This window comes from Clostridium homopropionicum DSM 5847 (genome assembly GCF_001263795.1).
Taxonomy (GTDB): domain Bacteria; phylum Bacillota; class Clostridia; order Clostridiales; family Clostridiaceae; genus Clostridium_H; species Clostridium_H homopropionicum.
On sequence record NZ_LHUR01000012.1, the window covers coordinates 115344 to 173014 of the forward strand.

At 31.4% G+C, this 57671-nt stretch carries 57 protein-coding genes and 1 other annotated feature (2 of these 58 cut by a window edge); of the genes, 8 read left to right on the top strand and 49 right to left on the bottom strand.

Annotated elements, in window-relative coordinates:
* The 13 genes from CLHOM_RS03995 to CLHOM_RS04055 form a co-directional block, all read right to left on the bottom strand.
* Positions 1 to 303, bottom strand: partial view of a GAF domain-containing protein gene (locus tag CLHOM_RS03995; RefSeq protein WP_052220401.1) — the 5' portion only. Its footprint begins 906 nt before the window's first position; 303 of the gene's 1209 nt are visible here — the first part of the coding sequence; the start codon lies at positions 301 to 303; its stop codon lies beyond the left edge, outside the window.
* 36 nt (positions 304 to 339) lie between these two features.
* Positions 340 to 1020 carry a DUF4956 domain-containing protein gene (locus CLHOM_RS04000; RefSeq protein WP_052220402.1) on the bottom strand — a complete coding sequence of 227 codons (681 nt, stop codon included), beginning with the start codon at positions 1018 to 1020 and terminating at the stop codon, positions 340 to 342.
* 16 nt (positions 1021 to 1036) lie between these two features.
* Complete coding sequence (locus CLHOM_RS04005) at positions 1037 to 1744, bottom strand: polyphosphate polymerase domain-containing protein (RefSeq protein WP_052220403.1); 708 nt, start codon at positions 1742 to 1744, stop codon at positions 1037 to 1039.
* A 30-nt stretch (positions 1745 to 1774) separates the two neighbouring features.
* Complete coding sequence (locus CLHOM_RS04010) at positions 1775 to 3430, bottom strand: CotH kinase family protein (protein ID WP_052220404.1); 1656 nt, start codon at positions 3428 to 3430, stop codon at positions 1775 to 1777.
* 11 nt (positions 3431 to 3441) lie between these two features.
* Positions 3442 to 4278 carry a putative glycoside hydrolase gene (locus tag CLHOM_RS04015; RefSeq protein WP_052220405.1) on the bottom strand — a complete coding sequence of 279 codons (837 nt, stop codon included), beginning with the start codon at positions 4276 to 4278 and terminating at the stop codon, positions 3442 to 3444.
* Between the two features lie 10 nt (positions 4279 to 4288).
* Complete coding sequence (locus CLHOM_RS04020; protein ID WP_052220406.1) at positions 4289 to 5224, bottom strand: NAD-dependent epimerase/dehydratase family protein; 936 nt, start codon at positions 5222 to 5224, stop codon at positions 4289 to 4291.
* A gap of 194 nt (positions 5225 to 5418) precedes the next feature.
* A complete protein-coding gene (locus CLHOM_RS04025; RefSeq protein WP_052220407.1) occupies positions 5419 to 5883 on the bottom strand; it encodes a hypothetical protein in 465 nt (154 codons plus the stop codon).
* Positions 5884 to 5987: 104 nt separating this feature from the next.
* Positions 5988 to 6533: a hypothetical protein gene (locus CLHOM_RS04030; protein ID WP_052220408.1), complete on the bottom strand. Its 546-nt coding sequence runs from the start codon at positions 6531 to 6533 to the stop codon at positions 5988 to 5990.
* A gap of 198 nt (positions 6534 to 6731) precedes the next feature.
* Positions 6732 to 7874 carry a response regulator gene (locus tag CLHOM_RS04035; RefSeq protein WP_052220409.1) on the bottom strand — a complete coding sequence of 381 codons (1143 nt, stop codon included), beginning with the start codon at positions 7872 to 7874 and terminating at the stop codon, positions 6732 to 6734.
* A 46-nt stretch (positions 7875 to 7920) separates the two neighbouring features.
* The gene (locus CLHOM_RS04040; RefSeq protein WP_052220410.1) at positions 7921 to 11001 is read right to left on the bottom strand and encodes an ATP-binding protein; all 3081 of its coding nucleotides are present in this window, start codon (positions 10999 to 11001) and stop codon (positions 7921 to 7923) included.
* A 23-nt stretch (positions 11002 to 11024) separates the two neighbouring features.
* Positions 11025 to 12302 carry an MFS transporter gene (locus CLHOM_RS04045; protein WP_052220411.1) on the bottom strand — a complete coding sequence of 426 codons (1278 nt, stop codon included), beginning with the start codon at positions 12300 to 12302 and terminating at the stop codon, positions 11025 to 11027.
* Between the two features lie 37 nt (positions 12303 to 12339).
* Complete coding sequence (locus CLHOM_RS04050) at positions 12340 to 12519, bottom strand: hypothetical protein (RefSeq protein WP_052220412.1); 180 nt, start codon at positions 12517 to 12519, stop codon at positions 12340 to 12342.
* 103 nt (positions 12520 to 12622) lie between these two features.
* Complete coding sequence (locus CLHOM_RS04055) at positions 12623 to 13237, bottom strand: coiled-coil domain-containing protein (RefSeq protein ID WP_052220413.1); 615 nt, start codon at positions 13235 to 13237, stop codon at positions 12623 to 12625.
* 172 nt (positions 13238 to 13409) lie between these two features.
* On the opposite strand from CLHOM_RS04055, the gene folE reads away from it, so the two are divergent.
* Positions 13410 to 13997 (top strand): GTP cyclohydrolase I FolE, encoded by a 588-nt coding sequence (gene folE / locus CLHOM_RS04060; protein ID WP_052220414.1) that lies wholly within the window; start codon positions 13410 to 13412, stop codon positions 13995 to 13997.
* A 51-nt stretch (positions 13998 to 14048) separates the two neighbouring features.
* Here folE and fdhD read toward each other — a convergent pair whose 3' ends face one another.
* From fdhD to CLHOM_RS04090, 6 genes are all read right to left on the bottom strand, one after another.
* Positions 14049 to 14819 carry a formate dehydrogenase accessory sulfurtransferase FdhD gene (gene fdhD, locus CLHOM_RS04065; RefSeq protein WP_052220415.1) on the bottom strand — a complete coding sequence of 257 codons (771 nt, stop codon included), beginning with the start codon at positions 14817 to 14819 and terminating at the stop codon, positions 14049 to 14051.
* A complete protein-coding gene (locus tag CLHOM_RS04070) occupies positions 14816 to 15430 on the bottom strand; it encodes a molybdenum cofactor guanylyltransferase (protein ID WP_052220416.1) in 615 nt (204 codons plus the stop codon). Before CLHOM_RS04070 ends, fdhD begins: the two co-directional genes overlap by 4 nt.
* Before the next feature lie 12 nt (positions 15431 to 15442).
* Positions 15443 to 16294, bottom strand: coding sequence for an FAD/NAD(P)-binding protein (locus CLHOM_RS04075; protein WP_052220417.1), 852 nt, complete (start codon positions 16292 to 16294; stop codon positions 15443 to 15445).
* Positions 16295 to 17347 carry a 4Fe-4S dicluster domain-containing protein gene (locus CLHOM_RS04080; RefSeq protein WP_052220418.1) on the bottom strand — a complete coding sequence of 351 codons (1053 nt, stop codon included), beginning with the start codon at positions 17345 to 17347 and terminating at the stop codon, positions 16295 to 16297.
* Positions 17348 to 19384: a formate dehydrogenase subunit alpha gene (gene fdhF / locus CLHOM_RS04085; RefSeq protein WP_052220419.1), complete on the bottom strand. Its 2037-nt coding sequence runs from the start codon at positions 19382 to 19384 to the stop codon at positions 17348 to 17350. It lies immediately after the preceding gene.
* Positions 19385 to 19463: 79 nt separating this feature from the next.
* Positions 19464 to 20957 (bottom strand): ArnT family glycosyltransferase, encoded by a 1494-nt coding sequence (locus tag CLHOM_RS04090; protein ID WP_242846732.1) that lies wholly within the window; start codon positions 20955 to 20957, stop codon positions 19464 to 19466.
* 196 nt (positions 20958 to 21153) lie between these two features.
* On the opposite strand from CLHOM_RS04090, the gene CLHOM_RS04095 reads away from it, so the two are divergent.
* The 3 genes from CLHOM_RS04095 to CLHOM_RS04105 all read left to right on the top strand — a co-directional run bounded on the left by CLHOM_RS04095 (position 21154) and on the right by CLHOM_RS04105 (position 23872).
* Positions 21154 to 22161, top strand: coding sequence for a glycosyltransferase family 2 protein (locus CLHOM_RS04095; RefSeq protein ID WP_052220420.1), 1008 nt, complete (start codon positions 21154 to 21156; stop codon positions 22159 to 22161).
* 24 nt (positions 22162 to 22185) lie between these two features.
* Positions 22186 to 22569 carry a GtrA family protein gene (locus CLHOM_RS04100; protein WP_052220421.1) on the top strand — a complete coding sequence of 128 codons (384 nt, stop codon included), beginning with the start codon at positions 22186 to 22188 and terminating at the stop codon, positions 22567 to 22569.
* A gap of 67 nt (positions 22570 to 22636) precedes the next feature.
* Entirely contained in the window at positions 22637 to 23872 is a 1236-nt protein-coding gene (locus CLHOM_RS04105) for a hypothetical protein (protein ID WP_052220422.1), read from the top strand.
* 68 nt (positions 23873 to 23940) lie between these two features.
* Here CLHOM_RS04105 and CLHOM_RS04110 read toward each other — a convergent pair whose 3' ends face one another.
* The 22 genes from CLHOM_RS04110 to CLHOM_RS04215 all read right to left on the bottom strand — a co-directional run bounded on the left by CLHOM_RS04110 (position 23941) and on the right by CLHOM_RS04215 (position 44694).
* The gene (locus CLHOM_RS04110; RefSeq protein ID WP_052220423.1) at positions 23941 to 25188 is read right to left on the bottom strand and encodes a glycosyltransferase family 2 protein; all 1248 of its coding nucleotides are present in this window, start codon (positions 25186 to 25188) and stop codon (positions 23941 to 23943) included.
* A gap of 126 nt (positions 25189 to 25314) precedes the next feature.
* Complete coding sequence (hemL, locus tag CLHOM_RS04115; protein WP_052220424.1) at positions 25315 to 26592, bottom strand: glutamate-1-semialdehyde 2,1-aminomutase; 1278 nt, start codon at positions 26590 to 26592, stop codon at positions 25315 to 25317.
* 9 nt (positions 26593 to 26601) lie between these two features.
* Positions 26602 to 27567, bottom strand: a complete 966-nt coding sequence (gene hemB, locus CLHOM_RS04120) for a porphobilinogen synthase (protein ID WP_052220425.1) — start codon at positions 27565 to 27567, stop codon at positions 26602 to 26604.
* A 22-nt stretch (positions 27568 to 27589) separates the two neighbouring features.
* A complete protein-coding gene (cobA, locus tag CLHOM_RS04125; protein WP_052220426.1) occupies positions 27590 to 29083 on the bottom strand; it encodes a uroporphyrinogen-III C-methyltransferase in 1494 nt (497 codons plus the stop codon).
* Positions 29076 to 29978, bottom strand: coding sequence for a hydroxymethylbilane synthase (gene hemC / locus CLHOM_RS04130; RefSeq protein ID WP_242846733.1), 903 nt, complete (start codon positions 29976 to 29978; stop codon positions 29076 to 29078). Before hemC ends, cobA begins: the two co-directional genes overlap by 8 nt.
* A gap of 16 nt (positions 29979 to 29994) precedes the next feature.
* Positions 29995 to 30639 (bottom strand): precorrin-2 dehydrogenase/sirohydrochlorin ferrochelatase family protein, encoded by a 645-nt coding sequence (locus tag CLHOM_RS04135; protein ID WP_052220427.1) that lies wholly within the window; start codon positions 30637 to 30639, stop codon positions 29995 to 29997.
* Positions 30639 to 31793 carry a glutamyl-tRNA reductase gene (hemA, locus tag CLHOM_RS04140; RefSeq protein ID WP_052220428.1) on the bottom strand — a complete coding sequence of 385 codons (1155 nt, stop codon included), beginning with the start codon at positions 31791 to 31793 and terminating at the stop codon, positions 30639 to 30641. Before hemA ends, CLHOM_RS04135 begins: the two co-directional genes overlap by 1 nt.
* Before the next feature lie 78 nt (positions 31794 to 31871).
* Positions 31872 to 32285: a M67 family metallopeptidase gene (locus CLHOM_RS04145; RefSeq protein WP_052220429.1), complete on the bottom strand. Its 414-nt coding sequence runs from the start codon at positions 32283 to 32285 to the stop codon at positions 31872 to 31874.
* A 9-nt stretch (positions 32286 to 32294) separates the two neighbouring features.
* Positions 32295 to 33098 (bottom strand): thiazole biosynthesis adenylyltransferase ThiF, encoded by an 804-nt coding sequence (gene thiF / locus CLHOM_RS04150; protein WP_052220430.1) that lies wholly within the window; start codon positions 33096 to 33098, stop codon positions 32295 to 32297.
* Positions 33098 to 33307 (bottom strand): sulfur carrier protein ThiS, encoded by a 210-nt coding sequence (gene thiS / locus CLHOM_RS04155; protein WP_052220431.1) that lies wholly within the window; start codon positions 33305 to 33307, stop codon positions 33098 to 33100. Before thiS ends, thiF begins: the two co-directional genes overlap by 1 nt.
* An 11-nt stretch (positions 33308 to 33318) precedes the next feature.
* Positions 33319 to 33636 (bottom strand): thioredoxin family protein, encoded by a 318-nt coding sequence (locus CLHOM_RS04160; RefSeq protein ID WP_052220432.1) that lies wholly within the window; start codon positions 33634 to 33636, stop codon positions 33319 to 33321.
* Positions 33637 to 33683: 47 nt separating this feature from the next.
* A complete protein-coding gene (locus CLHOM_RS04165; protein WP_052220433.1) occupies positions 33684 to 33929 on the bottom strand; it encodes a sulfurtransferase TusA family protein in 246 nt (81 codons plus the stop codon).
* Positions 33922 to 34782 (bottom strand): 4Fe-4S binding protein, encoded by an 861-nt coding sequence (locus CLHOM_RS04170; protein ID WP_052220434.1) that lies wholly within the window; start codon positions 34780 to 34782, stop codon positions 33922 to 33924. The genes CLHOM_RS04165 and CLHOM_RS04170 overlap by 8 nt, the downstream gene beginning before the upstream one ends.
* A gap of 23 nt (positions 34783 to 34805) precedes the next feature.
* The gene (locus CLHOM_RS04175) at positions 34806 to 36044 is read right to left on the bottom strand and encodes an O-acetylhomoserine aminocarboxypropyltransferase/cysteine synthase family protein (RefSeq protein WP_341376446.1); all 1239 of its coding nucleotides are present in this window, start codon (positions 36042 to 36044) and stop codon (positions 34806 to 34808) included.
* 52 nt (positions 36045 to 36096) lie between these two features.
* The gene (locus CLHOM_RS04180) at positions 36097 to 37800 is read right to left on the bottom strand and encodes a sulfate adenylyltransferase subunit 1 (RefSeq protein ID WP_074782747.1); all 1704 of its coding nucleotides are present in this window, start codon (positions 37798 to 37800) and stop codon (positions 36097 to 36099) included.
* A gap of 1 nt (position 37801) precedes the next feature.
* On the bottom strand, positions 37802 to 38701 hold the full coding sequence (cysD, locus tag CLHOM_RS04185) for a sulfate adenylyltransferase subunit CysD (protein ID WP_052220435.1): 900 nt from the start codon (positions 38699 to 38701) through the stop codon (positions 37802 to 37804).
* Between the two features lie 67 nt (positions 38702 to 38768).
* Positions 38769 to 39083, bottom strand: coding sequence for a 4Fe-4S dicluster domain-containing protein (locus CLHOM_RS04190; protein WP_052220436.1), 315 nt, complete (start codon positions 39081 to 39083; stop codon positions 38769 to 38771).
* On the bottom strand, positions 39067 to 40773 hold the full coding sequence (locus CLHOM_RS04195; RefSeq protein ID WP_052220437.1) for an adenylyl-sulfate reductase subunit alpha: 1707 nt from the start codon (positions 40771 to 40773) through the stop codon (positions 39067 to 39069). Before CLHOM_RS04195 ends, CLHOM_RS04190 begins: the two co-directional genes overlap by 17 nt.
* A 29-nt stretch (positions 40774 to 40802) precedes the next feature.
* Positions 40803 to 41864: a sulfate/molybdate ABC transporter ATP-binding protein gene (locus CLHOM_RS04200; RefSeq protein ID WP_052220438.1), complete on the bottom strand. Its 1062-nt coding sequence runs from the start codon at positions 41862 to 41864 to the stop codon at positions 40803 to 40805.
* Positions 41864 to 42712, bottom strand: coding sequence for a sulfate ABC transporter permease subunit CysW (cysW, locus tag CLHOM_RS04205; protein WP_052220439.1), 849 nt, complete (start codon positions 42710 to 42712; stop codon positions 41864 to 41866). The genes CLHOM_RS04200 and cysW overlap by 1 nt, the downstream gene beginning before the upstream one ends.
* A gap of 12 nt (positions 42713 to 42724) precedes the next feature.
* Positions 42725 to 43576 (bottom strand): sulfate ABC transporter permease subunit CysT, encoded by an 852-nt coding sequence (cysT, locus tag CLHOM_RS04210; RefSeq protein WP_052220440.1) that lies wholly within the window; start codon positions 43574 to 43576, stop codon positions 42725 to 42727.
* Between the two features lie 83 nt (positions 43577 to 43659).
* Entirely contained in the window at positions 43660 to 44694 is a 1035-nt protein-coding gene (locus CLHOM_RS04215) for a sulfate ABC transporter substrate-binding protein (protein WP_052220441.1), read from the bottom strand.
* Positions 44695 to 45035: 341 nt separating this feature from the next.
* Between CLHOM_RS04215 and CLHOM_RS04220 the strand changes: the two genes are divergently transcribed.
* Complete coding sequence (locus CLHOM_RS04220) at positions 45036 to 45500, top strand: GreA/GreB family elongation factor (RefSeq protein ID WP_052220442.1); 465 nt, start codon at positions 45036 to 45038, stop codon at positions 45498 to 45500.
* A gap of 138 nt (positions 45501 to 45638) precedes the next feature.
* Here the strand turns inward: CLHOM_RS04220 and CLHOM_RS04225 are convergent, their stop codons facing one another.
* The 8 genes from CLHOM_RS04225 to CLHOM_RS04260 all read right to left on the bottom strand — a co-directional run bounded on the left by CLHOM_RS04225 (position 45639) and on the right by CLHOM_RS04260 (position 53806).
* Positions 45639 to 46313: a response regulator gene (locus tag CLHOM_RS04225; protein ID WP_052220443.1), complete on the bottom strand. Its 675-nt coding sequence runs from the start codon at positions 46311 to 46313 to the stop codon at positions 45639 to 45641.
* A complete protein-coding gene (locus CLHOM_RS04230) occupies positions 46285 to 47913 on the bottom strand; it encodes an ATP-binding protein (protein WP_052220444.1) in 1629 nt (542 codons plus the stop codon). Before CLHOM_RS04230 ends, CLHOM_RS04225 begins: the two co-directional genes overlap by 29 nt.
* Before the next feature lie 209 nt (positions 47914 to 48122).
* Complete coding sequence (locus CLHOM_RS04235; protein WP_052220445.1) at positions 48123 to 49094, bottom strand: 2-keto-3-deoxygluconate permease; 972 nt, start codon at positions 49092 to 49094, stop codon at positions 48123 to 48125.
* 58 nt (positions 49095 to 49152) lie between these two features.
* Positions 49153 to 50325, bottom strand: a complete 1173-nt coding sequence (locus tag CLHOM_RS04240; protein WP_052220446.1) for an NAD(P)-dependent malic enzyme — start codon at positions 50323 to 50325, stop codon at positions 49153 to 49155.
* A gap of 308 nt (positions 50326 to 50633) precedes the next feature.
* The gene (locus CLHOM_RS04245; RefSeq protein WP_052220447.1) at positions 50634 to 51794 is read right to left on the bottom strand and encodes an ArsA family ATPase; all 1161 of its coding nucleotides are present in this window, start codon (positions 51792 to 51794) and stop codon (positions 50634 to 50636) included.
* 18 nt (positions 51795 to 51812) lie between these two features.
* Positions 51813 to 52043, bottom strand: coding sequence for a hypothetical protein (locus CLHOM_RS04250; protein WP_052220448.1), 231 nt, complete (start codon positions 52041 to 52043; stop codon positions 51813 to 51815).
* A 17-nt stretch (positions 52044 to 52060) separates the two neighbouring features.
* Complete coding sequence (locus CLHOM_RS04255; RefSeq protein ID WP_052220449.1) at positions 52061 to 53227, bottom strand: ArsA family ATPase; 1167 nt, start codon at positions 53225 to 53227, stop codon at positions 52061 to 52063.
* 78 nt (positions 53228 to 53305) lie between these two features.
* Complete coding sequence (locus CLHOM_RS04260) at positions 53306 to 53806, bottom strand: MarR family winged helix-turn-helix transcriptional regulator (RefSeq protein WP_052220450.1); 501 nt, start codon at positions 53804 to 53806, stop codon at positions 53306 to 53308.
* Positions 53807 to 54138: 332 nt separating this feature from the next.
* Positions 54139 to 54370 (top strand) — a binding site (T-box leader).
* 166 nt (positions 54371 to 54536) lie between these two features.
* Between CLHOM_RS04260 and aspS the strand changes: the two genes are divergently transcribed.
* The 3 genes from aspS to gatA form a co-directional block, all read left to right on the top strand.
* Entirely contained in the window at positions 54537 to 56282 is a 1746-nt protein-coding gene (gene aspS, locus CLHOM_RS04265; RefSeq protein ID WP_052220451.1) for an aspartate--tRNA ligase, read from the top strand.
* A 71-nt stretch (positions 56283 to 56353) separates the two neighbouring features.
* Positions 56354 to 56647 carry an Asp-tRNA(Asn)/Glu-tRNA(Gln) amidotransferase subunit GatC gene (gatC, locus tag CLHOM_RS04270; RefSeq protein WP_052220452.1) on the top strand — a complete coding sequence of 98 codons (294 nt, stop codon included), beginning with the start codon at positions 56354 to 56356 and terminating at the stop codon, positions 56645 to 56647.
* Positions 56644 to 57671, top strand: partial view of an Asp-tRNA(Asn)/Glu-tRNA(Gln) amidotransferase subunit GatA gene (gene gatA / locus CLHOM_RS04275; protein ID WP_052220453.1) — the 5' portion only. It continues 442 nt past the right edge of the window; 1028 of the gene's 1470 nt are visible here — the first part of the coding sequence; its start codon is at positions 56644 to 56646; its stop codon lies off the right edge, out of view. The genes gatC and gatA overlap by 4 nt, the downstream gene beginning before the upstream one ends.

Sequence of the window (57671 nt, forward strand, 5' to 3'; positions counted from 1 at the left end):
AGCTGCAGAAAAGAAAAATAATAATAAATATTTATAATTTCGAAAGTAAATAAATAAAAGAGAAATGTCTTTATTTATATTTAAAAATACTTTTAGATAAAATCCTGAGCATATTGCGGCAGTTAATAATCCTAGCTTGTTTCCGTATATCAGACCTATTATTATGCAAAGTATAAATAAAGGATGAGGATTTAAATATAAATACTCCTCTTGATTGGGGTTTATTTGGTAAAATATAAAATAAACTATTATGTTTACTATAAATGTTTCAATACCACATAATATAGTGTTCTTAAATTTCATTATTGTAACCTCATGTTTTAAATATGATATTTATTTCTATTCTGAAAAACTTCCATTGTAACTAATTAAGGAAGTATCAATTACTCCATTTATTTCTGATATATCTTCTAAGAAAGAAGTATCTTCTCCTATAACTTTAAACTCAAGAGTAAGTTCAGTTATTCCTCTGTTTATTGTTTTAGATTTAATTTTATAATCTAATTTCCCTAGATTACTAAATAAGTTGTCCTTAGCTGCACTTTCATAGTGTATTATCAATAAAAATCTGTTATTAGTATTTTTATATTTCATTAATAATACTGTAATTCCACCAATAAAAAGAGAGGTTACTGCAGCAATGGTGTAAAGCTTTGCTCCAGTAGTAATTCCTAAGGCTATTGCCCAGAACATGAAAACAATATCCATCGGATCTTTAACTGCCGTTCTAAACCTAACTATACTTAGCGCTCCAACCATTCCCAAAGAAAGAACTATATTTGAGCTTATTGTCATAATTATCATAGAAGTAATTATTGCCATAAGCACCAAAGATACATTATAGGTATGATTGTATATAACACCACTATAAGTTTTTTTATAAATATAAAATATAAACATTGCTATCACAAAAGTAATTAAAATACCAATTAATATGCTATATAAATCTACAGTTCCAAATAAACCTGATTTTAGTAAACTTTTTTTAATAATGTCTTGAAAGCTTAAAGCGTTGTCCATTGTATTTTCTCCTTTTCTAGAACCTATTTTCTATATAATTTCTGCACAACACATATTTTGAAATAGCTAGTCTATTTGCAGCATAAACTTCTAATATGCTTCTAATATGACTAGGAAGAAAGTTGTTATATTTCACCTCAAGAATAACTTCATTTTTTTTATATACCTTATACCCTAGAAGCTTATTATCAAAAATATTTTTTTTTGCCTTAGTAGCAGTTAAATCTATATCAAAGGTTACTCTTATTTGATTAAAGGGTAATATATAAGCTTCTCTAAAATAATCTACTATTACCTTTGGTCTAAGAAGCTTATTTTTTATTTCTATATAGTAATCTTGTCTTACTTTGTCATGTCCATTTAATAAAAAGTCTACATCTGTATCGTATATTTTCCCATATTCTTCTATACTAATGCTAGTGGATTTCTTTTTTATATAATCATGATTTTTTATTTTTTCCTCAAGCTTTATAGCGCTGCTGGAAAAATTATATATTCTTATTCTATATTTTTTTCTTTTAAGTATACCCATGTTTTTTTCTACTAAAGCTGTATCATAAATATCATCGAAATATAAACTGCGAACATGGTAACCTCTTTCTCCTTGGCTATTTTCATCCTTTTTCATAAATATTTTTAATATATTTCTTAGCTGTAAATAACTTTCATATCCTATTAAATATTTATTTTCATGCCTAAATCCTTTACTATTTATATTAGTCACTTAAGTAAACAGCCTCCTGTAAAATATTCTTTAGTTTACATAAAATTGTTGTACTCCAAAATAATATGACTCTGTTGCTTTAACCTTATATATATCAAAGGGTTGTTGTATATTACCTTTAGAATCTTTTATTGTCAGCCTCCAAAAATACTTTCCTGGTTGTAAATCCTTTACTATATGCTGAATATCTCTAATACCATCTTTATGATATATTATATTTTCAAAGTCTGGAGTCTTACTAATGTCTAAAATGTATTCAACATAATCCTTATTAAAATCATAGGCTTCATTCCATGTAAATACGTTGTAGCTTCCATAATCTAGTACTTTCCCCATGAAAATAGGCATTGGCTTTTCTAAGCTTTCATAATATCTCTTTATATTTGAATCAATTAAAGCAGGCATATCATCTATTTCTTTAATTATTTTATTGAGCTCTGAAGCTTTTTCTATCTTATCAGGCTCCCGATTTAAATATTCCAATACTATTGGTTTATACATATTTACAAATTCTTTTGTCTTTTCTTTTGTAAAAATCTTTTTTAATTCTTCTATCTTATTAGTAAGCTGTTTAATATTGTCTTTATTTTGGAGAAATCTTTTATGAAGAACTACTCCCCAATAATTTGTCATTCCTTGCTGCCATTCTCCTCTGCTATATCTGTAACCTCCCCAACCTTTATCATAATCCCAGGGTATAAAATACCATTTGTCACTATCCTTAGGACTATAAAGGCAAAAGTTCCGGCTTGCTGTATCAATATTATCAAGCAGTATATTAATAGCCATCCAAGTTATATAGTTTTCTCTATCAAAATACTTATCTATAACTTCATTTATATTAATAAGAGGATTATTCACTGCATCTAGCATACTAATTAGCTTTTGATGTTGTTCTTCTCCTTTTACTTCTAATATCTCCTCAAATTTTACCTCATTATAATCTGGATCATCTACGGTTTTAATATTATCTTCATATCTATAAAACTCAAAATTCTCTGCTTTATATAAAGCCCCTTTTGAGTCTAGTCCATGATTTTTAAGAAAATTTTTATCTAAATTTTCTATTTGAGTGAATAATCCAAAGTCTTTATATTCTTCATTATAATTTTCTTCACTAAAATCCTTAATAAATAAATGTACAAAATTTGTTCTGAGACTAATTACTTGAGGAACTAACTTAAAATATTCAAAACTCATTTTATTTCTCATTTTTGTTTTATCAAAGGGGTGCTTATTAAGATTAATAACTTCATTCCCATACCAAAGCCCACCTTCTTTCATAAGCTTAATCTTAAAGGACTTTTGCTCAGCAATTCTTGCAGACTGCCCCCTTTGAGTTATGGTTCCATTAGCTGTTGTCAAGCCATAACCAAAACAATCTGGATTTAATTGACCATTTTTTCTCTCCTGCACTATTACATCTAATTCTATGTCTTCTTCATCTGCATAGCCATTGCTTTCATTTAAATCTTTAAAAGTATATTGCTTAACGTTTTTCTTTTTTGTAGGAACTACAGTAACATAGAGTTCTTTTACTTCATTTATGGAATCCTGTTCATAAGCTTTTTCATTGTCTTCTAGGGGTTTATTAGAATTAGTGCTTTTCAAAAATTTTCCTGAAGAACAGGAACTTAAAACTACTATCAAACTGCACAATAATAAGCATAATAACTTCTTGTACACTCTTTTCCTCCTTATTGCCACTTATTAAAAGAACCGCCATTTTCAAGTTTAAAATATTTCCATCCCAGCTTTTCAGACAGCTTTTGGTTCTCTAATTGATTTTGAAATGAAACAGTAAAGATAGAAATATCTTTTTTCTTTTCTAATCTTATTAACTGGTTTCTGATTATTTCATCATTAGAACTTTGTAATTTAAAATTTTCCCACAATACTCCATCAACATATTTACTGCTTAAATCTAATAAATTGCCAAAGCCCCTATTTTGAATTATATATATGTTTGGAAATTTATCTTTTACTTCTTTTAAGAGTTCTTCATAACCCTTAAGCAAATTTATATAAACTTCCTCGTCTTTTTCATAGTAATTTACCCAATCTACTGTATCAAGAAATACTCCATCAAAACCTTTAGAAATAATCCTTTCCTCAAGTGTACTAATCAGTACCTTTCTAAAATATTCTTGTCCTATATTTCCTAGATAATTATTGTATTTCTCATTAAATACCTTTTTCCCATTTACTTTTAAGAAATTATCTGTATCCATCTTTTTTAATATTTCTTTATCCCAATTTCCTACTTCTAATACTGATAAATATCCTATTAATATAGTCGAATTTTCTCTTTTTATTTTATCCACATCTTCTTTTTGAAAATGAGCAGCTTCAGCAATTATCAATTCATATTTTGTCATATCTTCTAATATGGAATCGTTTATAGAACCATAGTAAATTTTAAAGCTTCTTACTTTATTTAATTCATTATAATTTTTTATAAACTTATAATAGCTTATTACAGAAATTATTATCAATAGAAAAGCAATTATTAAATTAGCATTTTTTATATTCAATTTCTACCTCCTAAGCATTTAGCTCAGTATACTTTCTTCTTAAATAGTAAGATATAGTTTTTTCTATGCCAATATTTAAAGGATACTTACTATTCCATCCCAAATTTACATTTGCTAAAGAAACATTAAAATAGCTTTCTTTTATATCACCTTTTCTCTCTTCCATATAAATAGGAGTTATTTCTGTGTTCATACTTACTTTTATGATTTCATAAAGCTCATTAATACTAGTGCTTTTTCCAGTTCCAATATTTAAAATAGTTTTGCTTCCTTTATTTATTGCCGAAATATTAGCATTTACTACATCATCTACATAAATAAAATCTCTATTTTGATTTCCATCTCCATAAATATGAGGTATTTCTGCATTTAAAACTTTATTAATAAATATTGCTATTACTCCGCCTTCTCCATTGTAATTCTGTCTTGTTCCATATACATTTGCATATCTTAAAATTGAATAATCTAACTCATATGCATTAGAATACATTTGAATATAGTTCTCAGATGTAAGCTTTGAATACCCATAAAATGATATGGGTTTAGTAATATGTTTTTCATCTAACCCTAAATATTGAGGAATTCCATAAACAGCTGCACTTGAGGCAAAAATAATTTTTCTAACCCTATATTTTCTACAAGCTTCTAAAATATTTATTGTTCCAAGTACATTAGTCATAGCATCTTCATAAGGATTTATAAAAGATTTCCCAACATCCACTTGAGCGGCTAAATGGAATACTACACTTGGATTTTCTTTTTCAACCACTTTAAATAAATTTTTGTCTAATATATCTAAATTATAAAATATACAATTATTATTTAAGTTTTCTTTTTTGCCACTAGAAAGATTATCTACAATTATTACTTCATGTTTCAACTGTACTAGCTTATCTACTAAATTAGATCCTATAAAGCCAGCTCCACCTGTCACTAATATTTTCATAGAAATTCCTCCAATAAATAGAAATTATTGTTTCATATTGAATGTGTAAACATTTGCCTTTATTTATTTTAATATATAGTTCTCTCAAAATTCTCACAAAAAATTTGGATATACTCTAAATAAAAAAGTGCATTAATTCCTACATACTTTATATGGGAACTAATACACTTTAATTTCATACTTATATTTTTCAACTATCTACATTGAACAGAGGTATAATTTGCAATTACTTTAGCCCTTACAGTTAATGGAGAACATATATCATCAGCTGGAAGTACAAAAGTAAATAGTTTCTCTACATCTGTACAATTGTTTCTACAACATTTTGAATCACAATCATTCTTATTTTCTAGCTGAGATCCTTTTAAAAGTAGATGATTATTATTGTCTACAATAAAAGTTCTGGTTTTGTAAGCTAATATATTGTTCATATTATCAAAGATTACACAAGCAACAGATATTTCTTTTCCTATACAACAATTTCTTAAATTTACTTTTACTCTTAGAAGTCTTGATAAATTATTATTAATATCTAAGCTACACCTAGTAGTTTTGCAAAGTTCACAGACTCTAAAATTTATTTCACAGCAATTATTTACAAAATCATTTTTTTCACTAAAGAAGTTTTTTTCTTCTATATCCATATTTAAGTTATTCATTTTTTGCACCTCCATATATTATCCATATTTATTAATAATTATATGGATAATATATTATAATAGCTGATAAATGATTTTGTGATAGAATTATGGTAATCAGAGAATTAATTATCTAAGTTCATATCATAATCAATTATTATATCTACGCCTTTATTGTTATTCAAGTCTATATTCTCTAAATTACTGTTTGTTTGTATATTACTATTTGTATGAGAATCTAATTCATTAATTAATGGCGCTAAAAAAATCCAATTTTCTAAAACTATATTTTTTGAATTAGTTAATTTATATTTTAATTTTGTAACAGCAGCATAAACTTGATTTACTTTAAAATTTTCAATAGGATATTGAATTTCTCCAATAAATGGGAACTTATAATTTACTTTTTTTACATCATTATTGAAAGTATTCTGGATATAAGTAATTGAAATTTTTTCATCTCCTATTATGGAAACATTATTTTTATTTTTAAAACCATTATTAATGTCTAGTACAATATCAATGCTTAATATTTTTCTTAGATTTATTAATTTTTCATTGCAATCTATAATATTTTTTTTATATAAAGTTGTATTTGGAATATTTTTAAACTTTTTTGGTATATTCAGAGGATTAGTAATTCCATTTAAACTAACATCGTATTCTTCCATTGCCACCCAGCTCCTTTATTAGTATGAATATTTTATTATATGCTATAAGTAAATTAAGTGGTAATGTGTTCAGTCATATGTAAACTTTTATTAATATAACTCGTTGTGCTAGTTAATCACTAACAAGATTTGCAAATAGAAAAACTCTAGCATTTTATAAATTAGTTTCATCTACTCCAATAATATAGCTTAATTATATCATAAGATTTTTCCTCTTTTCTCCAAAGATAATATGCACTCTTTGTGTAGTTTCTTTGTACTCTCTTTAATATCTATATTTAGTTCTCTCTTTAAAATATTTCTTAATTGCTCATAATGGTTTACTAATTTTAATCTATCTCCCATATAGTAGTACACCTTTTGTAAAAGCTCGTGGGCTTCTTCATCAAAAGGATTTATCTGTAGAAGTCTCTTTAATTGTTCTTCAGCTTTATTGTAATTTTTTTGTTCCATATAATATGGATAGGCAGTTTTTATTAAATCTGAAAAGGAGTTTCTTAATTTTTCCTGCCAATCCAGCCCCCAGATATAATCTTTATCTCCATAGAGATTGCCCTTGTATAGAGTTATCATTTTCTCATATTTTTCTATATTCTCATCATTAATTTTTACTATATTATCTACAAAATTTTCGTACTCGAATGCATCACAATAAAAATCATTTAAATTTATCTTATAGCCCTTTGCTTCATATTGTATTACATGGTTTATACCAAATTTTTTTAGAGTACTTTTTAATCTATAAATTGTATTATGAAGGTTATGTTCTGCGCTGTTAGGATCCTTTGAACTCCATAGAGTTTCACATAGATTCCATTTATTTATTATCTCTCCTTTATGATAAATAAGAAATGAAAATAATTCTTCTGTCTTTGCAGTAGGCCATTTTATTTCTAAGTTTTTAGAACCTTCATAAAGCTTTAGGTTTCCTAGGCAATAAACTTTATATTTTTTTTCTTTCTTTTTATTTGCTGCTTTTACATTTTTCTTTAAAAGCCTAGCAACCGTAAAATTAATCTCATCTTCAGTAATCGGTTTTAGAATATAATTTATTGCACTTACTTTAAAGGCTTCCACTGCATACTTTTCATAAGCAGTTACAAAAATAACTTCTATATTTTCATTATACTTTGTAATTTCTCGTGCTAGTTCTATTCCATTCATTCCCGGCATTTCCACATCTAAAAAAACAACCTGTGGTTTTAGCTTAGAAATATTCGATAATGCCTCTTTGGAACTTGTAAATTCTCCTATTACATTTAAATATTCATTTTTAGAAATAAGTATTTTCATCAAATCTAAAATAGGTTTCTCATCTTCCACCACAACTGCATTAAACATTTTATTCCCCCAATTCATCTATATATTAATCAGTTAATTTTTATAATCATATAGACATAGGCAATAGTATTTCAACAATAGTTCCCTGATTTTCTATGCTTTCTATATTTATTGAAGCTTCATTATATTTTAAAATTCTCTTTTGAATATTCGAAAACCCTACGCCGCTTTTCTTTTTCTTATTGTTTTTTAACATGATAATCTTTTCTTCACTTATTCCTACTCCGGTATCTTTAACCCGAATTCTAATCTTATCTCTTTCTTGCACAACTGATAAAAATACTGTCCCTCCAGCTTCCTTTTTACAAATTCCATGTCGTATGGCGTTTTCTACTAAAGGTTGAATTGTAAGAGGTGGAATATTTGAAGATAAAAGCTTTGAATCAATATGATACTCTATTTGAATCCTATCGCCAAATCGTACTTTCTCAATTTCCACATATACCTTAGTGAGTTCTATTTCTTTTTCAAGAGATACCAGCATAGTTGTATTATCAATATTAAAGGTCAATCTTAAATACTTACTAAAATCAGAAAGTAATTTAGCTGCACTTTCACTATCGGTATAGCATAAAGAAATTATAGTGCTTATTACATTGTAGAGAAAATGCGGCTTAATTTGTGCTTGTAAAAAAGCCATTTCATTCTTTAAAGCATCTTCAAAAGATTTTTTCATCATTATCAAAGTTTTTACTCTTGATTGCATAATTTTTGAATCGAATGGCTTTGAAATAAAATCATTTGCCCCTGCCTCAAAACCTAACAATATATCCTTTGGTGAACTTCTAACAGTTGAAATTAATATAGGTAAATCTATTAAAGAATACTCTTCTCTAATCTTTCTACATACATCAATACCAGACATTCCTGGCATCATAACATCTAAAATAACTAGATCAATTCTACTACTATTTATTTTGGTTAAAGCTTCTTCTCCTGAAAAAGCAGACAAAATATCATAGCCTTCTCTTAAAAATATATTAAGCATAACATGAATATTCGATATTTCATCATCAACTACAAGAATTGTATATCTATTGCCTCTTATTATTTCTAATCTATCTTTCTCCCCATTTAATAAATTATTAGAAGCTTCTTTTAAAATTATTTTATCACTTATTTTTGAATTACTTTCTTTCATTAAGCATGGAAGAGAGAAAGTAAATTTTGAACCTATCCCAACCTCTGACCATTCTAAAAAAAGCTTTCCTCCCATACGCTGAATAAGTTGTCTACTTATATATAGCCCAAGTCCAAGAGATGAATGATCAGAATCAAATATTTCTTCCCCTTTTTCATAGGCATCAAAAATTATTTCATGCTTATCCTTTGGTATTCCTGAACCAGTATCCTCCACCGAAATAAGTACCATATCCCCGTCTATTTTACTTTTTATTCGAATAGTTCCATTATGAGTATGCTTTATAGCATTACTGATTAAGTTATACAAAACTTGTCTAATTCTGTTTTCATCAGCTACTACTAAAATGTCAGGAGATAAATCGTTAATAAATCTTATATTTTTACCCTTGATTATAAAGTTAAAAACTTCAAATACCACTTCAGTACAAACTTTTATATCCACTGAAGTTAATTCTAGTTTTAATTCATTATTTTTTATTCTTGTAATATCAAGTAAATCATTTACTAAATTTGATAAACTTAATGCCATGTTTTTAATTAAGTTTATATTTTTGTTTTCCTCATCCTTTGAGTTAAGAGACTTTTCTTCAAGTAAAGATTCTGATATATTGATAATTCCATGTAGAGGTGTTTTAATTTCGTGAGAGGTTTTAGCAATAAATTCATCCTTTAATTTATCTATATTTATAAGCTTTTCTGACATTGCTTCCATTTTTAAATAGGCTACTGAATATCTATAAGCTAGTAAAATTGCTATGAACATAATTAATCCAAAATAGGAGATATTTTGTATTAAACTTGATTTAACATAGCCATTACTATATAAGATTATATTTATTGTTACTATTATAATACAGATAATTGCAGCTAAGAGTAATCTGAACCCATTTTTACCAAGTTGTCCAAATTCATTTTTAACATAAGCCTTTGTAACTCTATAATAAATCAGTAATAAAATAAAGCCATTTAAAATCCAGAATATATTATTCATATAACTTACTATTGAGTAAGGCAGAATAATTATTATAGTTTGGTACGCTATAGAAATATATTTTACTATACTCAATAAGTTTTTAGGTACTAAACTTACTTCTAGTGCTTTAAGAAATAAGAGTATTGGAAGTAATCCTAAAACTGCACTACTAGATTGAATTTTGTATGCAACTTCAAATGATAAATTAGGGAACAACTGCATTAATATCTTTTCTCCGCTAAAAAAAACTAATATTGATACGGTTAAAAGATATATGCCAAAGTATAAAAAACTAACATCCTTCATTCTAGTATAATAAATTCCCAAATGATATACTGCGAAGAATAATGCAATTAAGGCTCCTGAAATATCCATAGCACTAGACATATTTGTCAAAAAAAATATGTCCTTTTGTAATCCAAAATAAATATCTTGTATTATCCCACTATCAGGATAAACATAATTTGCAACCTGAATAATTAAATCAACCTCATTACCCTGAACATTAAAGAACGCAGTATATGGTGTGTTACCTGACTTATAATATTTAGAATCACTAGAAGGATTACCACTTTCACCTATTAATAAATTATCTGCATAGATTTTATTTGACATCCTTATGTTCTTTGTCTTTATTCCGAAAATATCTTTTACATGATTCATTTTTATAACTAACCTATATGTAGCAAATCCTTGCTTTGGAAATATATCTCCTTCTGAATCTACTTTCCATTTAGAAGGTACTTTAATATAGCCAGTTAAATTGGGTTTATTTTTTGATGTTTCTTCAAAATCCTTAGGAGTTAACAATTGCCCCCAATATATTTCCCATTCTCCTTTTAAGCTCAGATCCCCATTAGTATAGAAATCCCAACTAGTAAGATCTAAAACCCCATTTTTAGCAATGGGGTTATTTGTTTTTGGAGAGTATACAAAAAATATAATCCCAATAAATAAAGTTATTAGTATTATAATAATTACTTTTAAGAATTTCCTTAATATTTTATTCATTAAAAATCTTCCTTACCTTTATTTTAAATACTTTTAAGCTTTTTTCTCTTTAATAGTCTCCACAGTGTTAATGCTGCTCCACTTAAGCATATGATAGAAGTAGTAATGTATACATATTTCATACCATATACAAATACATCTTCTCTACCTTTAATAAAGTTATCCACCGGATATCCAGTTTTATAGCTCATTCTATTATAAAGAAGAGTAGTAGACAAAGATATACCTGTAACAATACCCAGGTTTCTAACCAAAGCATTTATACTACCTGCTATACCTAACCTATCTTTAGGTACAGAGGACATTATTAATGAATTATTTGGAGATTGAAATAATCCATTGCCTGTAGACATTATTAAGACAAAAATTGTAAAGGTCAAAAGACTTGAATATTCATTCAAGCTGGACATAAAAAATAATCCTAAACTTATAAATATCAATCCTAAAAATGTAAGAATTTCTGATCCAATTTTATCTGATAAATAACCGCTTATTGGAGCGATAATAGATAAAATAATAGGATATATCATCATAAACAAACCTGTTTTAGATGGAGATAGGTTAAGAACCTTCTGCAAATAAAAAGGCTGTATTATATTAGGACTGCTTATTGCTATAAAGGATATGAATCCACAGAAAATGCTAAGTGAAAACAGTGTATTTTTAAAAATAGAAAACTGCAAAAAAGTTTCCTTTAAATTAAACTTTTTATTAGTATTAATGCTTCTCTTTGGAAGTATCCTTGTACCCATAATAAATGTAAATAATCCAATGGGAATGTTAATTAGAAAAATAAAGTTCCAGCTTAAAGTGGATACTATGAATCCCCCTAAAGGAGGTCCAACCATAGTTCCTAATGCAACAAAGGTTCCTGTAATGCCCAATGCTCTTCCTCTTTCATTTCCTGGGAATACCTGAGTGATTATGCCCTGGTTTGTTGCCATTGCAGCAGCAGCTCCAAGTCCCTGAAGCATTCTTGAAATTACTAGAAACTGCAGTGAATTTGAAATTCCACACAATAAGGAACCTATAGTAAAGGTTAAAATCCCAAACTTAAATACATTAGTCTTTCCTATTATATCTCCTAGTGTTCCAAATATAAGAATTGTAGAAGAAATTACTATCAAATAAATAGTAACTACCCATTGTATAGAACCCATGGTAACCTGAAGCTTATTTGACATTACTGGTAATGCAACATTTATAATGCTGCTGTCAAGGCATGCCATGAATGTCATCATTACTACATTAAATAATATTTTCCATCTATTTCTATATATGTTTTCCTGTGTATTTTCCATTTTCGTCCAATCCTTTTCTTATGTATTTTATTATCTTCTATGATATTGGAAATAAGATTCTTGCAATATAAATTATGAACGGATTGCTGCTAAAAACCAGAGTTATCAAAGGTACTCCTATATTGCTGCAGTTATAAAACATAAGAGAATTAGCAAAAGCATTCTTAAAGCCTTCATCGTATCTACGAGCTTTTGATAAGAATAGAAATACTCTCATTAATCTACGTCCCTCCTTAGTTAAAGTAATCAAATTATATTTTTAAATATATCCTATCATAAAACCCTTGAAAACTTTAGTGTTTTCAAGGGTTTTAGCTTTACTAACCTTTGTTAGTTAGTACATCTTTTATACTTTGGATATATGTATAAGCTTCTTTACCTTTATTAATATCTCGTGAAAGTTCTTTTATAGCTATATCATGTAAGGAATAGTTTTTATCTATAACCTCCATAATCTTTTCCCCTTGTTTTTCAATTGCACGGACAAGATTTTCATGTCCTTCTGCAAGAAGCTTAATATCAGAATGTGCTTTTTCAAGAAGTATTGTATTATTATCTACCTTGGTTTCCAAATTATCTATTCTTGTATCTAGGTTATCTACCTTGGTTTCCAAATTATCTATTCTTGTATGTAGGTTATCTACCTTGGTTTCCAAATTATCTATTCTTGTATGTAGGTTATCTACCTTGGTTTCCAAGTTATCTATTCTTGTATCTAGGTTATCTACCTTGGTTTCCAAGTTATCTATTCTTGTATCTAGGTTATCTACCTTGGTTTCCAAGTTATCTATTCTTGTATCTAAGTTATCTACCTTGGTTTCCAAGTTATCTATTCTTGTATCTAAGTTATCTATTTTTTTATTTACTTGTGTAAAACCATTTTGCATTTCAACATACATTTTTTCCATCAGTTGAAATATTTTATTTTCTTCCATCGTCGTTCTCCTTTTGTTATAGTGTTATATATAATTATAAACTCTACTTAAATAAAAAACAACAAATATACCTCCTAGTTTCTGTATGAAAAAAAATTTATTTGTATTATAATTTGTATTATAATGATATTTACAGTAAATTGTTTCATGTACAAAAGAGAGGAGTTTAATTATGGCAATTGATATAAAAGCAATTGAGGAACATATCAAAGGTATTTTAGTTGCATTAGGCGATAACCCTGATAGAGAAGGTCTAATAGAAACTCCTAATCGTGTAGCTAAAATGTATGAAGAAATCTTCAAGGGAATGTGTTATACTAACGATGAAATTGCAGAAATGTTTAATAAAACCTTTGAAGAGGATTTATCAGTTGGAGAAAATCCTCAAGATATGGTTTTAATGAAAGATATAGAGATATTCAGCTATTGTGAACACCACTTAGCATTAATGTATAATATGAAAGTGGCTGTAGCTTATATTCCTAATAAAAAAATTATTGGCTTAAGTAAAATTGCAAGAATAGCAGATATGGTAGGAAGAAGGCTTCAGCTTCAAGAAAGAATAGGTACTGATATAGCTGAAATAATGCAGAAAATAACTGGATCAGAAGATGTAGCTGTAATTATTGAAGGTGAACATGGCTGCATGACAACTCGCGGTATCGAAAAGCCTGGTGCTAGAACATCAACAACTACTTTAAGAGGGAAATTTAATAGTGACCCAGTTTTAAATAATAAATTAATGATGCTATATAAATAAGTGTATTTATAAACGCTTTAAAAAGTCACATGCAAAATTGCATATGACTTTTTAAAGTATTCTATGTTCTCCACAATAGATGTTCATTCTATTTCCCCGTGCAAAACCAATCATGGTAATGTTGCAAGATTTTGCAATATCTAACGCCATATCTGTAGGAGCTGAATGAGAAACTATAATTGGAATTCCAATTTTTGCAGCTTTTACAGCTATATCAGAAGAAATTCTTCCCGTGGTCATCAAAAGCTTTTCCTTTAAATCTAATTTATCCATAATAGACTTTCCAATAACCTTGTCCAAAGCATTATGTCTTCCTATATCCTCTGAAAAGTATATTATTCCAGTATTATCACATATAGAGCAGCTATGTGCACCACCAGTTTCTTTAAAAAGCTGTGATTTATTATTGAATTCCTTCATCATTGACAAAATTTCATTTACTGAGTATTTAGTATTGCCTTCAACTGGCTTTAGGTTGAATTCCTCAAAAATACTCAAATCTATGCTGCCTTTTCCACAGCCAGAAGTAAAAGCTTTTCTTTTTTCAAAATCTTTTTCTAAATCTTTTTTTAAAATTACACATATATTATTCTCAATTAGTTCTTCTATGCTTACCACTTCTTCCATAGAAGAAATTATTTCTTCAGCAAATAGGAAGCCAATTGTAAGTTCAGTTATCTCATTAGGTGTACACATAAGTGAGAAATAAAAGTTTCTATTTACAAAAATATTTAATATTTTTTCAACTATTATTTCATCTGTTACCTTTTGTTCTGCAGCAGCATTTATTTTTTTTATATTTACTATCTTTGTGCTTTTCATGATTTCTTCCTATCCTCCAAAAATATTTCGCTAAGTAAACTAAGGTCTTCTTTATAATTTAAGTTTGTGAAAATCTCCAAGTTACTACTGAACTTCCTCACTTCACTCTCATCAATATAATGTACCTTGCTGCTTTTTATCACTGGAAGAAGCTTATAATTTTGTATATTTATTTGTTTTTCAATTCTTTCTATCATACTTTTGCTGTAGAAAGCATAAAGAGGTTCAATATAATCTGATTTGTAAGATACAACCCCTTCCACATCTTCTATTTGGATTATATCTTCCATATAGTTAATAAAATTTATATTTACTACAGGCATATCGCACGCAGTAATAAAAACATATTCTGAAGAGGCATACTTTAAAGCAGAATAAATTGCCCCAATAGGTCCTAGATTTGGTATTATATCTTTAAAAACCTTATACTTCATGTGTTTAAACTTATCATCGTCATTTGATAAAAGAATTACTTCATCAAAAACTTCCTCAAGTTTTTCTCCAATAACCTCTATCAAAAATTTTCCCTTGATTTTCAGCTTACACTTATCAAAACCCATTCTACTGCTTTTACCACCGCATAGGATTACTGCTGTTCCAAACTTTTTCAAAATATCTACTCCTTAGAACTCTGGAGGAAGTTCCAGCATTTCCTCATAATTAAATACAGGACCATCTATACACATGTATTTGCTTCCTACCTTGCAGTGTCCACATTTACCTATTCCGCATCTCATGTGGGTTTCTAAAGATGTATAAATATCAGTTGCCTTCATTCCAAGCTTCATTAGATCCTTTGATACAGCCTTTATTCTCCTTGGAGATGCACAAACTATGGCAGAGGTATTCTCCCAATCTAATCCTAAATCTGGCAATAAATCATTTATATACCCAACATGAGCCTTAACCTTTGTAGTTGGATTACTAAGAGCGTATAAAACTTTAACATTCTCCTCTTTACTCCATGAAATTAGATCATTTTTATATAATAAATCTTCATAGCTTAAGGCACTTCCTATTATAACAACCCTGCCAAAGTCTTTCCTATTTTCAAAAATCTGCACTATCATTGTTCTAACTGGTGCAAGACCAACTCCACTTCCTACAATTATCACATCTCTATTCTTAAATTTCTCATAGGGAAAGCCCTTACCAAAGGGACCTCTTAACCCAACTCTATCTCCAATTTTCATATTGTGTATTGCATTAGTTACTTTACCAGTTCTTTTAATTGAAAATTGAAATCTATCCTTTAAGCTAGGTGAATAAGGTATAGATATAGCAATCTCTCCAACTCCAAAGACAGTTATTTCGTAGAACTGTCCATTTGGCTTAGCTTTATCGTGAAGTGATTTATCTTCATACTGCATGATAAAGGTTTTTATATTCCTTGTTTCTTCAATTACATCCTTAATAATGGCAACCTGAGGAAGATAAATATTTACACAGCTCTCCCCGTGATTATGCATATCCATTTACTCACCCCCATTACTTTCTAAAGCTGATTTACTATCTGACAACTTGTTAATTATTTCTACCACATTTATTGCTGCCGGACATACATTTATGCATCTTCCACAGCCGTTACAGCCCTTCATGTTGAACTTATCCTCAATATATTTAAATTTATCGTAAATTCTATATCTTACTCTTGCTTCACTGCTTCTAGGATTGTGTTTTTGAGCATTTCTTGTAAAGGAATCACTTTGACAGGAGTCCCAATACCTTACTCTGCAGCCACAATTGTCCCCTATACTTTCTTCAACTACATTAAAGCAGGTGCAGGTAGGGCATAAACTTGTGCACCCTGTACATGTTATACAGTCCTTTGAAAGCCCTTTCCATATAGGACTATTAAAGCTTTCTTCAAGTACTTTACTAATATTATCTGTATTAATTTTAGTCTTAAATTTATTTTTACTACTTTTCTCCACAATCTCTTTTTCATGAAGTAGCTCTTCCTTGATTTCAGTAAATAATTCTTTTACGCAGTGTATTAGTTCCCTGCCCTTTTCTGTTCCTATTTCTACTAAATATGCATCTTTTAATGGAGTAAATAAAAGATCGTATCCGCTACTTGCAAAAGGTCCAGTACCCATAGAGCTGCAAAAACAGTTTTCTCCAGGCTCAGTGCAATTAACAGCAGCAATTAAAGCTGAATTTCTTGCTCTAGCATAAAATTCATCTCTGTAACCCTTTAGGAAAAACTTATCTGTATATTTAATTCCATGAACCTCACAGGGTCTTACTCCAAAAAATATCCTTTTACTTTTATTAGTATCTATATTTATTGGAGTTTCAATACTTATGCTTCCATTCTTATTTCCCCAGTTAAAAAGAATTTCCCTTTGCTTAAATAGATGTTCCTTTACAGGGAAGGCGAAATTTACATAATCCATTGTAAATTTTTCCTCTTCATAAGGAAGAAGCATAACTTGTCCTTCTTCTACCTGAGGTGCGTAAACTTCTGACTCCTTTGACCATTTTCTAAATAAGTCATTTAAATTATCCTTATCAATTATAAACATCTATTTCACCCCCTCTAGCTTTACAGCACAAACTTTGAACTCTGGAATTTGAACTACAGGGTCATGTTGATCTCCTATTAGCTTATTTACAGCTGCTTCAGCGAAGTGAAATGGAATAAATACCACTCCTGGAGTAATTTTATCAGTTATACTAATCTCAATTGTTATATCCCCTGTTTTAGAGCTAACCTTTACCTTACCTCCATCTCTAAGCTTTAGCTTTTCAGCATCTTCAGGATTAATTTCCATAAATCCTCCTGGGTATTCTCTATCTAATGCCCAAGATCTTCTTGTCATTGTTCCTGTGTGATAATGGTACTGAATACGTCCTGTAGTTAAAATAAATGGATATTCCTCGCTAGGCTGCTGTGAGGATTGTTCATATTCATTTACTGTAAACTTTCCAAGACCTCTCGTAAATTTATCCTTATGCAAAAATTTTGTTCCAGGATGATTTATATCTGGGCAAGGCCATTGAAGCCCTTCTTTTTCAATTCTCTCATAAGTTATACCACCATAGCTTGGAACTAAGCTTCTTATTTCTTCCATTATATCAGATGGTGATGAATAATTTGCTTCATACCCTAAGGCTTTAATTAATTCACATAGTATTTCCCAATCTGCTTTGCTATTTCCTATAGGTTCTAGTGCTTTTCTTACTCTTTGAACTAGTCTCTCTGTATTTGTAAAAGTTCCATCCTTTTCAATAAAACTAGCTCCAGGAAGAACTACATGAGCAAGCTTTGCAGTTTCAGACATAAAGATATCTTGAACTACAAGAAGCTCCAGTTTTTCAAGAGCCTTCTTGGCATGATTAAGATTAGGGTCTGACAGCATTGGATTTTCAGCCATAACAAACATTGTTTTTATGTCTCCATTGAATGCTCCATCCATCATTTCCACAAGACTCTTTCCAATTTCACTAGCAAAGCCCTCCCCCCAATATTTTGCAAACTTTTCTCTTACAGAGGGATTATTTAAAGCTTGATATCCTGGTAAAACATCTGGTAGAGCCCCCATATCACAGGAACCTTGTACATTATTCTGCCCTCTTAATGGATTTACACCTGAGGATTCCTTTCCAATTTGACCTGCTAATAGTGCAAGATTAGCAATAGCTCCCACATTTCTAGTACCTGTTATATGCTGTGTTATTCCCATGGCATAAAAAATTGATGCAGTTTTTGCCTTTGCATAAAGCCTAGCAATCTCTCTTATTGTATCTTCAGAGACTCCAGCAATAGGTGCTACCACTTCTGGTGTATATTTTTCCACAGAGGACTTAAATTCTTCAAAGCCCTCAGTATGATTTTTTATAAATTCTTCATTCATTAAATTTTCATTGATTATTACATTTAGAACTCCATTTATAAATGCTAAGTTGCTCCCTGGACTAATAGGGGCATAAATAGTTGAATATTCAGTCAACGGAATTTTTCTTGGATCAGCAACAATAAGTTTTGCCCCATTTTTTTTAACGGCATTTATTATTCTCATTCCAATTAGAGGATGTTGTTCTGTAGTATTTGACCCTATTACAAAAATGACCTCTGAATCCTCAATCTCATTTATTGAATTTGTCATAGCTCCACTTCCAAAAGCCTTTACAAGACCAGCTACTGTAGGGCTATGACAAAGGCGCGCACAATGATCTATATTATTTGTACCTAGTATTGCCCTTGCTAGCTTTACAATGAGATAATTTTCTTCATTTGTACATCTTGCTGAAGACAATATACTTATAGCATCAGAGCCATATTTTTCAATAATTTCTTTAAGCTTAGAACTTATATAGTCCATAGCTGCTTCCCAAGTTACCTCGTAAAATTCTCCATCTTCTTTTCTTATCAAAGGCTGCTTTAATCTGTCTCTATGATGAACAAAGCTATATCCCTGCCATCCCTTCACACAGAGTTTTCCCTGACTTACACTATGATTATTTTTAGGGGTAACACCTACTATTTCATCGTTTTCGACATTTAAATAAAAATTACATCCACATCCACAATATCCACAAGTAGTAAGTACTTTTCTCATCTTATCCCCTCCTATTATATCTATTCTACCTAAAGGAGATGGTAAAGTGAATATGCAGATGTCCTAAAAATATGATTTTTTATTTAGAAAAAATATACGCTGATTTATTTTCTAAAACAACTTTTAGATTATACCTATCTAGTTTCTGAGTTTGCTTACTATTTTTAGGTACTAAAAATAACGGCTTATCAGTAGTATCTTCTAAAAAATCTTCAATTTCTCCCTCTTTTGGTACCATATCTCCATAGAGTTCAGAGCATAGTAGATAACTTTGATCCCATCTGTCTGGATTATCTGCAGACTCCGATTTATACAATGAGTATATATTTTTCCCTCTATATTCCAGCATAGAACCAAGTTCTTTTATCAATTCCTGCACATTATCTACAGAATTATGTGAAACCATATTTATTATTGATATCTCATTTTTATAAAATGAAAATAATAACATTAAGCTTAACAAAATTTGTAGCACCAGGTTTCTCTTTTTACTTTTCAGGAGTCCACTAACTGCCCCTCCTAAGCTCATAGCTAAAGCAGGATAAATAGGAAGTATGTACCAAGATATTTTTGTTTTTGCTTTTGTATAAAGTAAAAACGGAACTGCTATCCACAAGAAAATTGCTAAAATGTAATTAAACAATTTTTTATTAACTATATCTGGCTCTAAAAGTAATGTTAGAGAAACAACTGAACTTACTAAAACTAGCAGCCAGTAAAAATACCCAAATTGCAACCTTTCAATATAAAATGAAGTACTTCCAATGTGTCCTTCAAGTGTAGTTGATGTTCTTTTCAACAAGTCAAAATCTATCATGGTCTTAAAAAATATTAAACCATCCTGAGTAAATCTAAAAATACCCCAAATAAAAATAGGCAAGATAGAACTTAATAAAAATAATATAAACTCTCTAGCTTTTAATTTGAATAAAATTCCACTTAATATTAAATAAGAACCTACTATAGCAATTATACTGATTGTATGCCAGCTTTTTGCAAGGAATGCAAAAGCAAAAAAAACTCCAGTACAATATAAAAAGCCAATGCTTTTTTCTATCATTAGCATGGAGATTATAGATAACGTAAAAAATAATATAAAAATAGAATCTGCATCTCCAGTTCTTGCACAGTGTTCAATTATATACGGCATTGTTGCAGTAAGAACGGCAGTTGAAATTATCGATGCTAGTCTTCCATGCTTTATTAAGGTAAAAATAGCTACAACTAATATTGTCAATAATGCTGCTACTGCTGAAAAAAATCTTAAGCCTAAGGCATTATATCCAAATAATTTATATCCGGCTATAATAGCCCAATAGCTTAATGGTGGTTTTAAGTTCCAGTAATCATTGGAATAGGCATAGGTATTTACTATATAATTATTATTTTTAATCATCTCAAAAGCACTAACCCCATGTCTTGCCTCATCCCAACTGCTTATAGGTGTATTACCAAGATTATAAAATAAATTGAATGCTGCAAACATTAGAATTATAGCAAGGAAAATATAATAGCACCTTTCAAAAAAATCTAAGATACTATCCATAGGTTTTGTGTTAAATATTCGTATCATATTCTTCTCCAAGTCAATTGTATTTTTCCTTACACTATTGTTTCCAAAATATGCGATTATATACCGGTACCCCCTTAAGTGTAAGTTATGATTAAAAATTATACGCTGAAATAGATTTTATCCATATGAGAATAAATAAAACTTTTTAGGGAAAAATAGTTGTGGGAAAATAAGCGTAATTTGGAGGATAACTATAATGAATTCAAAACTAATTTCAATAATAGTTCCAATGTACTTTGAAGAAGCTGTTGTAGAAGAATGTTATAAAAGACTTACTAGTGTGGCTTTATCTACTAACTTAAATTATGAAATAATCTTTATTAATGATGGAAGTACAGATAAAACTCCTGAACTGTTAGAAGCCATTGCAATTAAGGATCAAAATGTAAAGGTCATTAATTTTTCAAAAAACTTTGGCCATCAAATTGCAGTTTCTGCTGGAATAGATAAAGCTCAAGGTGATGCAGTAGTTATAATTGATGCTGATCTACAGGATCCACCAGAACTTATACCTCAAATGATAGATTTATGGGAAAATGGCTATGAAGTAGTATATGGCAAAAGAAAAAAACGTGATGGTGAAAGTTTTTTTAAACTCTTTACAGCAAAAGCCTTTTATAGAGTTCTAAATAAAATGAGTGATATCCAAATCCCTATGGATACGGGAGATTTCAGATTATTAGATAAAAAGGTAGTAGAAGTTTTAAGAAAGATGCCTGAACAAAATAGATTTCTCAGAGGAATGTCCAGTTGGGCAGGGTTTAGACAAATTGAGCTGGAGTATGAAAGAAAAGAACGCTTTGCAGGGGAAACTAAATACCCACTAAAAAAAATGCTTAAACTGGCTTCAGATGGTATATTGTCTTTTTCATCAAAACCAATTAAGCTAGTTGAATTAGCAGGCCTAATTACGCTTTCAATAGGATTTATCGCTGTTATTTATTTATTTTCAAGTTCCATTTTGGGCATTAGAGCTATGGAATTGAGGTGGATTTCTCTTTTTATAGCCATTGCTTTTATAGGTGGTATACAAATATTCTCTATAGGAGTAATTGGAGAATATGTTACAAGGATATATGATGAAAGTAAAGGAAGACCTCTTTATATAATTGATAGAGAAATAAATATGAAAAAGAGTGATAAGAAACTCTTATACATTGTTGGAAAAGATATTAACACTGAAAAAGAATATGGTACAAAATAAAAAGTAAGTTTCGGTGGTGAAAACATGAAAATATTTATTAAATTTTGTCTTGTTGGTGGAACCAACACTCTTCTCACACTAGCAACATTTTATATTTTGAATACAGTTCTAGGCATTAACTACATATTGAGCTCAATACTAGGCTATTGTGTTGGCATGGTTAATAGTTATATATTAAATAAGCGTTGGACTTTTTATGATAGTGAAAAGATAATATTTAACCAATTTATAAAATTTGTTACTGTAAATTTAATGTCTCTTTCAATAAATTTATTAGTTATGTATACCCTTTCAGGCAAACTGCATTTAAATGCAATGATAGCTCAAATTGTAGCAACAGGCTTTTCAATTATTTCTAACTATATCGGAAGTAAGCTTTGGGTATTTCGTAAACTTGAATTAAGATAACATGATTTCTATGATTGTAAGTTGATTTTTTACTTACAATCTTTTTTATAGAAGAAGGTGGTTAAATATGAAAGGAAATTTTACTGAAAACTTGTCACTTTTATTTAAATTGCTCATAATTGTACTTATTTCAAGATTAATATTATGTTTTGTTGGATATATTGGAATGAACACTTTTCCTATGTACGACACTATAAAAGACAAACATGCTCAAAGTACTCTTAATATGGACTTTGGTATTACCATTAATGAATCAAGGAAGCCAAGATTAGAAGATTTCTATAAATTTGATAGTGGTTTCTATCTTCAAATCTCAGATAATGGATATCCTAAGATAAAAATGTCTGAAAATAATCTCCCAACATCAATTAGCTTCTTCCCACTATATCCACTTTTAATAAGAGCAATGCATTATATTACTAATAGCAGTAGTAACATATTTAACGCCTTACTTCTATCAAATATACTATTAGTACTGTCACTGTACTATATATATAAGCTATGTGAAATAAGAGGTTTCGATAAAAAAGAAATATACCTAGTAATACTTGTAATTCTTTCTTATCCAACTTCACTTTTCTACTCAGTTCCGTATACAGAGAGCCTATTTTTGTGTCTTTCTGCTGCTACACTTTATTATTGCTCATTAAATAACTATGCAGCAGCATCAGTAGCAGCAGGATTATCTGCAATAACACGTTTTCCGGGATTTATTAATATAGCTTATGTATTTTTTGTAATGCTTTTAGATACAAACTTAAAATTTAGTTCTATAAAGCAATTAACCCGGATTTTTCACTATATGATTATTTCAATTATTCCAATTACAGTATACTTCTCTTATATGAAGTATCTAACAGGAGATTTTTTAGCACCCTTACACGATGTGGGAAACTGGAGTAGAAAGATGAGCATCCCATTTAAAAGCTATATAGATTATATTAGAAATCCATATTTTTTCTCTAGCGGTTCATGGAATAACGGAGTTGTTAGCTTTGTTATAGCAACTTCTATACTAGCAGTGTTTGTAATTTATATTATTCTAAATCGAAAGAATATGGACAGAAAGGAATGGATTTTCCTTCTATATGGATTTTTACTTATTGTTGTCCCATTTTCAAATGTTGGCTCGGTTCTAGTAAGTATTCCAAGATACCTTATGGTTTCAATTCCGATTTACTTATACATAGTAGAATTTTTTAGAGATAAAAAGTTTCTATTTTTATCTTATGTTTTTCTTTTTTCAACTCTTAATACTTTAATGGTTATAGGTTATTTTAATGGCTATAACTTTGTTGTATAAAATTAATAAAGAGATACCCATCTTACAAAAGACTAGGTATCTCTTTATCAATCAGTTTAATTTATCTTTTAATCTCTTTTCTTATTTATAATAGAATCATAATTTTCCTTTTCAAGCACTGCATCATGCAGTGTATGATTCCATACCTTTTGATCTTTTTTGATTAGTCCTATTATGCTTATTGGTACCCAAGTTATTCCGTATAGAGGATAAAAAACTACTGCAAACATTCTTTTTAGCGGAACTTTTTCTGATATTAATACTGATATAGGTATTACATACCTAAAGAATAGTGCTATAAACCAGTAAAAATCCGGAAGGATTAATTTTATTATAGGTACTTGTGGAAAGAATAGCTTTGCAATTATCATAGTAAAGGAAAAAGCATCTAATATCATCTTAGATGGCTGTATTAAATATATAAATGCATCAAAACATGCAAACTTTCCTTTTAGAAAAGCTTTCTTCAGCAATCTACCAGAGTATCTAAAACAGCAATCCCAATGTCCTTGAAGCCATCTAACTCTTTGAGCAAAGGAAGCTTTCATAGTCCTTGGTTTCTCATCATAAATTGTTGCATTATGCTCCCATACAACATCTATATCATTTAGTGTACATATCATTGTAAATTCCAAATCTTCAGTTAAACTCATAGCATTCCAGCCAAACTTCTTTAATACATCTGTAGCTACACAAAATCCTGTTCCACCTAATGCTGCATTTAATCCTAGCCTTTTTCTTGCTAGCTGAAATACTCTGTTAGTAATCCAGTAAGCCAAGGCATTAGAAAGAGTAACCCATGAATCATCAGGGTTTTTACTATCTAGATACCCTTGAATTACCTTTTTACCTTCAATGAGGTTATTATTCATTTTTAGTAAGAAGTTCTTACTAACTATATTATCTGCATCAAATATTACAACTGCATCGTACTGCTTCTCCATCTTAAACAGTAAATCAAAAAACCACTTTAAGGCATATCCCTTTCCTCTTTTTTCTGAATCATGTCTTTCAAGTGCTATAACCTCTTTACTTTTAGCTATTTTAGTAGTATCATCATCGCAATTGTCACATATTACAAATATATCATATAAACTCTTTGGATAATCCAGCTCTTTGAGGTTATCAATTATCTGTCCAATAACCTTTTCCTCATTATGGGCTGCAACTCCAATAGCGAAGACCTTTTCAGGTGGATAATCCTCACTTTCACGTACTTTTTTTAAACCAAAAAGAGATATTATATTATAGTAGTATGTAAGAAACAATACATAAATTTGTATAGCAAAAAATAGTGATAGAAAAACATACTTCATTTACTATCCTCCTTAATGTTGATAACAAAAATCAGTGTTAAAATATCAACCTCTAATACTATATTTTCTCTTACATACTACTTAATTATTCCTATAATATTAAATTTTTGTCTTTTAAATATTAATCTAGTTCAAATTTGGATAATTTTTTATTACATCAGAAGTCTTATTAATATCATCATCTGTATGTGCACATGATATGAACATGGCTTCAAACTGAGATGGTGGCATATAAATTCCTTTTTCTAATAGATATCCAAAATAATGAGCAAACTTATTTGTATCTGATGTAATTGCAGTAGAAAAATCAACCACCTTGCTAGATGTGAAAAATATTGACATTAGTGAGCCAATATTATTTACACACACCTCATCTCCAAACCTTTCCTTAACAGCATTTACAATTTTATTAGTTTGTAGTTCAATTCTTTTATAAATATCAGGTGTGTTTTTTAAAATATTTAAAGTTGCAATTCCAGCAGCAGTTGCGATAGGATTACCAGATAAAGTTCCAGCTTGATACACATGCCCAACTGGTGAAACAACCTCCATGATCTGTTTTTTCCCGCCGTATGCACCTACAGGCATTCCACCACCTATTATTTTCCCCAAAGTAGTTAAATCAGGAGTAACTCCAAAATATTCTTGTGCTCCCCCAGTTCCTAAACGAAAGCCAGTAATTACTTCGTCAAATATCAGCAGTGCGTTATATTTTATTGTAATCTCTCTTAAAAATTGCAAAAATCCTTTCTTAGGAAGGACCACTCCCATATTAGCTGCTACTGGTTCAATAATAACTGCTGCAATCTTATCACCATACTCTTTAAATAGATCCTCTACTGATTTTTCATTATTGTATTCTGCTATAAGGGTGTTTTTTGTGTAGTCATTTGGCACACCCTTGCTATTAGGAACTGACTGTGTTAGAGCGCCAGAACCAGCCTTAACTAAAAGTCCATCTGAATGACCATGATAACAGCCACTAAATTTTAATATCGCATCTCGATTTGTATATCCTCTTGCTGCACGAATTGCACTCATAACAGCTTCTGTACCGGAGCTAACTAATCTTGTCATTTCCATAGAGGGAATCATTTCACTAATTAGCTTTACCAGTACATACTCATTTTCTGTAGGTGCTCCGAAAGTAAGCCCTTTTTCACAAGCTTTTTTTACTGCTTCTACAACACTTCTATTTGTGTGTCCCAAAATACTAGGACCCCAGGAACAAACATAATCAATATACTCATTTCCATCTACATCATATATTTTAGAGCCATTTGCTTTTTCAATAAATACAGGTGTTCTTTTTACTGCTTGAAAAGCTCGTACAGGGCTATTTACTCCTCCAGGAATACATGTTTTAGACTTATTAAACAGTTCAATAGATTTATCAGAATTCATTTTATCCTCCTATCTTTCTTCAAGCCATTTTGCAACATCCAAAGCATGATAAGTAATGATTATTTTAGCACCGGCCCTCTTTATTCCAATCATATTTTCCATAACAATTCTTTTTTCATCTATCCAACCATTTTTTGCAGCAGCCTTTACCATAGAATACTCTCCACTAACATTATAAGCTGCAATTGGATAGTCAAAACGATTTGAAGCTTCTCTAATAACGTCCAAATATGCAAGGGCAGGTTTAACCATTATAACATCTGCTCCTTCTTCTATATCAGATTGACATTCCCTCATTGCTTCTCTTAAATTGCTTGGATCCATCTGATAAGTTTTTCTGTCTCCAAAGCTTGGAGCTGATTGTGCTGCATCCCTAAATGGGGAATAATAAGCTGATGCATATTTTGCACTATATGACATAATCATTAAATCTTTAAATCCATTCTCGTCTAAAGCCTCTCTAATTGCTTTTACTCTTCCGTCCATCATATCTGACGGTGCAATTATATCAACACCAGCCTTTGCCATGCTTACTGACATTTTTGATAGTAATGGCAATGTTTCATCATTTAATATTTTGCTTTCACAAATTAATCCACAATGTCCATGAGAAGTATACTCACAAAGACATATATCTGCAATTATTAATAACTCTGGCGCTTTATTCTTTATATATCTTATTGCCCTTTGGGTAACCCCATTATCGTCATATGCCTGGCTACCTACTTCATCTTTATGAGCAGGAATGCCAAATATTAAAATTGCATTAATACCACTTTCCAGTATTCTATATAGTTCTTCATCAAAACGATCAATGGAATACTGATAAATTCCTGGCATTGATTCTATTGGATTTTTAATATTTTCTCCTTCAATAATAAAAACTGGATAAACTAAATCTGTTTTTTCTATACTAGTTTCTCTAACTAAACTTCTCATGGGCCCATTTACACGCAATCTTCTCATATGTTTCATGTGACTCGTCCTCATTTCACTATTATTTTTCCCAAATATAATTCTTAATCTTGTCTATTAATCCATCTATATTGCTGATACTTGCTATTATATCTGCATTATAATTATTTTCTTTTACTTCATTCACAGTAACTTCACCAATGCATGCAATCTTTATACCATTTGGCAATTGAATATTATTTTTATGAATTTCTTCAAAGAACGCATTCACTCCAGATGCACTAAGGAAAACTAAACAATCCATTTCAGATATGTACTCTTTATTTTCTGTCAATTCCCCTTTTACATCATATATAGGTATTTCCTTATATTCTATATTATTATCTTCAAAGGTCATGGTCAGCTCCTGGCTTCCTCTTAATGCCCTGGGAATTAATACTTTTTCATTTTTAAATACAACTTTAGAAAATTCATCTGCTAAATTTTTTGTTGTATATATATTGGGCATAAAGTCAGCAAAGTACCCATACTTCTGCAGTGTTTGTTTTGTACCGCTTCCTATTACTGCAAATTTTATTTGATTTAATTTTCGCCTATCAACTTGATATTTTTCCATCTTATCAAAGAAAATATTGATAGCATTCTGACTTGTAAATATGATCCACTGGTATTTATCAATTCTCTGCAACTCTTCTTCTAATTGATAAATAAAAGGAGTTTCTTCTATTTTCATATTACAAATTGAATAAACTCTTGCACCAAGTCTATGCAAACCTGACTCTAACTTATTATACATAACTCCAGTTCCAGTAATTCCAATTTTAACGTTGGATAAAGGTTTTGTATCTATTGATGTAAAATTAAAGGCTGCAGTATCTCCTACAACAATAATAGCCGGGGATTTAATACCTTCCTCTTTGACTTTTACAGCAATATCAGAAAGGGTTCCTCTTACTGTTTTTTCGTTATTCATAGTTCCATTTGATATCACTGCTGCAGGTGTTTTTTTATCTTTACCATTTTCCATTAATTTATCTGTTATATTTTTAAGGTTAGACAGACCCATTAGAAACACAAGTGTTCCATCTAGTTTTCCTAAGACTTCATAATTATCTGTTAAGGTATTTTCAGATGATTTTGTATGCCCTGTTATAACATGAAAGCTTCTGCTTACTCCTCTATGAGTAACTGGTATCCCTACACTTGCTGGAACTGAAATAGCTGATGTAACACCTGGAATCACTTCAAAAGGAATCCCGTGTTTATTAAGTTCTTCTATTTCTTCTCCACCTCTTCCAAATACAAATGGATCTCCACCTTTTAAGCGAACCACCTTTTCGTATTTATAAGCACTTTCAACTATAATTTTATTTATCTCCTCTTGTGTTTTATAATGATTACCTGCCTCTTTTCCTACAAATACTTTCTTACATCCATCCTTTAAATAATTTAAAAGTTCATAAGATGCTAATCTATCATATATAACCATGTCGCAGGTTTTTAGAAGTTCTATTCCTCTTAAAGTGATAAGCTTAGGATCTCCTGGACCTGCTCCAACTAAATATACCTTACTCATGTGGAATTTCCTCCAAAATACTATTGGCCATTTTTTCAGCTAATTTTAAACGCTTTTCAACAGATGTACTTTCCTTGGTTTTTATAATTTCTCCATTTACTTCTTTCATCATCCAAATTGTAATTTCATTTCCATCTACTTTTGAATATGCTCCTATTGGTTCATGACACCCTGCATTAAAAAGCTCCAGTATCCTTCTCTCAGTTTCTAATTCTAATCTAGCTGCTGAATCTGAGATTTTTCCTATAACTTCACTAAGCTCACTATTTTTCCTTCCTTCTATTGCAATAATTCCTTGACCACCAGCTGGTATTAGCTCATCAATATCAAAATACTTATATTCACAGTCTGATTCCATATTAAGCTCTAACCTATTTATTCCAGCAGCTGCAAGAATAATTCCATCATACATACCATCTTTTAATTTATTAACCCTAGTATTAACGTTGCCTCTTAAAGGCTTACATTCTATATTTGTATATAATTCTTCTACTTGCATTTGTCTTCTTAAACTGCTGGTTCCAATAACAGCCATACTTTTTTCTTCAACCCTATTATCTCTCATAGTAATAAGCACATCCCTAGGATCCTCACGTTTTAACACTCCTAAAATATCTAATCCTTCCTTCATTTTCATAGGCATGTCCTTTGCACTGTGAATTGCTAGATCTATATCATTTTTAAGTAATGCTTCTTCAAATTCAGAAACGAATACAGCTTTTCCACCAAATTCTATTAAAGGTTTATCAAGAATCTTGTCTCCAGTTGTATGAATAACTACAACCTCACATTCAATTTCAGTATACTGTTGCTTTAATGCATTAATTACAAGATTAGTTTGAATAAGTGCTAATTTACTTCCCCTTGTTCCAATTTTTATTTTATTTTTAATCATTGAATCCTAGTCTCCTTTAGACTTTATATTTAGAAATTATATTCTCTATTTCTTCGGTTGTTATGTTTCTTCCGTATAATTGGGCAAGAGCTATCAATTCATTATATACTTGCTTTCTATATTCAGTATTAGGCACTTCCTTTTTTATATATTCCCTTTGTTCTCCTAAAACTTCAATCAGTTCTCCATAGTACTCTGGAATATATTTTTCAATGTCCCTTTTTATTTTAGCTGCCATTGCAGGGCTATTTCCCCCTGTTGCTATTGAAACAACTAATTCTTGATTTTTTATTATTGCAGGAAAAACAAAACTGCATTCTTCCTTTACATCAACAACATTTACCATCTTATTGTTTCTCTTGCAAACTTCTGATATATGTGAATTAAGAAGCTTATTGTCCGTTGCAGCTATTATAATTTCTGCAGCTAGTATATCCTCATCACGAAATTCTCTATTGTATAAAATTATTTGTTCCTTACTGTTTTTTTCATCATGGAACTTCTTAATTTTATAAATTTCTTCACAAATGTTTGGTGCTATAACAATTATTATTGCTTCAAACTTTAGTAATACTTTTATTTTCCCTAATGCAATTTTTCCTCCACCTACAACTAAAAAAATCTTATTATTTATATCTATATAAAATGGAAAGTATGCCATTATTTTTCCTCACTTATTATATCATCTAACGAATCCAGCAGTATTCCCAACTGCTCACTGTTAAGTGAACGCTTCAAATGATATAATACATAAGGAAATCCTTTCTCCTGGACCTTCTTATTAATCTTATCAATTGAAGTATGAAATTCCTGAAAACGCATATTTTTTAATGCTTCATCAATACACTTATCTAATATTATCTGTGCTTTATCTAATTCCTTAAGCTTTATCCTATTATTTTCTTTGGAAGCTTTCTCAAAATAATCTATATCAACTATATCCATTCCTTTAATATTTAAAATATCTTTATCAATATCACCTGGTACTGCTAAGTCAATAAATAATTTATTTGATGTGCACCCATCTAATACATTTAATACTTCATCATAAGTAAATGTATAATGTGGACTTGTTGTTGCACTAACAATAACATCAGCTCTTTTTAAAAACTTGTATCTATCCTTGTAGTCACTAATCTGAATATTACTTATGTTTGAAAATAATCCATTACTTTTATTATGGCTTCTGCTAGTTCCAATAATACTAATATCTTTACTGCATAGGTTTTTAGCAACTATGCTTCCCATTTTACCGGAGATTCCCACAATTAGGACCCTGGAATTTTCTTTTGTCTTTAAATATTCTATAATTTTATTTGCTGTCAAAGTACCTATAGAAACAGGGGTATTAGAAAGTTTTGTATCTGTTTTTATAGCTTTTGCACTGCTTAATGCTCCTTGAAATGCCAAATTCAATTCGACATTTGAAAATTTATTATTCAAAGATAATTCATATGCATCCTTTACCTGCCTTAAGATTTCATCTTCACCTAAAACCATTGAATCTAAACCGCAAGCAACTCTAAATAAATGCCTTACTGCTTCATCATTGCTATATACATTAAAATATTTTCTGATTTCACTCTGCTTAGCATTTTTAAATTTTGCTAACTGCTTTTCTACTATATCAATTGAAGTTTTATCTCCACTAAAGTAAATCTCGCTTCTATTGCAGGTTGAAACAATAACACATCCTCTAAGTTTTTCCTCTTGCAATAACTGTTTTTCAAACTCCAGCTGTTCATCAGAAGAAAATGCAAATAGTTCTCTTATATTAACTGGTGTTGTTTTATGGCTAATACTAATACAGTGCATATTGCATGCCTCCATAGCTTGTAAATTGTAAGTAAAGGGCAAACAATCGTCAGCCCTTTACTTATTATTTATCATTAATTACATAATATTTATTGTTTCTTCAATGACATTTTTATCTTCATTAATTAAAAATGCTTTCAATACATATTCATTTTTATTCATTAAGGATAAAATTAAATAATTAGCTTTTGAATCATATGCAAGTCTCTTATCTTCTTCTGATGGTCTAGCAGGTGATTCTGGGTGTGAATGAAAATTTCCTAATAACTCCAAGTTATTTGCTCTCATATCCTTAATTGCAGCCAGCTGTTCTTTTGGGTCCATGGAAAAATGTTCATTACTTTCATCAATATTTGTCAGCAAATATACCTTTTCAATATATTTCACATCACCATTTACCTTCCCTGCAATAAGTCCACAAGCTTCATTAGGTAAGCCGCTTAATGCATGTTGTAAAATAATATCATAATCACTCTTCTTCAAATATAACATTATGCATCCCTACTTTCCATCACACTCAACCTGCTCATAGTCAATTAATTGGGTTATTGTAGGATGTTCTCCGCAAACTCCGCAGTTTCCATTATCCGGAAGCTTAATAGTATGAAATTCCATTTCAAGTGCATCATAGGTTAATAATCTTCCAACAAGTGGTTCTCCTACACCAAGAATGCATTTTATTGCTTCCATTGCCTGAAGACTTCCTATAACACCACCCATTGCACCAATCACTCCTGCCTGCTTACAAGTAGGCACTGCATCCTTTGGCGGCGGATTTTTAAACACACAGCGGTAACATGGACCTTGTCCAGGGACATAAGTCATTAGCTGCCCGTAAAATCTTATAATCCCTGCATGTGAAAATGGTTTTTTTGCCATAACACATGCATCATTAATCAAAAACTTTGCTGGGAAATTATCGGTTCCATCAATGATAAAATCATAATCTTTAATTAAATCCATAACATTTTCTGATGTTACAAATGTACGATATGTACTTACCGTCACATCAGAATTTATTGCATTTATTGTCTCCTTTGCTGACTTAACTTTTGCCTTTCCAATATCAGCAGTACTATGAATTATCTGCCTCTGTAAATTAGATAAATCTACTTCATCTGCATCTACAATTCCAATGGTTCCTACACCAGCTGCTGCAAGATACATAGCAGCTGGAGCACCAAGTCCCCCTGCACCAATAATTAATACTTTTGCATTTAATAATTTTTTCTGTCCTTTTGCCCCTACTTCTTTCAAAATAATATGGCGAGAATATCTTTCTAACTGATCATTTGTAAATGCCATTAGAAGCTGCCTCCTCCCATAAAGTATAGGAATTCAACAGTATCATTTTCATTTAAAGTTTTGCTTTGAAAATCTGCACTGTTTACAAATTCATCATTTACTGTTACTGTTACATATTGAGCATTCTCTACTTTCTCAACCTCAATTAATTCTACTACGGTAATGCCATCTTTTACTTCCTTTTTCTTTCCTGCTACTGTTATAAACATTTTATTACCCCCTATATAATGTCATTTAATATCTTTTGTAATTCCACTTTATTTTTAAAACCTCTTGTCCTATTTATTTCCTGACCATCTTTTATGAATACAATAGTTGGTGAAGCCATAATTTGATACTTCTGTGCAAGATTTTCATCAAAATTAACATTTACCTTGACTACTTTTGCCATGTTTTCATATTCATCTTCTAAATCTCCAAGAATAGGAGACATTTGCTTGCATGGAATACAAGAATCAGAATAAAATTCTACTAAAACTGGCACAGGAGACTTCAACACTTCTGTTTCATAATTTTCTTCATTTACTCTTAATGCCAACCCTTTCACCCCTCCATTTTTAAATTGGGTTCTCTCATTATTCCCTATTAGTCTTCAAGCTTTTTTACTATTAAAGTATAGGTCCCATCTTCATTATTAATTAGCTTAAGTATCTGGTGTCCTTCCTCTTTAAGACTTCTTGGAACATTCTGAACAGGCTCACCATCATTCATTCTAACTGCTAAAGTTTCTCCAATTTCTAATTCTTCAATGGCTACTTTAGCCTTAACAAATGTAAGAGGGCAAACTACATCGGTAATATCCACTGAATCTGCAATATTATAATCAGCCATTATAAGCATCCTCCATTTCTTTTTTAAATTTCTCTGCACCAACTCTATCAATTGTAAACTTAAATCTTTCTCCTGGCTTTCCATTAGTTTGGAAAAAGTTAATTGCAGCATCTGTTACACGATAAAGCTGTTCTTCTGTTTTTATCAGTGGTAAGAAGGAATCTCCCTTATTGATTGTATTTCCAAATAAACCACCAAAGGATACAATATATGAACTTTCTCCTACCCATGCTCCAGTTGGGCAGGATTTTTCACAACGACCACAGTTATTACATTTATCTGTATCAATAGTGATATCATTATTTTCAATCTTAATTGCTCCACTGCGGCAGGCTCTTTCGCAAACCCCACAAAAAATACATTTATCTGCTTCCCAATGGACATCAGAGGCTCCTTTTATACCTAAGTCATTTTCTTCAGCCTTTAAGCAGTTATTTTGGCATCCAGTTACTCCAAACTTAAACTTATGAGGTAATTCTCTTGCATAATATCTTTTATCAAGTTCTTCAGCAATTTTATAAGCATCAATGTTACCACTTGGACAAATTACGTTGCCTTGACAAGCTGTAACAGTACGTACTCTAGGTCCGCAGACTCCAGGCTTGCATCCGCCTTTGGCTAATTCTGCTTTTACTTCTTCTATATCCTCAAATTTAATATATGGAATCTCAAGACCTTGTCTTGAAGTAAGGTGAACATACCCTTTGCCATACTTTTCAGCCACTTCATATATATGCTTTAGGTTTTCTGCTGTTAAATTTCCTCCTACTACCTGAAGCCTAAGTGAAAAATTTCCCTTCTGCTTCTGTCTCATGAATCCACCTTTTTTTAATGCTGCATAGTCTACTGCCATAATTAAATCCTCCTATCTATATATTAAGCATCAATTGCCTGTTTAAAATCAGCTATCAAATCTTCTATATCTTCAATTCCTACGCTGATGCGAATTAAATCCTCATATACACCTGCATTCTTCTTTTCTTCCTCAGTGCTGTGAATATAAATTGTTGAAGCTGGATGTATTACTAAAGTCTTTGTGTCACCTATATTTGAAACCTTCAATGAATATTTTAAGTTATTAATTATAGAAAAAGCTTTCTCCTTTGATCCCACACGAATAGTCACCATAGCACCAAATCCATTTTTAAACTGCTTTTTTGCTATATTGTGATAAGGATTTGACTCTAAACCAGGGTAATTTACTGAGTGAATTTTTTCATTAGTTTCAAAGTACTTGGCTAATTTATAAGCATTATCACAGGATCGTTCCATACGAATTCCCATGGTTTCTAATCCTACACTATTAAGATAAGCATTAAAGGGTGAAAGACAGGCTCCTGTATTTCTAAATAGTGTCTCTCTAATCTTAGCAGTGAATGCAAAAGGCCCCATCTTTTTATATGGCTTTATGCTTGGATAACGTTCCTCACTCCATGTAAATTTACCGCTATCTATAATAACCCCACTAATAGAATTGCCACTGCCATTTATATACTTTGAAGATGAATTTATGACTATATCAGCTCCTAATTCAATTGGTTTTACTAAATATGCAGTTGCAACCGTGTTATCTACAATAAATAGAATATTTTTCTCTTTTGCAAACTTTGCCACTGCTTGTATATCTAATATATCCAACTTTGGATTTCCAATTGTCTCTGCAAAAATAATTTTAGTCCTGTCACTTACTTTTTTTTCAATTTCAGTGACTGTAGTCTCTTTTATATACTTTGTGTTAATCCCAAAGGATTCTAGATCTTTAAATAGCCCAATAGTTCCACCAAATATTCCTGTATTAGAAATGATTTCATCACCACTTCTTACTACATTCATAATTGCATTAAAAATTGCAGCCATACCTGATGCACATGCTACAGTACTTACTCCACCTTCTAGCAGCGTAATACGCTTTTCAAAAGATGCTATTGTAGGATTGCTAATTCTTGTATACGCAAAACCCGGAGCCGCGTTCAAAAAAACCTTCTCTAGACGTTCTGCTGATTCTTGTTCAAAAGCACTGCTTTGATATATTGGAGTTAAAGTTGCTCCAGTATCTTTTTTACTTTCTATATTTCCATGTAAAAGAGATGTATTAAATTTCATTTTACTTGTCATAATTCTTTCACTATCCTTTAAAATTAGACTTTACTTTCTCATTGACCATAGGCTATATTACCCAGTAATTGCTGTGAAATATTACACTTCGATAAGTTTCTAAGCTAACCCATTTATTCAAAAATTCTACTTCATTTTCTTCATTCATTTCTTTATATTCATTTAAAAACTTTAAAGCTTCTTCATTGGAATTTACTTTTACTGCAAAGCCTCTTCCATTAACAATTGGAACTCCCATATACTCATATTCATCAATTGACTGGATGTCACTAATCTTCTGGTCACGAACTTTAACTGCAACCCAGTCACGAAGTATTAAAATGTCAATATTCTCTGGATATTTATAGCTCTCACCTTTAACCGGGATTTTATCTCCTACAGTATAAGTATGTTGTATTGGTTTATATTTTGATAAAGATAAACTTTCTGTGTTGTAGTAAAATTCTTCAAAAACATCCCCTCTTGCTTTTAACTGGTTATATTGGAATGCAACATTATCTTCATTGTTTTTTTCTTTTTCTAAAATACTTTCTACAACACCACAAGCTGAGGTCATATTAGTTATACGATCAATCAAAATAAGTTCACCAAGTACCTTATGCAAGTTAAACTTGTCAACTGGAATCTTTTCAGAAAGTGAAATACCACATACTGCAATTTCATTTTTCTTTAAATTTCCAGCTATTAAATGTTCTCCAGAATTCACATCAATTTTATATTTTATTTCTGTAACAACCCCTGGTAGCATTTTAGTTCCTAACTTTACAAAATAATTTTTACCTGGGTTTAACTCAGAGTCATCCATCCATAAAACAGTTGCAGTAATTAAATTACTAGTGCCAATATCCCCGCTCTTTGCAAGTACACATCCTCTAGACACATCAACTTCTTTATTAAGCTGTATTGTAACCGGCTGACCTTTAGATGCACTGGATGCATTCTTATCAGTTATAAGAATACTTTTTACCAAGGCTTTTTCATTGCTTGGAAGAGCAGTTACTTCATCACCTACAGAAATACTGCCAGCTTCAATTTCTCCTTGAAAGCCTCTAAAAGTATGATTTGGTCTACATACCCTCTGAACTGGCATATAGAATCCTTTCTCCTCTGAAGTATTATCAACATCTATATTTTCTAGGTAAGGCAAAAGTGGCAATCCTGTATACCATGGTATATTTTCTGAATTCACCATGATATTATCCCCCTCAGTTGCAGAAAGAGGTATGATTTGGATATTTTCTAAAGAAAGTTCCTTCTCCAATTCTTTAATTTCTTTTTCAACTTCTAGGAATCTTTTCTGATCATATTCCACTAAATCCATCTTGTTTACAGCAAATATAAAATATTTGATACCCATTAATGAACAGATTCTGGCGTGTCTTCTGGTTTGAACAAGTACTCCTTGTTTAATATCAATAAGTATCACTGCAAGATCTGCAAAGGATGCACCAACTGCCATATTTCTAGTGTATTCTTCATGACCCGGCGTATCAGCCACAATAAAGCTTCTATTATCTGTTGTAAAATAGCGGTATGCAACATCAATTGTTATTCCCTGCTCTCGTTCAGCCATAAGTCCATCTAACAATAACGAATAATCAATTGCACCATTACGGCTGCCAACTCTACTGTCTAATTCCAAAGCTCTTTTCTGATCTGCATATAAAAGCTTTGCATCATATAAAATATGTCCAATGAGAGTAGATTTTCCATCATCCACACTACCGCAGGTTATAAACTTTAATAAGCTCTTCATCTTAGAAATACCCCTCTCTCTTTCTTCTTTCCATGCTACCTACTTCTTCAGTATCAATAACGCGGGTGGTTCTTTCAGATGACACTGCACTTAATGTTTCCTCAATAATTTCATTTAAGGTAGTAGCTTCTGATTCCATCCCTCCTGTAAGCGGATAACATCCTAAAGTTCTGAAACGAATTTTTTTGTGTTGAATTTCTTCTCCAGGCAATAATTTCATTCTATCATCGTCTACCATAATAATATTTCCATCCCTATATACAACTGGTCGCTCTTTTGCAAAATACAATGATACAATGTCAATATTTTCTCTTTTTATATACTCCCAGATATCTCTTTCCGTCCAGTTTGAAATTGGAAAAACTCTTATACTTTCGCCCTTATGAAGTCTCGTATTATAAAGTTTCCACATTTCAGGTCTCTGATTTTTAGGATCCCATGCCTGTGCCTCATTACGGAAGGAAAAAATTCTTTCTTTTGCACGTGACTTTTCCTCATCACGGCGTCCACCTCCAAAAGCTGCTGTAAAACCATATTTTTTTAATCCTTCTTTTAAAGCCTGTGTCTTCAATATATCTGTATAGGCTGATCCATGATCAAATGGATTAATCCCTTGCTTTAATGCCTCTTCATTTTTATGAACAATCATTTCTATTCCTAATTCTTTTGCCCTTCTATCACGGAACTCTATCATTTCTCTAAATTTCCAGGTAGTATCAATATGCATGAAAGGGAAAGGCGGTTTCTCAGGATAAAATGCTTTCATAGCAAGGTGTAACATAACAGAACTATCTTTTCCAATTGAATATAACATTACTGGTTTCTCACACTCAGCAGCTACTTCACGAATAATATATATTGCTTCTGCTTCTAATTTATCTAGATGTGATAATTCACTCATTATTAATTCCTCCTGCTATTCATACTTATATTTAAAATATGAATTTTTTTATTCATTTAAGGTTTTCCTAGTATTTATTAGAATTCTTGCGATTTACATCAATAGAATGCAAGATTCCATTGCTTTCTTCAATATTCCAATGTACAATATCCCCTTCAGTCTCAACGGTTAAGTGGCTTCCCCTTCCTCCAATATCTGCTCCTAAATAAAATGAGATTGCACACTCCTTACATTCTTTAATACAGGAACAGCATCCCCAACAGTCTTTTGGGTACTTCATATAGGCTTTTCCATCTTCATCTAACTTTATGAGACTTCCAGGACAGACAGATAGGCATCTTTTACATCCTATACATTTTTCTTTGTTAATTTTTATGCTCATAGCTCTCACCTCTTCCCACTAAATCTCTGTACAAAATAGTAAGCTCTCTATCTATAAGCTTTGAATTAACATATTTAAGCCATTTATCACTTTTCTCTGGATAGTCCAAATTTTCTGCAAAACTATGCCATCTGGTTTCTTTTCTTGCCCTTAAATGAGCAATCACTAACTTACAAACTGTTAGTCTTTCTTTTAATTCATATACAAACATAAGCTCATGCATGTCATTAGCATGAAGTTCATTACTCAGCTTCATAATATGCTCAATTTTTTCCTCAGCTAATGTAAGCTGCTTTTCATTAAACTGATAATTAGTACCAATTCCGCCTGCATAAGAATCCATTATTTTCTGCATAGCTTCTTCTAATTCTTCTATAGAAAATATAGGATTTTCAAAATTCAATATATTTTCTACCTCTTGTTTTTTTAATTTTATAAGTAAGTCTTCCTCTGCCTTTGAAAAGGTAGCAGAATTGCCTTTATCATTTTCAATTTCTTCTATGGCAGCTTTTGCTGCAATTCCCCCTTCTACTAAGGCACCTGTAACATATTTTTGAGGACAACCACCAGCCACATCACCAGCAGCAAAAAGACCTTTAATTGTTGTTTCTCGTCTAGTGTCAACCCAATATCCACTGGCAGTATGACCACCAACTATATAAGGTTCTGTACCTTCAATTTCTACATTCTGCTGGCTAGGATTTTTGCCCTCTTCTACCCATTTAAGCGTTTGACTTGGTGCCATGTTTAAATATGCTTTTTTCAATTCTTCATCCTGAGAAGAACTAATTCCTTCTGTTCTTAGGTAGCATGGTCCTCTGCCTTCTTGATTTTCCTTTACGGTACCATAGACTCTTTCAGAAGTTGTAAGACCGTATTTAGTCTCATAAACCTCTCCTTTTGAATTAACTTGCTTTGCACCTACTCCTTGTGCAATGGTTCCTGTAGGTGCTATGGTATCTTTACATCTTAATGCAATAAACCTCATTTCAAAGGTAGTCATTTCAGCACCTGCACGGATTCCCATGGCATATCCTGCCCCAGTATTAAAAGGTGGGTACCACATCTTGTGTCTTGAAAACCCGGGATTATTAGGTCTGTACAATCCTGCTGCACCGCCAGTGGCACATATGACTTTTTTTGCTCTAATTTCATACATAATTTCTTTTTCTAAATCAATTGCAAAAGCGCCTAAAATCTCATTTTCTTTTACAATGTAATCAGTAGCATTTACATGATTCATAACTGTAACATTAGAAAGCTTTTTCACTGCATTTGCTAGAATAGGCTTAATGTTTTCTCCATTTATTTTGATATTTCTATTTCCTCTAGCTACATATTTACCATTTTCATCTTTTAAGATCACAAGGCCTAATTCTTCTAACCTTTTTGTTACCCTATTTAATCCCTGAGACATAGTAAGAAGCAAATCTTCTCTTACAATATTATCTGCATCCTTTTTTGCATAATCCACGTAGTCTTCAGGGGTTCTGCCTTCTACTATATAAGCGTTAATTGCATTTACTCCTGCAGCTAAGCATCCACTTCTTTTAATATTAGCTTTTTCAAGAATTAATACTGATGCATTTGAATGTTCTCTAATAGTTATTGCAGCATAGCATCCTGCTGTACCGCCACCAATAATCAATACATCAGTTCTCAATTGCTTTACTTGTATTTCTTTTTTCATTTGTACCCCTTCCTTTAAGTAAATATTTACTAGATAAATACTGAGTTGTTATCTTCCAGAGCAGGATTTTCAAGTAAATAGGCATTCTTATCATCAAATACGTACAGTCGATAGATTAGAACATTTACTCTTTCACCAACTTTAACAATTTTATCTTCAAGAGATCTAGTTACGGTTAAGACTATGCCCTTTACATTTACTTTCACTTCTAAGTAGCTTCCTCTAAAAGATATTTTTTCAATAACTCCTTCTTCAGCTGCACTCATATATTGTTTTAATTCATTCATCTTAGTAATACTGATAAATTCAGGACGAATAACAGCTTTTTTGATATTGTGCAATTGACCAAAGTCTTTGAGTTTGTGATAGTCCTCAATAACTGTAGACTCCCCTATAAACTGAGCAACAAAAGGTGTGGATGGATTTTTGTATATTTCTAAAGGAGAACCCTTCTGCTCAATAGTTCCATGATTAGTAATAATTATTTCATCTGCAACTTCAATTGCCTCATCTTGATCATGTGTAACAAATATACTGGTAACACCAACTTTATTAATCATATCCTTAAGCCAACTTCTTAGTTCTTGTCTAACCTTTGCATCAATAGCGGCAAATGGCTCATCTAGCAATAAAAGTTGCGGATTTGGTGCAATAGCTCTAGCAAATGCAACCCTTTGCCTTTGTCCTCCTGAAAGCTGGCTTGGATATCTATTTTCTAGCCCTTCTAATCCAACTAGTTTAATAAGCTCTAAGACTCTTTCTTTTATCTCTTTTTTGTTTTTCTTTTGAACATTAAGTCCAAATGCTACATTATCAAACACATTCATGTACCTAAATAATGCATAGTTTTGAAATACAAATCCAATTCCTCTTTTGCTCGGAGGAACGTCATTTACACGGACACCATCTATATAAATATCTCCTGAATCCGGATACTCAAGACCGGCAATCATACGAAGAATTGTTGTTTTTCCGCTGCCACTTGGTCCTAAAAGTCCAATTAACTTGCCTTTTTCTATTCCAAAGCTTACATCATTGGATGCTTTAAAATTTCCAAATGCCTTATTAATATTCTTTAGTTGTACATACATTAGCATTCACCAGCCTTTTTTGCCTTATGTTCTATGATATTTCTTATAATCAGTATAATCACTGCCAAAATCACTAAAATTGAAGATACTGCAAAAGCATCTGTTAGCTTGAATTCGTTATAAAGTATTTCAACGTGAAGAGGAAGTGTATTGGTCTTTCCTCTTAAGTGTCCAGAAAGAACAGATACTGCACCAAACTCACCCATTGCTCTCGCTGTACATAATACGACTCCATAAAGCAATGCCCACTTAATATGAGGTAAAGTAATCTTTGTAAATATTTTAAAACCATTAGCTCCCATTAGAGCTGCTGCTTCTTCTTCATCTTTTCCTTGTGCATTAAGAACAGGTATTATTTCTCTTGATACAAAAGGGAAAGTAACGAAAATGGTAGCTAAAATTATTCCAGGAACAGCAAAAACTATTTTGATATCATTAGCCTGTAAAAAATCATAGGCCCATCCGATTCTTCCAAAGGTCAAAATAAATATTAAACCAGCAATAACAGGAGATATTGCAAAAGGAATATCTATCAAAGTAGTTAATAGTTGCTTACCACGAAATTGAAATTTTGTAACCGTCCAAGCAGCACATAATCCAAAAATAGTATTTATCACAACTGCTGATAAGGTAGCTATTACTGTAAGCTGCAGCGCCTTAAATGTATACTCATCCTTAACAGCCTTTATATATGTTCCAATTCCATTCTGTAATGCATATGTGATTACAGCAACCATTGGTACTACTAGCATAATAAGAATAAATACAATGCTTATGGCAATTAATATGGCTTTTGTAGTATTAAATTTTTTACTTGTCTGTCCATTCCTATAATTTAATTTACTCATATGAACCTCCTATTAATTGCTTGTAATCTTATTTGCATATGCTTGTATCATATTGATTAATAGCAATATAATAAATGATGCTATCAACATAACAAGTGCAATTGCTGTTGCATCTGTATATTTATATTGCTCTAGTTTTGTCATAATAAGGAGCGGTGCAATCTGAGTTTCATATGGAATATTCCCTGCAATGAATACTACACTTCCATATTCACCTATACCTCTAGCAAGTGCTAATCCAAAACCCGTAAGCATAGCTGGAAATATCTCAGGAAATATGACTTTAAAAAACGTACGTCTTCCACTTGCACCAAGCATAGCGGCTGCCTCTTCATATTGTCCATCCAATTTTTCCAATACAGGCTGTATAGCCCGTACTACGAATGGAATCCCTATAAATACCATGGCAATTATGATTCCTAGTTTGGTATAAGCAATTTTTATCCCAGCTTTTGCAAATATACTCCCAATCCATCCTTTGTCTGAATACAGCGCTGTTAGTGCAATACCGGCAACCGCTGTAGGCAGTGCAAAGGGAAGTTCAATCAAGCCATCTAAAATTCTTTTTCCAGGAAACTCATATCGTACTAGCACCCAAGCTAAGATAATTCCAAATATACAATTGATTAATGCAGCTATAAAAGCAGATGAAAAGCTTACTTTATATGCTGAAACAACATCTTTTACAGTCACTATCTGCCAAAGTTCATGAAGGCTAAGCCCTGAAGAAAGTATTACTATGGATGCCATTGGAATTAGTACAATTAAACTTAATAAAGTCAACGTTGTTCCTATGGATATTCCAAAACCAGGAATTACCCTTTTACCCTTATTTTTTTTATTTTTAACTTTATTATTCCGCATTGAAACAATTCCCTTCCGCTTATTATTCAATAGGGATACAAAAGATAAAGCTTCGTATCCCTAAATGTTTCCCTTAGTTACTGTTACTTTGATTTATCTTTGTATATCTGATCAAATACTGCTCCATCTTGGAAAAAATCCTTAGTGGCTTTATCCCATCCACCAAAGTCGTCAATGGTTACCATCTTAATATTTAAATTAAAAATATTTGAATATTTCTGTAGGATTTCCTTATTTGAAGGTCTATAATAGTTATCTCCAGCAATCTTTTGTCCTACGTCAGAATATAAATACTCAAGATAAGCTTTAGCTACCTCCTCAGTGCCTCTTTTCTTAGCAGTTTTATCTACTACAGCTACTGATGGTTCCGCTAAGATGCTAATGCTTGGAGTAATAATTTCATATTGATCCTTATGTTCTCTTACAGATAGATAAGCTTCATTTTCCCATGCAATCAAAACATCCCCCTGACCATTTTCTACAAAGGTTGTTGTTGCAGCTCTTGCTCCGGAGTCAAGAATTGATACATTCTTATATAAATCACTTACAAATTGTTTAGTTTTTTCTTTGTCTCCATTAAACTTCTTATCTGCATAAGCCCAAGCAGCAAGGAAGTTCCAGCGAGCTCCCCCAGAAGTTTTTGGATTTGGTGTAATTATATTAACACCTTTCTTAACTAGGTCATCCCAATCTTTGATATTCTTTGGATTTCCTTTACGAACTAAAAATACAATAGTAGAAGTATAAGGTGAGCTATTTTTATTGAACTCCTTAATCCATCCATTATCTATTAAACCAGCCTTTTCAATTGCAGTAATATCCTGTGCAAGTGCAAGAGTTACAACATCTGCTTCATTTCCTTCAATTACAGAACGTGCTTGCTTTCCTGAGCCACCATGTGATTGGATGATATTAACATCCTGCCCTGCTTTGTCCTTCCAATATTTCACAAACTCTTTATTATATGATTCATATAATTCTCTTGTTGGGTCATAAGATACATTTGTAATTTCTACTTTGTTATTACTGGATACACTCTTACTTTTCCCACAACCTGTTACTACCCCTACTGTTAAAACAAATATCAATCCTAATGCCATTAACTTATTTTTGTTCATGATTAGCCCCTCCAATTAAATTTTATTTTTTAAGATTTATGTATTTTGAGTATAAAAAAAGATTTTAAAGGAAACTTAATATGCCATTTAAAACCTCTAATTGTCTACTTTTCTGTAAGTTTTCACTTCCTACTAATATCATATTATTAATTGAATTATCTATTTAATACTATTTCGATAGGAATAATAATGTATAGTTTGTATTATATTCGCTTTATCATACAAAGTCAATATGTTTTGTGTACTTTATAGTAATAGTTTTGCTTCAATAAAATATAGTAATGATGATAAGATAGTTATATAATATTAATAATTATGTATTTATGCGGAGGTTAAGTTTTATGAATAATATACTAACAGAGGAGAATATTAAAAAATTAAGAGAAGAGTTAGAATATAGAATGACTGTGAAAAGAGCTGAAATAGCAAAAGAAAAATTAATTGCTGCTGCTCATGGTGATAGATCAGAAAATGCGGAATACAAGGAAGCTTGTGCAAACTATAGGGAAAATGATAATAGAATTCAATATTTATTAACTATGATTTCCACAGCAACTGTAATAGATGATAAAGATGTAGATAAATCTGCATTAGGAATTAACAGCAAAGCTAGAATTAAATTTATAGAGGACGAAGATGAAGTGATTGTAACATTAGTAACTACTATGGACAAAGATCCAGAAAATATGCATATAAGTATAGAATCAGATTTAGGGAAAGCACTATTAGGTAAAAAAGTTAGAGATGTAGTTGAAGTAAATGCTCCAAGTGAAAAATACACAGTAGAAGTTTTAGAAATATTATAAGAATTAATATATATTTTAAAACAATTAGGGCTGAATAATTATTTTATTCAGTCCTATAAATTTCTATAGTTTTCAGCATCCTTTACAAGCTTGTGCCATACAGGTATAGCAACCTCCTCCCATTGGTATTTAATTTTATTAGATTTTGTGATACTTGTGTTGTGGTCTACCTACTTTTCCGTATTCCACTAATTTTTCTACTTTATTTTCTTTTTTCATATATTCAAGATATCTTCTAACTGTAACCCTTGCTATACCTAATTTTTCTGCAAGATCCTCTGCTGTAAAATCCTCATCTTTGTTTTTCTCTATTTCCTCCCAAATAGATTTATAGGTGTATTTATTAAGTCCCTTTGCAAAATCCTCTTCATTATGAGTAACATTGGGGTTAGATATTAGCTTATCTAGCTGCTTTTGTTCTATTACATCATTTCTCTTAAACTCGTAATATCTGCTCTTAAATTGAAGAAGTGCTTCTTTAAACCTCTCAAAGCTAAAGGGTTTTATAAGATAATCTACTACACCATATCTAAAGGCTTCTTGTATTCTTTCGATAGATTTATCTGCCGTAATTAGGATTACATCTATATCCACCTCTTGGCTCCTTATCCACTTTAAAAAGTCAATACCATTCTCTTTAGGAAGATATACATCAAGTAATATTAAGTCTGGTTTCTTAACTGTAATAAATTTTTTTGCATCCTCAAGGTTAGAAACTGCTTTATACAAAATAAATCCTTCAACCCTTTTTAAAAACTTAGAATTTATTTCTCTAACCATTGGGTCATCTTCTACTATCATTACTTGAATCAAGATTATCACTCCCTTTAATAGGTATACTTATATCCCAAATAACTCCTTCATCTACCTGTAAATTTATTGTACCATTAGACTCATCAACTATTTTCTTTACTATATACATTCCATGTCCCCGTTGTACATCCTTTGTTGAAAAGCCCTGTTCATATATTTTCTCCCTGTATTCAAGTGGAATTCCACCACCATTGTCTTTAACTATTATATTTAAAAAGTCCTCATTTTCAACTATTTTTATATATATTTGTCCAGTGCCGTCATTTTTAACTTCATCTAGAGAATTTTCAATTAAATTTCCTATAACTGAAACAAGTTCTTCAGAAGTCATATGCTCTGGTAACTTTGTAAGTTTTGAATTTTCATCTATTTTTAGTCTAACTCTGGATTCTTCAGCTTTATTATATTTCGCCAGCAATAAGGCTGCTAAGGAAGGATCCTTTATATTCTCCGTTAAAATATTACTTATATTACTTCTTACCTTTGCTACATCTGATATAAATTCTAAAGCTTCATCGTATTCCTCCAGCTGTATAAGCCCGGCGATTGTATGAAGCTTATTCATAAATTCATGGTTTTGAGCTCTTAAGGACCAAGCCATTTTTTTAACACCTGTAAGTTCTTCTGCCATCCTTGTAACCTCTGTTTTGTCCCTAAAGCTTGCAATAGCTCCAACAATCTTTCCTCTATTAATTATAGGAATTCTATTAGTCATTATTATTGTATTATTTATCTTCTGCTCTTCTCCAAATTCAGATTTCCCTGTTTCTAATACATTAATCATACGGGTACTCGGGATAATCTCTTCTATATTTTGACCTATAATTTCTTCCTTATTAACCTTATTCTCAAAATGTAATATACTTAAAGCCGAATCATTTATTAGAGTAATTCTTCCTGTATGATCAACAGCTACTAATCCTTCATGAATAGCATCAAGAATTCCCATTTTTTCATTATAAAGCTTTGTGATTTCTTCAGGTTCAAGTCCAAGCAAAGTATTCTTTATATTATTGGCTAATAAAAATGCCCCTATTATACCTACTGTTAATCCACCAAGAGCAATTAATACTATATATAAAATAGCCGTATGTTTAGCTTTTTCAATGCTGTGGGTTAATGTACCTACAGATACAAAACCTATCTCCCTCTTATTTTCTGAATCGTATATTGGAGCAAAAGCTCTCAAGGATTTCCCAAGAGTTCCTGTAGCCTCTGAAATATATGTTTCACCCTTTTTAGCTGCTCTATATTCGTCTCCACCAGCAAATTTTTTCCCTATCATCTCAGGATTTGGATGGGAATATCTTATTCCTTCACTATCAGCTACTATTATATATTCTATTTGCTGTAAATTCTTAAGCTGCATGCTAACATAAGGTCCTATCTTTCTATTTGGATCCTTAGTCTCCAGTGCCTCTACTATATCTCTAGAATGTGCAATCATTTCAGCTACATTCATAATGTTAGTTCTAGCCTTACTTTCAATATTTCCAGTCATCCATGAGGCGACAAAAGAACTGATTATAGATATTGAAACAAAAACCACTATTATAACTAATAAAGTTAGCTTCGTTTGCAGCTTCATTGTTTTTTTCATATTTATCACCTTAACCTTAACATATGCAAATTAAATTTCATAATTTAAAAGTAAAAAACACGGAATCTAGAAGACTTTAACTACAGATAGAAGGATTAATATAGGAATGGATATTTCAATCCTATTATATAGCACTTCTTTCATTATTGTCTTCCATTTTTCCGTGTTTAATTAACATCTACCTATAAAATTTTAATAATCTCTTTCTATTATGCAGCAGCATCATTATTTAGTTTTTTCATTTTATTGTTTCTTAAAATTTTAAATGCATAAGTAACAATAAATGGGCAAATGATTGCAGATACTACGCATGCGGCTGCAACTTGTGCAGTGGCTATTGTTGCTATAGCAGCTAAAGTTGGGTCTGCTGCTGCAACAGCCGCTGGTGTTGCTACAGCATTTCCTGCTGTTGAACCAGTTGCTAGTCCAATAATAGGCTCTTCTTTAAATAATTTTAGAAGTACATAAGCTCCTATTCCAGTGAAGGCAGCTATTATTCCCAGTAATATTCCAGGACCTCCAGCTTTTATAATAGTCTCAAGATTCATTCCTGCACCTAATGGGAAGGAGAAGAAGGGTATTAATAATAACTTACTGCTTCCAAGGAATTTTCTCATGTCAGCATCAATATTTCCTAAAATCATTCCTATTACTATAGGAATTAATACTGCAATAAGTGCCTTAAAAGGAATTTGTGCAAGTCCTGAGGCACCTAATGCAACTAATGTGAAGAATGGACCATCTTTTATTGATAATAGTGCATAAGCACCTACATCAGTTTCATCACCATATTGTGATGCCAGAGATGCATATAATCCACCATTACAGTTTGTCAAGGCTGCAAGGATAGCTAATGGTGATAGACCTAATACTCCAGCAGCTCCAAATACTTTTCCTACAAATATACCAATACCAGCACCTACAATAAATTTACCTGTTATTAATAGTGCACCTTTTTTTAATGCTTTTGGTGCTAATTTAAAGTGAATTTGTGAACCTATTAAAAACATAAAACAAGCTAAAATTGTTGATGATGCCTTTGAATCAAATAATGCCGTTGTAAAACCACCGATTTTCAAAAATTGTGGGAAGAAGGTATTAACTAATACTCCTAAAAATAGTGGAACAACCATCATACCTCCTGGTATTTTATCAAGTGTTTTCTTAATTGGAATTTGCATTTTTATCCCTCCATTTATTTTTCTTTAAATTCTTTATATAATTCAGCAAACATAATTCTTATATTCTTGCTGCTCCTGATTTTATAGCAGCTTTTGCTATGGCATGTGCAACCTCTTTAGCTACATTTTTGTCTAATGCGCTAGGTAATACATTGTTTTCATTTAGTTCTTCTTTTTTTACATAGTTAGCTATTGCATAGGCTGCAGCAATCTTCATTTCTTCATTGATTTCTTTTGCTCTAACATCTAATGCTCCTCTGAATATTCCTGGAAATGCAAGTACATTATTAACTTGGTTAGGGAAATCTGATCTTCCTGTTCCAATTACTTTAGCTCCTGCAATCTTTGCTTCATCAGGCATTATTTCAGGTGTTGGATTTGCCATTGCAAATAGTATAGAATCTTTATTCATGGATCTTACCATGTCTTGACTTACTATTCCTGGTGCTGAAACTCCTATAAATACATCTGCACCTACTAATGCATCAGCTAAAGTTCCCTTAAGGTTATCTGGATTAGTTTCTTCTGCAAGTGCCTTCTTAGCATCATCTACATTTTCTATTCCTCTGTAAAGAATGCCAACTTTATCGCATGCAATTAGATTCTTTACCCCAGAAGAAAGTAGTAGTTTAGCTATAGCTGTTCCAGCAGCCCCTGCACCATTTACAACAACCTTTATATCTTCTATTTTTTTATTAACTACTTTTAAAGCATTTATTACTCCTGCAAGAACAACTATTGCAGTTCCATGTTGATCATCATGAAATACAGGTATATCAAGTTCTTTCTTTAATCTTTCCTCAACTTCAAAACATCTTGGAGCTCCAATATCTTCTAGATTTATTCCACCAAAACCTGGAGCTATAAGCTTCACAGTTTTTACTATTTCATCAACATTCTTTGTATCTAAACATATTGGAAATGCATCAACATCAGCAAACTCTTTAAATAAGATTGCTTTCCCTTCCATAACTGGCAATCCAGCCTTAGGTCCTATATCTCCTAAGCCTAATACTGCTGTTCCATCTGTCACTACTGCAACTATATTTCCCTTAGAAGTATACTTGTACACATTCTCTTGATTCTCATGAATCTTTCTACATGGCTCTGCAACTCCAGGAGTATAAGCTAAACTTAAATCTTCTCTTGTTGTAATTTCTACCTTAGATTTTATTTCTATCTTTCCAACATTTTTTTCATGTAATTTTAAGCTTTCTTCAAAATAATTCATTTTCATATCTCCCCTCTAAATTTATCTATAATTTCTTGTAATCGTTTGCTGTGAGTAAATAATAGCATCAATTTTTTATCATTAAAATATTTTAAACTTTAAAAACATATTTTGGTCATAAAGAACACTTTGTTATTTATTTGACAAGGTCTATGTTGCTTTCTAATTAGCTTCAATCCTAAATACCTAAATAGAATAATAAAACCTCCGATTGTGTTATAAAGTGTATATTTCAACAATCGGAGGTTTATTATATATGTACTTTTATATCTCAGTAATGAAATTAATTGAATAATATCTTTTCATTTTTATATAAAATGAATGTTTAGTTTACCTTCAGTATACTTTGCATCTATTATCTCTTTAGATTGAAGTTTTGTTGGTAATATAAAACTTCTTCTCTCATTCTTGATTGATATGGTTATTTCATCACCTTTTTGTGAAAGACTTAATTCTCTTTTATCAACAAAAGGCATGTTTATTGCAAGATTATATCCTTTTTCTCTTTTTTCAATAGTAAATATTTTATCCTGAAAAAGAACGTTTTCCGGGTTAACTTCTCCATAAATTATTTCTCCAACTTTTTGAAGGGTTTTATATTTTCTTAGTTCATCAGTCATTAATTCTAATTTAAAAACAGGGATTCCTTTAAAACTGTCATTTATATCATTAATACTCTCTTTTTGAATATTTCTCCACCCTTCAAAATATCCCCTTAGAGATTCTTCTGGGAAAATCTTATTTATAATTATTCCGTCAACATTATAATCAAATAGGTGAAGGTAAGCAAAGCTTCGTTTTGCTTCTTTAACTACTATTTTCTCTGGAGTAGTGACTATTCTTATGCTAACTGTATCTTTATTTAGCATTAAACGATGAAGTTCATCAATTTTGGAATATAATTTTTCAATATCATTAAAGGTATCATCTGTTGGCACAGGTATTTTCATAGTAGCTTCAACTATTGGTTTTACAAGTTTCGCTCCTTTTCTTTTAATAGGAAAGATTTTTTCCATCCACCATTTAAATAGATCTGGAAATTTAAGTAATGACATAGTTTCTCCTGTAGGGGCACAATCTACTATTAAAACATCATATTTTCCCTCATCGTATATATCCTTAATTTTAATTAAAGCTAATAATTCTTCAAAGCCCGGAAATACTAATAATTCTTCAGTTTCTATACTTTTATCAGATTTTAATGTCATGAGCTTTTCAATATAACTCTTTATATTCACCCAAGCATTTTCATTCTCTAAAACTGAATCTATTTCCATAGCATAAAGATTATTAACTATTTCTAAAGGATCATTAGATAGTTTCATATTAAATGAATCTCCTAAACTATGGGCCTGATCTGTACTTACAACTAATACTCTTTTACCATCATTAGCTATCTTACAAGCCGTTGCAGCCGCAACACTAGTTTTGCCAACTCCACCTTTTCCTGTATATAAAATTATTCTCATATCTTTCCCTCCAATTTATTAAGAAAAATCTATATCAACTTTTTTAGTTGTTTTTGGGGTTGTATTCTTACTTGTTTTCTCTTCTAAATTTTCTTTCATAATTTCAAATACAACGTCCTTTATTAAGTTTAATGTTTCTCTTTCTAAGTCATCCACTCTTTTTCTAAGGTCACTAGGCAATATTTCCTTTATAGCTCGGTATTTATATTTCTCTGCCTTTATCATGTTCTTAACAAACTCTTTATTCATTAAAAATACCTTCTCCCTTATTCAAAATAAATACTTAATACATCATCATTTAACTTTGCAGAGGCTATTGAATATTTTCTAATTATATTAGGAATTGGAATATTCCTTTTAAAGTTTCCTATTTTCACGATAATGTCTGTTCCAGATTCAAAAAGGTCAAAGTCTTTTTTATTAGTAAAAGGTAAATAAACATTTAGACGATATCCTTTCTCCGTTTTTTCAAAAATTTCATTTACTGTTGCTTTTAAGATCTTGAATATATTTTCGTCATGCAATGAATCTCTTATAATTCTCTCTAAACCGGCAACTCCATTTATATCTACTTCGTACCATTTTACTTTATAAATTGGAATATTAGAAAATACTGAGTTTATCTCATCTAAATAGTTTCTTTGTATCTGTTTCCACTGATCAAAAAATCTATTATTTATTTCTTCCGGTATTATTCTGTTAATATATAGCCCATCAACATTAAAATTATATAGATTTAAATACATGTAACTTCTCTTAGTTTCTTCCACCACCATTTTTTCTGGAATAGTAACAAGCCTTATACTGCAAATCTCCCTATCCTTCAACAAGCTTTGCAACTTCCCGAGCTTAACATATAACTTTTCAATATCACTAAGTGCCCTTTCATCAGGCATATCTAATTTAAAAGCTACCTTTGTAATAGGCCTTAATACCTTAATAGCTACCTTCCCAATAGGAAATAACTTTTCCATATACCATGAAAAAATTTCTGGAAACTTTAATAAAGAAAGAGTTTCCCCAGTAGGAGCACAATCTACTATTATAAGGTCATAAATGTTTTGATCATACAATTCTTTTATCTTCAGCAATGAAAATAGTTCTTCAATACCCGGAAATACAACTATATCCTCCATTACTTCTCCATCTTTTTCATTTTCTATGGGAAGCATTTTCTTAAAAGCTTCTGAAATACTTCCATAATGTTTACTCATTTCATAATTCGAATCAATTTCCAATGCCCAAAGATTGTTCAATATTTCCACAGGCTCTTCTTTTATTTCCTTCATAAATAAATCACTTAAGTTATGAGCCATATCCGTGCTTACTATTAAAGTCTTAATACCATCCTTTGCTGCTTTAACTGCATGTGCCGCTGCAGTAGTTGTTTTTCCTACTCCGCCTTTACCTGTAAAAATTATTATTCTCCCCATAATATACCTCCTATAATTCTTTTATGGAATAATTCTTTTATCGAAGTATTTTGTTAAAAAAATAACCTAAAAACTAGGCTATTCTATAATTATTCTCTTAACCTTCTTAATTGATTTATTTTCTTCCATTACATTATCTTTTCTCTTAATCAATACGGAAACAAATTTGTTAAATATATTTATCGCAGCAATCTTTTCTTCATCAGTTAATGCTTTATATACCTCTTTAAAGAAGTATTCAATAATCTTTTTTTCCTTTTCAATGAATTCATTAGCCTTTCTAGTTATAATAATATTTACTACCCTTCTATCGTTATCATCTCTTTTTCTTTCCACCATCAACTTATTTTCCAGTCTACCAACAATCCCAGTAGTTGTGTTTAATGGAGCACCTATATATTCTGAAATTTGGGTCATATTTGCACTTTTGTTCCTATAGAGAAATAAAAGTACCCATAGTTCATTCTTGGAAAAATCTAAAAAAATACTACTCCATTGATCTAGATTAAGCAAGTATCTTATCTTATCAATATACTCAAAAATAATGGATTCAAAATCCAATCCTTTATTAGGTTCCATAAAAATCTCCTTAAAATAGTTCTTTTCTCGAAGTATATTTTAATTCTACGCCAGAAGTATTTTCTTGTCAATATGCAATATTAAAGCAGGCATATGTATGAAACTTTAACATATCTAATAGCCTAACTATTGAAGTTTCTATTATTTCTCACATCACTTCCAATTTTACTAGATCCAACACTTTACAGACTTGATAAATAAAAATGAATATATAATTATAAGGAAGTCAATAATAAATCTAAATTTATGTGAAAACTATCTTTTAGAAAAAGAGAATAATAATTACTATAATTAATAAATTGACAAGATATGATTATTTGTATATAATATTTTGAAAAGCAATGACGAAGAGAAGTAACATAAATTATCGTTCACAGTGAGCGGGGGGCAGTGAAAACCCTGCAAAATGAATTTATGCGAATAACACTTTACCAGCTGCAATCTGAACATCTTTTGATTAGTAGGTGAGCCGTAAGCCAAGCGTCAATTGGCAACACTAGAGTGACTGCATTTGACAGTAAATCAGGTGGTACCGCGGACATTTAACAGTTGTTCGTCCTGAAATTTTTTATTTCCGGACGGGCAACTTTTTTTTATTCGATAAATGAGACGGTTAAACATGCTACAATGTTTTGTTGATCAATAAAGCGATATATAAAAATCTTGCGAAACAAGTTTTGTGCTCATCCGAAATGAGATTAATTTAAAAAGAAGAAAAGGAGAGAAAAAAATGTCACAAATGTATCGAAGCAAAACTTTAAATCAAATTTCCGAAAGTGATATCGGATTACAACTTAAGATAGCCGGATGGGTAGAAAATATTCGTGACCATGGCGGTGTATCCTTCATCGACCTACGTGATATGTACGGTGTAGTGCAGGTTGTATTAAGAAATACTGACCTTTTAAATGGAATAAAAAAAGAAGAATGTTTATCTATCGAAGGTGTTATTGAACAACGTGATGAAGAAACCTATAACCCTAATATTCCATCAGGAACCATCGAACTTGAAGCACATAAAATCACCATACTTGGAAAAGTTTACAGAGATTTACCTTTTGAAATAGCTACTTCAAAGGAAATCCGTGAAGATGTACGTTTAAAATACCGTTATTTAGATTTGAGAAACCGTAAAGTTAAAGATAACATACTGTTCCGTTCGGAGGTTATCAGCTTCTTAAGACAAAAGATGAGCAATATGGGATTTATAGAAATTCAGACTCCTATTCTAAGTGCATCTTCTCCTGAAGGAGCACGTGATTACATAGTTCCGTCAAGAAAATATAAAGGCAAATTTTATGCATTACCACAGGCTCCACAACAGTATAAACAGCTGCTTATGGTGTCAGGTATTGATAAGTATTTCCAAATAGCACCATGTTTCCGTGATGAAGATTCCCGTGCTGACCGTTCTCCGGGTGAATTCTATCAATTGGACTTTGAGATGAGCTTTGCCACTCAAGAGGATGTATTCCGTACAGGAGAAGAAGTGTTAACAGATGCATTCAAGAAATTTGCTCCAGAAGGATATTCAATTACTGAGGCGCCTTATCCTATTATCAGCTACAAGCAGGCAATGCTTGAGTTTGGTACTGATAAGCCTGATCTTCGTAACCCACTACGTATTATAGATGTTACTGATTTCTTCCAGAAATGCTCCTTCAAACCCTTCCATAATAAGACGGTAAGAGCTTTAAAGGTTCATGCAGAGCTATCTAAGGGCTTCCATGAAAAGCTGCTTGCCTTTGCACAATCTATAGGAATGGGAGGACTTGGATACCTTGAAGTAAAAGAAGATTTGTCCTATAAGGGACCTATTGATAAATTCATTCCAGATGAAATGAAGAAACAGCTGCTTGATTTAGCTGGTCTAGAATCAGGTGATGTTATATTCTTCATCGCAGATACAGAAGAGCTTGCAAACAAATACGCAGGACAGATTCGTAATGAGCTTGGCGCACGTCTTGATATCTGCGAAAAGAATGCATACCGTTTCTGTTATGTGAATGATTTTCCAATGTACGAAGTTGATGAAAACACTGGTAAAATCGGATTTACCCATAATCCATTCTCTATGCCTCAAGGCGGTTTAGAAGCACTAACTACTAAAGATCCGCTTGATATTCTTGCATATCAATACGATATAGTATGTAACGGTGTTGAACTTTCCTCTGGTGCTGTGAGAAACCACGACTTAGATATTATGGTTAAGGCCTTTGAAATAGCTGGCTATGACGAAGAAACCTTAAAAGAGAAATTCGGTTCATTATATAATGCATTCCAATTTGGAGCTCCACCTCATGCAGGTATGGCACCAGGAGTTGATCGTATGATTATGCTGCTTAAAAATGAAGAAAACATTCGTGAAGTTATCGCCTTCCCAATGAGCAGCAACGCACAGGATCTTATGTGCGGTGCACCAAATGAAGTAACAGAGCAGCAGCTACGTGAAGTTCACATTAAAATGAGAAAATAACAAAGTATCTAATTCAGCCATAATCTTATCAGCTTATGGCTGAATCGGTAATTATAGAAAGGAGATTAAAAATGGCAGTAACTAAAGTAGAAATTGAAAAGCTTGCTAAGCTTGCTAGACTGCGCTTTTCCGATGAAGAACTAGGAAAGTTTGCAGGAGAGTTTGATGAAATTATTGCATTTGCTGATACCATTAACCAGTCTGTTGAAGGCGGAACGGATGAAATCCGAAGTGTAGGTTCTCAGCTCATTTCCTTTGAAGAACTTCGCGAGGATGAAGTAATTCCGTCTCTTCCTAATGAAAAAATTGTTTCTAATGTAGAAGATAAAGATGGATTTTTCAGCGTTAGGAGGAGTAAAAAATGAGAGAAATAATTTCTGAATTATCAGTTAAACTTCATAGCGGTGAAATTTCTTCTGTTGAACTTACAAAGGAATATATAAAGGCTATTGAAAAATCAAACCCAAGGATAAATGCCTATGTGCATACAACCTTTGAATATGCACTAGAAGGTGCTGAAATTGCCGATAAGATGTTAAAGCAAGGCACTGCTTCTGCCTTATGCGGTATTCCTATGGCATTAAAAGACAATATCTGTACTGATGGTCTTCTAACAACCTGCTGCTCTAAAATACTGGATGGCTTCAAGCCATATTATGATGCAGCAGTATGGGAAAAATTAAAAGCTCAGGGTGCTGTACTTCTTGGAAAGGCTAACATGGATGAGTTCGCCATGGGAAGTACTTCTGAATCAAGCTGCTACGGAGCACCTTTAAATCCGAGAAATATAGAACACGTGACTGGAGGTTCTTCCGGTGGTTCAGCTGCAGCAGTGTGTGCAAATATGGCAGCTTACGCCCTTGGTTCAGATACCGGTGGTTCTGTTCGTCAGCCTGCTTCCTTCTGCGGTATTGTAGGACTTAAGCCAACCTATGGTGCAGTTTCCCGTTACGGACTAATTGCTTACGGAAGCTCTTTGGACCAGATTGGACCTCTTACCTACAGCGTAAAGGATGCTGCAGTGGTATTTGATGCAATTAAAGGCGTTGATATACGTGATCAGACAAGTAAAACATATGATTATGGCAACATATTAGAATGCCTAAACCAAGATGTTAAAGGAAAGAAAATAGGTGTTGCTGAAGAATTCTTTGAAGGTATCGACCCAGATATGAAAACTCAGATTTATGAAGGAATCAAACTGTTTGAAAAGAATGGTGCTGAAATAGTAAATATAAAGCTGCCAGTGCTTAAACTAGCACTTCCAGTTTACTATATAATCGCCTGTGCAGAAGCATCTTCTAATCTTGGAAGATATGATGGTATTCGTTACGGTTACCGTGCAGATTCTTACGACAGTATTGATGATATGATTTTCAAAACTAGAAG

Bases quoted from the DNA above. Each gene is read 5' to 3' on its own strand.
- CLHOM_RS04000 (WP_052220402.1), bottom strand. From the start codon at position 1,020: ATGGACAACGCTTTAAGCTTTCAAGACATTATTAAAAAAAGTTTACTA.
- CLHOM_RS04020 (WP_052220406.1), bottom strand. From the start codon at position 5,224: ATGAAAATATTAGTGACAGGTGGAGCTGGCTTTATAGGATCTAATTTA.
- CLHOM_RS04025 (WP_052220407.1), bottom strand. From the start codon at position 5,883: ATGAATAACTTAAATATGGATATAGAAGAAAAAAACTTCTTTAGTGAA.
- CLHOM_RS04030 (WP_052220408.1), bottom strand. From the start codon at position 6,533: ATGGAAGAATACGATGTTAGTTTAAATGGAATTACTAATCCTCTGAAT.
- CLHOM_RS04035 (WP_052220409.1), bottom strand. From the start codon at position 7,874: ATGTTTAATGCAGTTGTGGTGGAAGATGAGAAACCTATTTTAGATTTG.
- CLHOM_RS04040 (WP_052220410.1), bottom strand. From the start codon at position 11,001: ATGAATAAAATATTAAGGAAATTCTTAAAAGTAATTATTATAATACTA.
- CLHOM_RS04045 (WP_052220411.1), bottom strand. From the start codon at position 12,302: ATGGAAAATACACAGGAAAACATATATAGAAATAGATGGAAAATATTA.
- CLHOM_RS04050 (WP_052220412.1), bottom strand. From the start codon at position 12,519: ATGAGAGTATTTCTATTCTTATCAAAAGCTCGTAGATACGATGAAGGC.
- CLHOM_RS04055 (WP_052220413.1), bottom strand. From the start codon at position 13,237: ATGGAAGAAAATAAAATATTTCAACTGATGGAAAAAATGTATGTTGAA.
- folE (WP_052220414.1), top strand. From the start codon at position 13,410: ATGGCAATTGATATAAAAGCAATTGAGGAACATATCAAAGGTATTTTA.
- fdhD (WP_052220415.1), bottom strand. From the start codon at position 14,819: ATGAAAAGCACAAAGATAGTAAATATAAAAAAAATAAATGCTGCTGCA.
- CLHOM_RS04075 (WP_052220417.1), bottom strand. From the start codon at position 16,294: ATGGATATGCATAATCACGGGGAGAGCTGTGTAAATATTTATCTTCCT.
- CLHOM_RS04080 (WP_052220418.1), bottom strand. From the start codon at position 17,347: ATGTTTATAATTGATAAGGATAATTTAAATGACTTATTTAGAAAATGG.
- fdhF (WP_052220419.1), bottom strand. From the start codon at position 19,384: ATGAGAAAAGTACTTACTACTTGTGGATATTGTGGATGTGGATGTAAT.
- CLHOM_RS04090 (WP_242846732.1), bottom strand. From the start codon at position 20,957: ATGATACGAATATTTAACACAAAACCTATGGATAGTATCTTAGATTTT.
- CLHOM_RS04095 (WP_052220420.1), top strand. From the start codon at position 21,154: ATGAATTCAAAACTAATTTCAATAATAGTTCCAATGTACTTTGAAGAA.
- CLHOM_RS04100 (WP_052220421.1), top strand. From the start codon at position 22,186: ATGAAAATATTTATTAAATTTTGTCTTGTTGGTGGAACCAACACTCTT.
- CLHOM_RS04105 (WP_052220422.1), top strand. From the start codon at position 22,637: ATGAAAGGAAATTTTACTGAAAACTTGTCACTTTTATTTAAATTGCTC.
- CLHOM_RS04110 (WP_052220423.1), bottom strand. From the start codon at position 25,188: ATGAAGTATGTTTTTCTATCACTATTTTTTGCTATACAAATTTATGTA.
- hemL (WP_052220424.1), bottom strand. From the start codon at position 26,592: ATGAATTCTGATAAATCTATTGAACTGTTTAATAAGTCTAAAACATGT.
- hemB (WP_052220425.1), bottom strand. From the start codon at position 27,567: ATGAAACATATGAGAAGATTGCGTGTAAATGGGCCCATGAGAAGTTTA.
- cobA (WP_052220426.1), bottom strand. From the start codon at position 29,083: ATGAGTAAGGTATATTTAGTTGGAGCAGGTCCAGGAGATCCTAAGCTT.
- hemC (WP_242846733.1), bottom strand. From the start codon at position 29,978: ATGATTAAAAATAAAATAAAAATTGGAACAAGGGGAAGTAAATTAGCA.
- CLHOM_RS04135 (WP_052220427.1), bottom strand. From the start codon at position 30,639: ATGGCATACTTTCCATTTTATATAGATATAAATAATAAGATTTTTTTA.
- hemA (WP_052220428.1), bottom strand. From the start codon at position 31,793: ATGCACTGTATTAGTATTAGCCATAAAACAACACCAGTTAATATAAGA.
- CLHOM_RS04145 (WP_052220429.1), bottom strand. From the start codon at position 32,285: ATGTTATATTTGAAGAAGAGTGATTATGATATTATTTTACAACATGCA.
- thiF (WP_052220430.1), bottom strand. From the start codon at position 33,098: ATGGCATTTACAAATGATCAGTTAGAAAGATATTCTCGCCATATTATT.
- thiS (WP_052220431.1), bottom strand. From the start codon at position 33,307: ATGTTTATAACAGTAGCAGGAAAGAAAAAGGAAGTAAAAGATGGCATT.
- CLHOM_RS04165 (WP_052220433.1), bottom strand. From the start codon at position 33,929: ATGGCTGATTATAATATTGCAGATTCAGTGGATATTACCGATGTAGTT.
- CLHOM_RS04170 (WP_052220434.1), bottom strand. From the start codon at position 34,782: ATGGCAGTAGACTATGCAGCATTAAAAAAAGGTGGATTCATGAGACAG.
- CLHOM_RS04175 (WP_341376446.1), bottom strand. From the start codon at position 36,044: ATGACAAGTAAAATGAAATTTAATACATCTCTTTTACATGGAAATATA.
- CLHOM_RS04180 (WP_074782747.1), bottom strand. From the start codon at position 37,800: ATGAAGAGCTTATTAAAGTTTATAACCTGCGGTAGTGTGGATGATGGA.
- cysD (WP_052220435.1), bottom strand. From the start codon at position 38,701: ATGAGTGAATTATCACATCTAGATAAATTAGAAGCAGAAGCAATATAT.
- CLHOM_RS04190 (WP_052220436.1), bottom strand. From the start codon at position 39,083: ATGAGCATAAAAATTAACAAAGAAAAATGTATAGGATGTAAAAGATGC.
- CLHOM_RS04195 (WP_052220437.1), bottom strand. From the start codon at position 40,773: ATGAAAAAAGAAATACAAGTAAAGCAATTGAGAACTGATGTATTGATT.
- CLHOM_RS04200 (WP_052220438.1), bottom strand. From the start codon at position 41,864: ATGTATGTACAACTAAAGAATATTAATAAGGCATTTGGAAATTTTAAA.
- cysW (WP_052220439.1), bottom strand. From the start codon at position 42,712: ATGAGTAAATTAAATTATAGGAATGGACAGACAAGTAAAAAATTTAAT.
- cysT (WP_052220440.1), bottom strand. From the start codon at position 43,576: ATGCGGAATAATAAAGTTAAAAATAAAAAAAATAAGGGTAAAAGGGTA.
- CLHOM_RS04215 (WP_052220441.1), bottom strand. From the start codon at position 44,694: ATGAACAAAAATAAGTTAATGGCATTAGGATTGATATTTGTTTTAACA.
- CLHOM_RS04220 (WP_052220442.1), top strand. From the start codon at position 45,036: ATGAATAATATACTAACAGAGGAGAATATTAAAAAATTAAGAGAAGAG.
- CLHOM_RS04230 (WP_052220444.1), bottom strand. From the start codon at position 47,913: ATGAAAAAAACAATGAAGCTGCAAACGAAGCTAACTTTATTAGTTATA.
- CLHOM_RS04235 (WP_052220445.1), bottom strand. From the start codon at position 49,094: ATGCAAATTCCAATTAAGAAAACACTTGATAAAATACCAGGAGGTATG.
- CLHOM_RS04240 (WP_052220446.1), bottom strand. From the start codon at position 50,325: ATGAATTATTTTGAAGAAAGCTTAAAATTACATGAAAAAAATGTTGGA.
- CLHOM_RS04245 (WP_052220447.1), bottom strand. From the start codon at position 51,794: ATGAGAATAATTTTATATACAGGAAAAGGTGGAGTTGGCAAAACTAGT.
- CLHOM_RS04250 (WP_052220448.1), bottom strand. From the start codon at position 52,043: ATGAATAAAGAGTTTGTTAAGAACATGATAAAGGCAGAGAAATATAAA.
- CLHOM_RS04255 (WP_052220449.1), bottom strand. From the start codon at position 53,227: ATGGGGAGAATAATAATTTTTACAGGTAAAGGCGGAGTAGGAAAAACA.
- CLHOM_RS04260 (WP_052220450.1), bottom strand. From the start codon at position 53,806: ATGGAACCTAATAAAGGATTGGATTTTGAATCCATTATTTTTGAGTAT.
- aspS (WP_052220451.1), top strand. From the start codon at position 54,537: ATGTCACAAATGTATCGAAGCAAAACTTTAAATCAAATTTCCGAAAGT.
- gatC (WP_052220452.1), top strand. From the start codon at position 56,354: ATGGCAGTAACTAAAGTAGAAATTGAAAAGCTTGCTAAGCTTGCTAGA.